At 52.6% G+C, this 57,671-nt stretch carries 49 protein-coding genes (2 of these 49 cut by a window edge); 26 read left to right on the top strand and 23 right to left on the bottom strand.

Annotated elements, in window-relative coordinates; translation table 11 throughout:
* The 3 genes in view from JC793_RS03825 to JC793_RS03815 are tightly spaced (each overlapping or abutting the next) and all read right to left on the bottom strand, a layout consistent with a single transcriptional unit that may run on beyond the window.
* Positions 1–606, bottom strand: the 5' portion of a protein-coding gene (locus tag JC793_RS03825) for a dimethyl sulfoxide reductase anchor subunit family protein (protein ID WP_218427543.1). Its footprint begins 297 nt before the window's first position; the window shows 606 of its 903 coding nt (coding positions 1–606); its start codon is at positions 604–606; its stop codon lies beyond the left edge, outside the window.
* Positions 603–1,244, bottom strand: a complete 642-nt coding sequence (locus tag JC793_RS03820) for a DMSO/selenate family reductase complex B subunit (protein ID WP_218427541.1) — start codon at positions 1,242–1,244, stop codon at positions 603–605. The genes JC793_RS03825 and JC793_RS03820 overlap by 4 nt, the downstream gene beginning before the upstream one ends.
* Entirely contained in the window at positions 1,241–3,679 is a 2,439-nt protein-coding gene (locus tag JC793_RS03815; RefSeq protein ID WP_218427540.1) for a DMSO/selenate family reductase complex A subunit, read from the bottom strand. The genes JC793_RS03820 and JC793_RS03815 overlap by 4 nt, the downstream gene beginning before the upstream one ends.
* 388 nt (positions 3,680–4,067) lie before the next feature.
* Here JC793_RS03815 and JC793_RS03810 point away from each other — a divergent pair, with 388 nt between their 5' ends.
* The 5 genes from JC793_RS03810 (at position 4,068) to JC793_RS03790 (ending at position 10,482) form a co-directional block, all read left to right on the top strand.
* Positions 4,068–4,853 carry an AraC family transcriptional regulator gene (locus JC793_RS03810; protein WP_045139064.1) on the top strand — a complete coding sequence of 262 codons (786 nt, stop codon included), beginning with the start codon at positions 4,068–4,070 and terminating at the stop codon, positions 4,851–4,853.
* Positions 4,854–5,126: 273 nt separating this feature from the next.
* Positions 5,127–8,174 carry a formate dehydrogenase-N subunit alpha gene (gene fdnG, locus JC793_RS03805; protein WP_166707107.1) on the top strand — a complete coding sequence of 1,016 codons (3,048 nt, stop codon included), beginning with the start codon at positions 5,127–5,129 and terminating at the stop codon, positions 8,172–8,174.
* Between the two features lie 9 nt (positions 8,175–8,183).
* The gene (gene fdxH / locus JC793_RS03800) at positions 8,184–9,074 is read left to right on the top strand and encodes a formate dehydrogenase subunit beta (protein WP_052926392.1); all 891 of its coding nucleotides are present in this window, start codon (positions 8,184–8,186) and stop codon (positions 9,072–9,074) included.
* Positions 9,067–9,723: a formate dehydrogenase-N subunit gamma gene (fdnI, locus tag JC793_RS03795; protein WP_218427538.1), complete on the top strand. Its 657-nt coding sequence runs from the start codon at positions 9,067–9,069 to the stop codon at positions 9,721–9,723. Before fdxH ends, fdnI begins: the two co-directional genes overlap by 8 nt.
* Before the next feature lie 129 nt (positions 9,724–9,852).
* The gene (locus tag JC793_RS03790; RefSeq protein WP_218427537.1) at positions 9,853–10,482 is read left to right on the top strand and encodes a Fic/DOC family protein; all 630 of its coding nucleotides are present in this window, start codon (positions 9,853–9,855) and stop codon (positions 10,480–10,482) included.
* On the opposite strand, the gene JC793_RS03785 is transcribed toward JC793_RS03790, so the two are convergent.
* The 3 genes from JC793_RS03785 to hrpB form a co-directional block, all read right to left on the bottom strand.
* On the bottom strand, positions 10,466–10,636 hold the full coding sequence (locus JC793_RS03785) for a hypothetical protein (RefSeq protein ID WP_166707106.1): 171 nt from the start codon (positions 10,634–10,636) through the stop codon (positions 10,466–10,468). The genes JC793_RS03790 and JC793_RS03785 overlap by 17 nt on opposite strands.
* 123 nt (positions 10,637–10,759) lie before the next feature.
* Positions 10,760–13,264, bottom strand: a complete 2,505-nt coding sequence (gene mrcB, locus JC793_RS03780) for a bifunctional glycosyl transferase/transpeptidase (RefSeq protein WP_218427535.1) — start codon at positions 13,262–13,264, stop codon at positions 10,760–10,762.
* A gap of 134 nt (positions 13,265–13,398) precedes the next feature.
* The gene (gene hrpB, locus JC793_RS03775) at positions 13,399–15,849 is read right to left on the bottom strand and encodes an ATP-dependent helicase HrpB (RefSeq protein ID WP_218427533.1); all 2,451 of its coding nucleotides are present in this window, start codon (positions 15,847–15,849) and stop codon (positions 13,399–13,401) included.
* A 92-nt stretch (positions 15,850–15,941) separates the two neighbouring features.
* Here hrpB and sfsA point away from each other — a divergent pair, with 92 nt between their 5' ends.
* The 6 genes from sfsA to panC all read left to right on the top strand — a co-directional run bounded on the left by sfsA (position 15,942) and on the right by panC (position 21,310).
* A complete protein-coding gene (gene sfsA, locus JC793_RS03770) occupies positions 15,942–16,652 on the top strand; it encodes a DNA/RNA nuclease SfsA (RefSeq protein ID WP_046895105.1) in 711 nt (236 codons plus the stop codon).
* Positions 16,653–16,839: 187 nt separating this feature from the next.
* Positions 16,840–17,295: an RNA polymerase-binding protein DksA gene (gene dksA / locus JC793_RS03765; RefSeq protein WP_004238923.1), complete on the top strand. Its 456-nt coding sequence runs from the start codon at positions 16,840–16,842 to the stop codon at positions 17,293–17,295.
* A gap of 55 nt (positions 17,296–17,350) precedes the next feature.
* On the top strand, positions 17,351–18,253 hold the full coding sequence (gene gluQRS, locus JC793_RS03760) for a tRNA glutamyl-Q(34) synthetase GluQRS (protein ID WP_166707102.1): 903 nt from the start codon (positions 17,351–17,353) through the stop codon (positions 18,251–18,253).
* Between the two features lie 280 nt (positions 18,254–18,533).
* Positions 18,534–19,889 carry a polynucleotide adenylyltransferase PcnB gene (gene pcnB, locus JC793_RS03755; RefSeq protein WP_243846711.1) on the top strand — a complete coding sequence of 452 codons (1,356 nt, stop codon included), beginning with the start codon at positions 18,534–18,536 and terminating at the stop codon, positions 19,887–19,889.
* Positions 19,886–20,386 carry a 2-amino-4-hydroxy-6-hydroxymethyldihydropteridine diphosphokinase gene (folK, locus tag JC793_RS03750; protein WP_046895102.1) on the top strand — a complete coding sequence of 167 codons (501 nt, stop codon included), beginning with the start codon at positions 19,886–19,888 and terminating at the stop codon, positions 20,384–20,386. The genes pcnB and folK overlap by 4 nt, the downstream gene beginning before the upstream one ends.
* 36 nt (positions 20,387–20,422) lie before the next feature.
* Positions 20,423–21,310, top strand: coding sequence for a pantoate--beta-alanine ligase (panC, locus tag JC793_RS03745; protein ID WP_218427531.1), 888 nt, complete (start codon positions 20,423–20,425; stop codon positions 21,308–21,310).
* On the opposite strand, the gene JC793_RS03740 is transcribed toward panC, so the two are convergent.
* The 7 genes from JC793_RS03740 to JC793_RS03710 all read right to left on the bottom strand — a co-directional run bounded on the left by JC793_RS03740 (position 21,302) and on the right by JC793_RS03710 (position 29,547).
* Complete coding sequence (locus JC793_RS03740) at positions 21,302–22,624, bottom strand: TolC family protein (protein WP_247717315.1); 1,323 nt, start codon at positions 22,622–22,624, stop codon at positions 21,302–21,304. The two genes, panC and JC793_RS03740, sit on opposite strands and share 9 nt — an antisense overlap.
* Before the next feature lie 5 nt (positions 22,625–22,629).
* Positions 22,630–23,937, bottom strand: coding sequence for an HlyD family type I secretion periplasmic adaptor subunit (locus tag JC793_RS03735; RefSeq protein WP_218427530.1), 1,308 nt, complete (start codon positions 23,935–23,937; stop codon positions 22,630–22,632).
* The gene (locus JC793_RS03730) at positions 23,927–25,633 is read right to left on the bottom strand and encodes a type I secretion system permease/ATPase (RefSeq protein WP_218427528.1); all 1,707 of its coding nucleotides are present in this window, start codon (positions 25,631–25,633) and stop codon (positions 23,927–23,929) included. The genes JC793_RS03735 and JC793_RS03730 overlap by 11 nt, the downstream gene beginning before the upstream one ends.
* Before the next feature lie 67 nt (positions 25,634–25,700).
* Entirely contained in the window at positions 25,701–26,129 is a 429-nt protein-coding gene (locus JC793_RS03725; protein ID WP_166707098.1) for an AprI/Inh family metalloprotease inhibitor, read from the bottom strand.
* Positions 26,104–27,558: a serralysin family metalloprotease gene (locus tag JC793_RS03720; RefSeq protein ID WP_218427527.1), complete on the bottom strand. Its 1,455-nt coding sequence runs from the start codon at positions 27,556–27,558 to the stop codon at positions 26,104–26,106. Before JC793_RS03720 ends, JC793_RS03725 begins: the two co-directional genes overlap by 26 nt.
* A gap of 295 nt (positions 27,559–27,853) precedes the next feature.
* Positions 27,854–28,624: an ABC transporter permease gene (locus tag JC793_RS03715; RefSeq protein ID WP_046895097.1), complete on the bottom strand. Its 771-nt coding sequence runs from the start codon at positions 28,622–28,624 to the stop codon at positions 27,854–27,856.
* Positions 28,621–29,547, bottom strand: coding sequence for an ABC transporter ATP-binding protein (locus JC793_RS03710; RefSeq protein WP_166707096.1), 927 nt, complete (start codon positions 29,545–29,547; stop codon positions 28,621–28,623). The genes JC793_RS03715 and JC793_RS03710 overlap by 4 nt, the downstream gene beginning before the upstream one ends.
* A 184-nt stretch (positions 29,548–29,731) precedes the next feature.
* On the opposite strand from JC793_RS03710, the gene can reads away from it, so the two are divergent.
* Positions 29,732–30,391: a carbonate dehydratase gene (gene can / locus JC793_RS03705; RefSeq protein ID WP_025154028.1), complete on the top strand. Its 660-nt coding sequence runs from the start codon at positions 29,732–29,734 to the stop codon at positions 30,389–30,391.
* A gap of 58 nt (positions 30,392–30,449) precedes the next feature.
* Here the strand turns inward: can and hpt are convergent, their stop codons facing one another.
* A complete protein-coding gene (hpt, locus tag JC793_RS03700; RefSeq protein ID WP_171819759.1) occupies positions 30,450–30,989 on the bottom strand; it encodes a hypoxanthine phosphoribosyltransferase in 540 nt (179 codons plus the stop codon).
* A gap of 151 nt (positions 30,990–31,140) precedes the next feature.
* A complete protein-coding gene (gene cueO, locus JC793_RS03695; RefSeq protein ID WP_218427525.1) occupies positions 31,141–32,748 on the bottom strand; it encodes a multicopper oxidase CueO in 1,608 nt (535 codons plus the stop codon).
* 213 nt (positions 32,749–32,961) lie between these two features.
* Here cueO and JC793_RS03690 point away from each other — a divergent pair, with 213 nt between their 5' ends.
* The 7 genes from JC793_RS03690 to fbpC all read left to right on the top strand — a co-directional run bounded on the left by JC793_RS03690 (position 32,962) and on the right by fbpC (position 41,346).
* Entirely contained in the window at positions 32,962–33,306 is a 345-nt protein-coding gene (locus JC793_RS03690; RefSeq protein WP_046895378.1) for a YacC family pilotin-like protein, read from the top strand.
* Positions 33,307–33,450: 144 nt separating this feature from the next.
* Positions 33,451–34,080: a response regulator transcription factor gene (locus tag JC793_RS03685; RefSeq protein ID WP_182107404.1), complete on the top strand. Its 630-nt coding sequence runs from the start codon at positions 33,451–33,453 to the stop codon at positions 34,078–34,080.
* 3 nt (positions 34,081–34,083) lie between these two features.
* Positions 34,084–35,631, top strand: a complete 1,548-nt coding sequence (locus tag JC793_RS03680) for an MASE1 domain-containing sensor histidine kinase (protein WP_107680569.1) — start codon at positions 34,084–34,086, stop codon at positions 35,629–35,631.
* An 86-nt stretch (positions 35,632–35,717) separates the two neighbouring features.
* A complete protein-coding gene (uhpC, locus tag JC793_RS03675) occupies positions 35,718–37,049 on the top strand; it encodes an MFS transporter family glucose-6-phosphate receptor UhpC (protein ID WP_046895381.1) in 1,332 nt (443 codons plus the stop codon).
* Positions 37,050–37,063: 14 nt separating this feature from the next.
* Positions 37,064–38,095 carry an ABC transporter substrate-binding protein gene (locus tag JC793_RS03670; RefSeq protein ID WP_046895382.1) on the top strand — a complete coding sequence of 344 codons (1,032 nt, stop codon included), beginning with the start codon at positions 37,064–37,066 and terminating at the stop codon, positions 38,093–38,095.
* A 106-nt stretch (positions 38,096–38,201) separates the two neighbouring features.
* Positions 38,202–40,280, top strand: a complete 2,079-nt coding sequence (locus JC793_RS03665) for an ABC transporter permease (protein WP_218427523.1) — start codon at positions 38,202–38,204, stop codon at positions 40,278–40,280.
* Between the two features lie 16 nt (positions 40,281–40,296).
* Positions 40,297–41,346, top strand: coding sequence for a ferric ABC transporter ATP-binding protein (gene fbpC, locus JC793_RS03660; RefSeq protein WP_214095833.1), 1,050 nt, complete (start codon positions 40,297–40,299; stop codon positions 41,344–41,346).
* A 73-nt stretch (positions 41,347–41,419) separates the two neighbouring features.
* Here the strand turns inward: fbpC and JC793_RS03655 are convergent, their stop codons facing one another.
* Positions 41,420–43,036, bottom strand: coding sequence for an amidohydrolase family protein (locus tag JC793_RS03655; protein ID WP_166707089.1), 1,617 nt, complete (start codon positions 43,034–43,036; stop codon positions 41,420–41,422).
* Between the two features lie 205 nt (positions 43,037–43,241).
* On the opposite strand from JC793_RS03655, the gene JC793_RS03650 reads away from it, so the two are divergent.
* On the top strand, positions 43,242–43,724 hold the full coding sequence (locus tag JC793_RS03650; protein ID WP_218427521.1) for a hypothetical protein: 483 nt from the start codon (positions 43,242–43,244) through the stop codon (positions 43,722–43,724).
* On the opposite strand, the gene JC793_RS03645 is transcribed toward JC793_RS03650, so the two are convergent.
* Complete coding sequence (locus tag JC793_RS03645; RefSeq protein ID WP_166707087.1) at positions 43,725–44,753, bottom strand: AbrB family transcriptional regulator; 1,029 nt, start codon at positions 44,751–44,753, stop codon at positions 43,725–43,727.
* A gap of 78 nt (positions 44,754–44,831) precedes the next feature.
* Here JC793_RS03645 and JC793_RS03640 point away from each other — a divergent pair, with 78 nt between their 5' ends.
* Positions 44,832–45,086, top strand: a complete 255-nt coding sequence (locus JC793_RS03640) for a GNAT family N-acetyltransferase (RefSeq protein ID WP_218427520.1) — start codon at positions 44,832–44,834, stop codon at positions 45,084–45,086.
* 9 nt (positions 45,087–45,095) lie between these two features.
* On the opposite strand, the gene JC793_RS03635 is transcribed toward JC793_RS03640, so the two are convergent.
* Positions 45,096–45,746, bottom strand: a complete 651-nt coding sequence (locus JC793_RS03635) for a TetR/AcrR family transcriptional regulator (RefSeq protein ID WP_107680562.1) — start codon at positions 45,744–45,746, stop codon at positions 45,096–45,098.
* A gap of 217 nt (positions 45,747–45,963) precedes the next feature.
* On the opposite strand from JC793_RS03635, the gene JC793_RS03630 reads away from it, so the two are divergent.
* Together JC793_RS03630 and JC793_RS03625 are read left to right on the top strand one after the other, a co-directional pair.
* Positions 45,964–47,178: a Tm-1-like ATP-binding domain-containing protein gene (locus JC793_RS03630; protein ID WP_046895388.1), complete on the top strand. Its 1,215-nt coding sequence runs from the start codon at positions 45,964–45,966 to the stop codon at positions 47,176–47,178.
* Between the two features lie 11 nt (positions 47,179–47,189).
* The gene (locus tag JC793_RS03625) at positions 47,190–48,017 is read left to right on the top strand and encodes a phosphoenolpyruvate hydrolase family protein (RefSeq protein WP_107680561.1); all 828 of its coding nucleotides are present in this window, start codon (positions 47,190–47,192) and stop codon (positions 48,015–48,017) included.
* A gap of 166 nt (positions 48,018–48,183) precedes the next feature.
* Here JC793_RS03625 and JC793_RS03620 read toward each other — a convergent pair whose 3' ends face one another.
* Entirely contained in the window at positions 48,184–48,480 is a 297-nt protein-coding gene (locus tag JC793_RS03620) for a hypothetical protein (RefSeq protein WP_166707084.1), read from the bottom strand.
* A gap of 515 nt (positions 48,481–48,995) precedes the next feature.
* Between JC793_RS03620 and JC793_RS03615 the strand changes: the two genes are divergently transcribed.
* Both JC793_RS03615 and JC793_RS03610 read left to right on the top strand, forming a co-directional pair.
* Entirely contained in the window at positions 48,996–50,420 is a 1,425-nt protein-coding gene (locus JC793_RS03615) for an HlyD family secretion protein (RefSeq protein ID WP_218427518.1), read from the top strand.
* A gap of 34 nt (positions 50,421–50,454) precedes the next feature.
* Positions 50,455–52,566: a peptidase domain-containing ABC transporter gene (locus JC793_RS03610; RefSeq protein ID WP_218427517.1), complete on the top strand. Its 2,112-nt coding sequence runs from the start codon at positions 50,455–50,457 to the stop codon at positions 52,564–52,566.
* An 8-nt stretch (positions 52,567–52,574) separates the two neighbouring features.
* On the opposite strand, the gene mtr is transcribed toward JC793_RS03610, so the two are convergent.
* From mtr to JC793_RS03590, 4 genes are all read right to left on the bottom strand, one after another.
* Positions 52,575–53,819 (bottom strand): tryptophan permease, encoded by a 1,245-nt coding sequence (gene mtr / locus JC793_RS03605; protein ID WP_218427515.1) that lies wholly within the window; start codon positions 53,817–53,819, stop codon positions 52,575–52,577.
* Between the two features lie 81 nt (positions 53,820–53,900).
* Positions 53,901–55,298 carry a tryptophanase gene (gene tnaA, locus JC793_RS03600; RefSeq protein ID WP_046892081.1) on the bottom strand — a complete coding sequence of 466 codons (1,398 nt, stop codon included), beginning with the start codon at positions 55,296–55,298 and terminating at the stop codon, positions 53,901–53,903.
* Between the two features lie 133 nt (positions 55,299–55,431).
* Positions 55,432–55,530 (bottom strand): tryptophanase leader peptide, encoded by a 99-nt coding sequence (gene tnaC, locus JC793_RS19795; protein ID WP_072056840.1) that lies wholly within the window; start codon positions 55,528–55,530, stop codon positions 55,432–55,434.
* Between the two features lie 380 nt (positions 55,531–55,910).
* Positions 55,911–56,804 carry a diaminopimelate dehydrogenase gene (locus JC793_RS03590; protein WP_046892080.1) on the bottom strand — a complete coding sequence of 298 codons (894 nt, stop codon included), beginning with the start codon at positions 56,802–56,804 and terminating at the stop codon, positions 55,911–55,913.
* 199 nt (positions 56,805–57,003) lie between these two features.
* Between JC793_RS03590 and JC793_RS03585 the strand changes: the two genes are divergently transcribed.
* Positions 57,004–57,671, top strand: partial view of an MATE family efflux transporter gene (locus tag JC793_RS03585; protein WP_052927122.1) — the 5' portion only. Its footprint extends 679 nt past the window's final position; the window shows 668 of its 1,347 coding nt (coding positions 1–668); its start codon is at positions 57,004–57,006; its stop codon lies beyond the right edge, outside the window.

Raw genomic sequence — 57,671 nt, 5'->3', positions numbered from 1 at the left:
GATCAGACTTACCGCCATCACACTCCACAGCAGCCATAATGATGATAATGACAGTGCGTCAGCAGGCAATGTAATTCCGGCCCGGTGTCCGGCTTTCCGGATCACTATCACCACCAGAACAAACAGGACGGCACCGAGTGTCAGTGTTGTGCCGTAAAACATCAGATAGGTGTTGATATCATTCCAGGTCAGAATCGAGGTATAGCGGTAAATCGATGCCATACAAAAAATATCCGCCAGCCCGATCGCCATTGCCCCGCCGTATAACAGGAAAGAGAATTTTCCTGTCTTCCACAGCCAGAGAAAACTGACACCCAATGCACCGACAAACGCCGCCGTTACCACCACTTCCCGGCTGAGCCAGGCGCTGAACACATTATTAATCGCATTCGGGGCATTAAGCGGCACACCGAGGTGAGTAATTGATGCAACTGAGCCCGCACCGGCAATACCGCAGATAATAAAAATCGTCAGCATCATAAAGCGCTTAAAACTGTCTGCCGGGAGGCGGCGGCTGAGATGCACGGCAAACACCCCGCTCATAACGCACAGCCCCGCCGCCGCATTCATCATGTAAGTGAAAATTAAAAGTGACCACTCATTCATTTTTCTTTTTTCTCACTGTTCATATCATCAAAATTTGCGCCCTGATGCGGATTGATCACCAGATTCGGATGTGTAATTGACGGATCCGGCAGTCCGGTCACGTAATCAAGGTCACCGTATTTCGCCCGCAATTCCTCAATAGGCCCGAACTGAATCGCCCCGAGCGGACAGGTGCTGACACACACCGGCTGCTCACCGTTCTGCTGAAGATCAATACAGAAATCGCATTTCGACATCTGCTTTGTTTCCGGATTCATCTGCGGTGCGCCATACGGGCATGACCACGCACAGGCACCGCAGCCGACACATTTATCGGTATTGACCATGACGATGCCGTCCCCTGCACGCTTATGCATTGCGGTTGTCGGGCAGTTGCGCACGCAGATCGGGTCTTTGCAGTGGTTGCAGGAGATGGAGAGCGTATAGGCGAACACGTTATTGATCAGTGCGCCGTTTTTATTGCGGCTGTAACCACCGCCGGACATTTCATACACGCGGCGGAAGCGGCGGCCGACATCAAGATTATTTTTATCCTTGCACGCCACCTGACACGCCTTGCAGCCGGAGCAGCGGGCGGAATCAATATAGAAACCTAACTGTTTGTCGCTGACTGCCGGATAAACGATAAATTTGCTCATGCTTTTTCCACCTCAACCACTTTTTCCACCTCAACTAATAGTGTCTGGTGCGCGTTGCCGTGGGCGAGCGCGGTACTGCGTGACGAGGTGAGCACGTTGGCACATCCGCCCTGATCGATGCCGTTACTGTCCGGCTGCCACCAGGCGCCGGCCTGTAATGCCACCACACCCGGCATAATGCGCTGTGTGATTTTCACCGGTATCATGGTGATCCCGCGGTCGTTATGCACTTTCACTTTTTCGCCGTCACCGATACCGCGATCTGCCGCGTCTGCCGGGTTGATCCACAGCTCCTGGCGCTGCACTTCCTGTAACCACGGGTTGGCAAACTGCGTGGAGTTCGCGCGGTTACGCCCTTTCCAGGTAATCAGCTGTAACGGGTATCTCGCCGTGAGACTGTCCTCCGGGCCCTCGGTGGCTGCCACATAATGAGACAGCGCCGGGATCTCCGGATTGTGCATGTCATACAGGCGTTTGGAGAAAATCTCGATTTTGCCGGACGGAGTCGGGAACGGGTTGTTTTCCGGATCCTGAATGTTCTGCTCAAACGCGACGTTCTGCGTATGCGGACGATGCGTTAATAAATGGCGGCGTTTAACCAGCAGTTCCGCAAATGACGGGATGTTATCTTCCGGGCGCTTCTGTGCCGCATCATTAACGAGGAATTCTATCCAGTCGCGATCCGTTTCGTGACCTTCCGTAAATTCATCACGGACACCCAATTTCTCTGCCACTTCGCACAGCCAGTCATAGTCCGTGCGGCGCTCAAACTCCGGTTCAATGGCTTTTTCAGACAGGATCAGGTAATCACCGTAACTCCAGGTACCGCCGATATTCCAGCGTTCGAGGAAACTGGTTTCCGGCAACAGCAAATCGGCATATTTGGCGCTCGGTGTAAGATAGAGATCACTGCACACGATAAATTCGACTTTCGATTCATCCTCCAGCACTTTCGCGGCATGAAGAATATCGGTGTTCTGGTTGGTCATGTAATTACCCGCCATCGAGAACATCATTTTGATTTCGGTGCCGAGTTTGTCTGCATTTTTCAGCCCGTTCTCCGGAGTCACCAGGGTTTTGTCTTCGCACGCCTGCACCCAATTGGTGATATTGATTTTGGCTTTGACCGGGTTATCAAACAGCGCGGGTCCGGCGATGGTTTTGCGCAGTTCCGGGTTCAGCGCCATGCCGTAACCTGCCGCCCAGCCGCCGCGCGCACCGACATTACCGGTGATGGTTGCCAGCAGCGTCGCGCCGCGTGCACTGCGCTCACCGCAGATATGGCGCTGCGGTCCCCAGCCCTGCATCAGCACTGCCGGTTTGGTGACGGCATATTCACGCGCCAGCTGACGGATAGTCTCCGCCGGTACTTTGGTGATTTTCTCTGCCCATTCCGGGGTTTTGGCAACGCCGTCTTTTTTACCGGTCAGATACGCTGACAGCGATTCATTATCCGCGACACCTTCCGGCATCTGGTCTTCGCTGAATCCCAGGGTGTATTTATCAATAAATGACTGGTCATGAAGATTTTCTGTCACGATGACATACATCATCGCGTCCATCATGGCGTTATCGGTTGTCGGCAGGATCGGTATCCACTGATCTGCCAGCGAGGATGCGGTATCGGAGTAGCGCGGATCAACGACAATAAATTTGGTGCCGTTCTTTTTCATCTTCTGAAAATAGTGGTTGCTGTGCCCGAAAATCGTTTCGTTCGGGTTATGCCCCCACAGGATCACCAACGGGGTATTTTCCAGGGTATCGAGCGTACTGCCGCTGGCAGCGGTTCCGTAGGTATACGGCGTGGCGGCCATGGTGTTACCGTTACTGACCGAGTGATAGTTTTCCAGGAATCCGCCGGTCAGATTAAACAGGCGGCGCAGCATATTCGCGCCGGAAAAAATCCCGCCGGTCACGCCGGTACTCAGGCTGACAAAACGCGACGCCGGGCCGTATTTGTCACTGATGCGCTGCCATTCGGCGGCGATCATACTGGTGGCTTCCTCCCAGCTGATGCGCTCAAAACGCCCCTCACCGCGCTTACCAACCCGCTTCATCGGGTATTTCAGGCGATCAGGGTGATAAATAAATTTCCGGTAACCGCGTCCGCGTACGCAGGCGCGCATGATCGGCATCTCTTCATTCAGTTCCGCATCCGGCCGGGTCGTGATGCGGACAGCTTTTCCGTCTTTGATATGGGCGCGGATATCACATTTCCCGCCGCAGTCAAAACTGCTGCAGGTCGGTACAATGCGCACGCCGTCATCAGCCTGATGAACCGGAATATGTGCCGGATCAGACGGCGCGGATGCAATACTTTCAGAGGCCAGAAACGGCACCGCAGATAATACGGAACTGACCTGTATAAAACGGCGGCGGCTTATTTCGCCGGGCGCGGCGGATTTTTCATTATGGTGGCCGGATTGATGACTCATAATAGATTTACCCCGGGTGAGAAACACATTGCGGAATTTAACAATCAGAAAATAATAAATATTATTTAATTTTAAATAACCGGAAATAACATCACACCGCCGGTAATCAGTTAATAACCGGTAATAATGATAATCTGAACAAACAGAATGGCGGCAGCAAGATAGTAATAGATTAATATATTGCCGCCATGCGCAAATCAGACAACGACAATTGAATTCCGGCCTCTTTCCCGCTACTGTTAACTGAACGTTTTGTATTTGTTACCGTAAAAATACAGATGCGGCATCCGGTTCCGTTATTATCACAATAAGACCTGTTTTGCGGTGACGGGATCTGATATAACACCCGCCGGTTTTTCCTTTCAGTCAGATACGGAGCACGGCATTTATGAGAAATATTCCGTTAAAAAGCGTGGATAATATCGCGCGGGATGTCATTGCGCTCGGTACAGATTATCTGCCTGATACCCTGCTGGAATATCACGCTCACCGCCGGGCGCAGTTTTTGTATCCGGCCACCGGACTGATTGAAGTCAGTACCGCAGACGGCGAATGGGTGATCCCGCCGTCCTGCGGGGTATGGATACCGGAACAGGTCGCCCATGAAACACGGATGCTGAATGTCAGCACCCGCAGTCTGTATATCGAACCGGCAGCAAAACCGCGCCACGCCGTCAGTTGTGAGGTGGTGAGTGTTTCCCCGCTGCTGCGCCAGCTGCTGCTGGAAGCCGTGGATATCCCGGCGGAATATGATATTCAGGGACGTGACGGTATGCTGATGCAGCTTATTCTCTGCGAACTGGCGCGTATGCCTCCGCTGCCGTTTTTCGCGCCGATCCCGCGTGATGAGAAACTCGGCCGTCTGTGCAGAGAGTTTATGCGCAAGCCGGTGATTACCTCACAGCCCGGGGAATGGGCTGAACAGCTGCATAAAAGCGAACGCTCTTTCAGCCGTTTTTTCCGCACCCAGACCGGGATGTCGTTTTCAGAGTGGCGCCAGCAGGCTTGCCTGCTTAACTCGCTGTCTCATATTCTGTCCGGGAAATCGATTACCGAAGTGGCCTATGAGCTGGGTTACAACAGCGCAGGTGCATTTTCCATTATGTTTAAAAAACAGATGGGGCAATCCCCTTCCCATTTTAAAAATGACGATTCGGATATCCGCCATTTTTAAATTGTTTTTTAACAAATATAATTTTAGTATGATGTCCGGAATACATTTGATTTATTTTCCTGTTTTCTCTTTTTGTGTATTTTTCTTAATTGATCTGAATCAAATTTAAATTTACCTTACTACCACTTTGTGATTATTTACAAAACACTAAAAACCTCAATTAATAATTATTAAACATCAAAGTTCACTTTCATTGATTTCAGGCAATATAAATTCAACCTTTGCTGATATTCTCCTCACGATTTTTTACAAATAAATAAAAAAGAGGATGCGATGAATTTCAGCCGCAGACAGTTCTTTAAGGTTTGTGCCGGTGGTCTCGCCGGAACAACTGCCGCCGCTTTAGGCTTTATGCCGTCAGTAGCAATGTCCAATGTCCGGGAATACAAATTACTCCGTTCAAAAGAGACCCGTAACACCTGTACCTACTGCTCCGTCGGGTGCGGATTACTGATTTACAGCATGGGCGATGGTGCCATGAATGCCAAATCAGCAATTTTTCACGTCGAGGGCGATCCTGATCATCCGGTCAACCGCGGAGCGTTATGTCCGAAAGGTGCCGGTCTGCTCGATTATATTCACAGTGAGAGCCGTCTGCGTTATCCTCAGTATCGTGCGCCGGGTTCTGATAAATGGCAGCGTATCAGTTGGGATGACGCGTTTGAGCGTATCGCCCGCCTGATGAAAGCCGACCGTGATGCTAACTTCATTGAGAAAAACAGCGAAGGCACTACGGTAAACCGCTGGCTGACCACCGGGATGCTCTGCGCCTCAGCCGCCAGTAACGAAACCGGGATGCTGACCCAGAAATTTACCCGTTCCCTCGGGATGCTGGCAGTCGATAACCAGGCGCGTGTCTGACACGGACCAACGGTAGCAAGTCTTGCTCCGACATTTGGTCGCGGTGCCATGACCAACCACTGGGTTGATATCAAAAACGCCAACGTCGTTGTGGTAATGGGCGGGAATGCTGCGGAAGCACATCCTGTCGGATTCCGCTGGGCGATGGAAGCAAAAAACAACAACGATGCCACACTGATTGTTGTCGATCCGCGTTTTACACGGACCGCATCGGTGGCAGATCACTACATCCCGATCCGTTCCGGAACCGACATTACCTTCCTTTCCGGTGTGATCCTGTATCTGATGGAAAACGGGAAATTCCACGACGAGTATGTGCGCCATTACACCAATGCGCCGTTACTGGTCCGTGAGGATTATGCTTTCAGCGACGGTTTATTCAGCGGCTACGATGCTGAAAAACGCCGTTATGACAAAACCACCTGGAATTACCAGTTCGGTGAAGACGGTTATGCCCTGCGTGACGACACTCTGCAACATCCGCAGTGTGTATGGAATCTGCTGAAAACGCATGTCAGCCGTTATACCCCGGATATGGTAGAAAAAATCTGCGGTACACCGCAGGCAGATTTCCTCAAAGTCTGTGAGATTCTGGCGTCCACCAGCCCGGCCAACCGTGCGGCCACTTTCCTGTACGCCCTCGGCTGGACCCAGCATACTGTCGGTGCGCAGAACATCCGTACCATGGCGATGATCCAGCTGCTGCTCGGCAACATGGGTGTGGCAGGCGGCGGCGTGAACGCCCTGCGCGGTCACTCCAACATTCAGGGTCTGACAGACCTGGGTCTGCTCTCTACCAGCCTGCCGGGTTATCTGACTCTGCCGTCTGAAAAACAGACCGACATCGGCAGCTATCTGAAAGCCAATACGCCGAAAGCCACGCTGCCGGGCCAGGTCAACTACTGGAGCAACTATCCGAAGTTCTTCGTCAGCCTGATGAAATCGTTCTACGGCGATGAAGCAACCAAAGAGAACCAGTGGGGCTATGACTGGCTGCCGAAGTGGGATCAGGCTTATGACGTGCTGAAGTATTTCGACATGATGAACAAAGGCGAAATCAACGGCTATATCTGTCAGGGCTTTAACCCGGTTGCGTCCTTCCCGGACAAAAACAAAGTGGTCAGCTGCCTGAGCAAACTGAAATACCTGATAACCGTTGACCCGCTGAGCACTGAAACCGCGAGCTTCTGGCAGAACCACGGTGATATGAATGATGTCGATACCGCATCCATTCAGACTGAGGTGTTCCGTCTGCCGTCCACCTGTTTCGCGGAAGAAGACGGCTCGATTGCCAACTCCGGCCGCTGGTTACAGTGGCACTGGAAAGCGGCGGATGCCCCGGGGGAAGCCCGTACCGATGGTCAGATCCTTGCCGGTATTCTGTGGAAAATGCGCGAACTGTATGAACAGGAAGGCGGTCAGGGTGTTGATCAGCTGATGAAAATGTCCTGGGATTACAAGCAGCCGTTTAATCCGGAATCCGACGAAGTCGCCAAAGAGAACAACGGCGTGGCCCTTGAAGATCTGTATGATGCCAACGGCAACTTACAGGCGAAAAAAGGTGAACTGCTCAGCTCCTTTGCACTGCTGCGTGATGACGGCTCAACCGCGTCCTCCTGCTGGATCTACACCGGCTGCTGGACCGAACAGGGCAACCAGATGGCGAAACGGGATAACAGTGACCCGTCCGGCATCGGTAACACCCTCGGCTGGGCATGGGCATGGCCACTGAACCGCCGTGTGATCTATAACCGCGCCTCTGCTGATCCGCAGGGTAAACCATGGGATAAGAACCGTATTCTTATCGAATGGAACGGTAAGAAGTGGGTCGGTAACGATATTCCTGACTTCAATACCTCTGCACCGGACGCCGGTACCGGGCCGTTTATCATGCAGCCGGAGGGTTTAGGCCGTCTGTTTGCCATCGATAAAATGGCGGAAGGTCCGTTCCCGGAACACTATGAACCGTTTGAAACGCCGATTGGTACTAACCCGCTGCATCCGGAGGTTGTTTCCAACCCGGCCGCCCGTATCTTTGAGGACGACAAAAAACGTCTCGGAAATCATACGGAATTCCCGTACGTCGGCACGACTTATCGTCTGACAGAACATTTCCATACCTGGACCAAACATGCGCGGCTTAATGCTATCGCACAGCCGGAACAGTTTGTGGAAATCAGTGAAACCCTGGGGAATGCCAAAGGGATCAGCAGCGGCGACAAAGTAAAAGTCAGCAGTAAACGCGGCTTTATCCGCGCGGTTGCTGTCGTCACACCGCGTCTTCAGACACTGATGGTGGATGGTAAGCCGGTCGAAACGGTCGGGATCCCGATTCACTGGGGTTTTGAGGGTGCTGCCCAAAAAGGCTTTATCAGCAATACGCTGACCCCGGGAGTCGGTGACGCCAACTCGCAAACGCCTGAGTTTAAAGCGTTCTTAGTTAACATCGAGAAGGCGTAAGGAGGAATTATGTCCATGCAATCTCAAGACATTATCAAACGTTCTGCGACCAACAGCATAACGCCGCCTCCTCAGGCCCGTGACGACAAGTTTGAAGTCGCCAAGCTGATCGATGTGTCCACCTGTATCGGCTGTAAAGCCTGTCAGGTGGCCTGTTCCGAGTGGAATGACATCCGGGATGACGTCGGGTTCTGTACCGGGGTTTATGATAACCCGACCGATCTCAGCGCCAAATCCTGGACTGTCATGCGGTTCAGCGAGACCAAAGAGAACGGCAAACTGGAGTGGCTGATCCGCAAGGACGGCTGCATGCACTGTTCAGATCCGGGCTGCCTGAAAGCCTGCCCGTCTGCCGGTGCCATTATTCAGTATGCCAACGGTATCGTTGATTTCCAGTCAGAGCACTGCATCGGCTGCGGCTACTGTATCGCGGGTTGTCCGTTCAATATTCCGCGTCTGAACCCGAAAGATAACCGGGTGTACAAATGTACGCTCTGTGTTGACCGGGTCAGCGTGGGCCAGGAACCGGCCTGTGTGAAAACCTGTCCGACCGGCGCTATCCATTTCGGCACCAAGAAAGACATGCTGGAAGTGGCGGATGAGCGCGTGCAGAAACTGCAAAAACGTGGCTTTGCCAATGCCGGTATCTACAATCCGGACGGTGTCGGCGGCACACACGTGATGTATGTGCTTCAGCACGCGGATAATCCGGAGCTATATCACGGGCTGCCGAAAGATCCGCAGATTGATACACCAATCGATCTCTGGAAAGGGGTACTGAAACCGCTGTCGGCTATCGGGTTTATCGCCACCTTTGCCGGACTGGTTTTCCACTACGTGGGGATCGGGCCGAACAAAGAGACGGACGATGAGGAAGAGGAGGAAACTCACCATGAGTAAGAAAAGCAAAATGATTGTCCGCACGAAGTTTATTGATCGTGCCTGTCACTGGACAGTGGTGATCTGCTTTTTCCTGGTCTCCTTATCCGGTATTGCGCTGTTCTTCCCGACACTGCAATGGCTGACGGAAACATTCGGGACACCGGCGATGGGGCGTATTCTGCACCCGTTCTTCGGTGTGCTGATTTTCGTCGTGCTGATGTTTATGTTTTTCCGCTTCGTTAAGCACAACATCCCGGACAGAGAAGATCTGCCGTGGATTAAAAACATTATCGAAGTACTGAAAGGCAATGAGCACCATGTGGCGCGTGTCGGTAAATACAACGCCGGACAGAAAATGATGTTCTGGAGCATTATGAGCATGATCTTTGTGCTGCTTGCCACCGGGATCATCATCTGGCGTCCGTACTTTGCGCACTACTTCCCGATGTGGATGATCCGCTGGAGTCTGCTGATCCACGCAACGGCAGCCATCATCCTGATCCACGCTATCCTGATCCATATGTATATGGCTTTCTGGGTGAAAGGGTCAATCAAAGGTATGGTGGAAGGTAAAGTCAGCCGCCGCTGGGCGAAGAAACATCACCCGCGCTGGTATGAAGAAGTGGAAGCCAAAGAAGCTGCTGAGGAAGCGAAGCAGAAGAAGTAATTTTCACCGGCTTTTAACTGTGAGCTGCGCCGCAAACGTTCAATGCAACAAATGCGGCGCAGTTTTTTTATGGTTTGATTTTCATCTGCAATAAGGCATACCGCACAGTAAAACGGATAAATCAGCAGAATGAATAAGTATCATGTATCAAACAGTGAAGGAAAATTTGCTGCCGGTTCAGATGATGACGTTTTGGAAAACAAACTTCAGCTGTCTGAGACTCATGATATTAATGATGCTGAATTAGTGTTACTGGAAAAGCTTTATAAGTTTGTTTTCAGTACTGCATTTCCTGCCGGAAAAATTACCATACCACTAATAAAACAATGGCATCGTCAGTGGCTGGGGAATATCTATGACTGGGCCGGGCAAATCCGGACTGTTAATATCAGCAAAGATAATTTCATCTTCGCGCCTGCAGGCAGAATTGCGGGTTTGCTTTCACAATTCGAAAAGGAGTTCCTGAGCAGGTACACGCCTTGTACAGGAATGACCAGAGAACAACTGACTGAAGCGATCGCAGTCGTCCACACTGAGTTTATACTGATTCATCCGTTTCGTGAAGGAAACGGCCGTTTGTCCCGCCTGATCGCTGATGTTATGGCAGTTCAGGGTGGATTACAGCCTCTGGATTATAACTGCTGGAAACAACATCCGGCACATTATATTGCTGCTATTCACGCAGCATTAAATCTGAATTACGAACCAATGAAATATTGGGTTAGTCAGGCACTTAAAAAAACTAAACCGCCAGCCTGAGGTGGGCATATTTTTCACGTTTTTTTTTCAGAGCCTCAGCCAGTTTTTGTGGCTCCTGTCCGGTTTCAACCGCTGTAGATGTTACAACAGCCCGGATTAGCTGTTCATTATCAGGCATTATCAGCTTCTGTTGTGTTTTCTTACTGTTTTTCATTTTTCCTCCGGACATATACCGCATACCTGATCATAATGCCATTACACATAATCCGCAATGGTCACTAAAAAAACAAAACCCGCCTTGCGGCGGGTTTTTCAGTGCTTCTCACAGAACAGGGGATTACTGTTCAAACATCTCTTTCAGCCAGCCGGGGGCTTCTTCGCCCTGCTGCTGAGCCGGTGCCTGCTGTCCGCACAGTGCCTGTGCATCTGTTGTCCAGACCGGTAAAGTCCGGGTGACACCCACGCCGTTGCAGACAAAGTTTCCGTCTGCATCCACGGCCATCTCCGCGATATCTTCCGGCGGCGTGAGGTTCAGCGCCAGCGGCGGCTGATTGTCCAGATAACGGCCGTAGAGCACCAGTGCACCGGAGCCGCCGTACAGGCCGGACGGGCTGTTATCATCCAGTCCCATCCAGGATACGGTGACTTCCTTACCGTCGATACCGACAAACCAGCTGTCGCGCATCAGGTTCGTGGTCCCGGTTTTCCCGGCCAGATGGTATTTACCGAATTTCGATCCCAGACGACGCGCTGCGGTACCGCGTTCCACCACCTGCTGCATGCCGTAGAGCGTCATATAGGCTGCCTGCGGGGCAACAGCACGCTGCGCCTGCGGGAAGCTCTGGTAAATCACAGTACCGTCTTCCGCAATCACGGAACGCAAAGCGGACAATGTCGCGCGGTTACCGCCGCTGCCGATGGTCTGGAACAGCTGAGAAACCTGCAATGGCGTCAGGTTTACCGCACCAAGCAGCATCGCCGGAACTTTCTGGATATTTTTCGGCGGTGCGCCAAGGCGGATAAAGGTATCCGCTACCGCATCCAGGCCAACCGCCATACCGAGGTTAACCGTCGGCACGTTGATAGAGCGCGCCAGACCATCCACCAGCATCACACGGCCGCTGAAGGTTTTGCTGTCGTTACGCGGTGACCAGGTCCCGCCACCGCCCGGCACGTTAATAGTCAGCGGCTGATCGTCCAGCCAGGTATTCAGACGGTAAGAGTCGGGAATACCGAGCGCGGTAAGATAGGTCATCGGTTTTGCCAGTGAGCCGATAGAGCGCTCTGCTGCCATCGCGCGGTTAAACCCGGCAAACTGCGGCTGGGAGCCGCCGACCATCGCACGGACTTCGCCGCTGATGCGGTCAACCACCACCATCGCGCCTTCCAGCTCCGGCTTTTTACGTTCCGCACGGATGGCTTTCACGCCCTCTTCAACCGCATTTTCTGCCGCATCCTGTGAAACCGGATCAAGCGTGGTGAAGATTTTCACCCCGGACAGATCATCCACTTTATCGCCGAGCTTCTCGCGCAGTTCCTGGCGAACCAGCTGCATAAACGCAGGCTGCGGCGTGATCACACCACTTTTCTCTTTCACACCCAGCGGACGTGCGCTCAGGACATCATACATTTCCTGATCGATCACCCCGCCCTGGGTTTGCAGGAGTTTCAGCACCACGTTACGGCGCTCAAGCGCATTTTTCGGGTTACGCCACGGGTTATAGACTGATGCCCCTTTTACCATGCCCACCAGCAGTGCCACCTGATCGAGGCTCAGCTCATCCACCGGACGGCCGAAATAATAGAGGCTCGCCAGCGGGAAACCACGGATCTGTTCATCCCCGCTCTGCCCCAGATACACTTCGTTGAGGTACAGTTCCAGGATACGGTCTTTGTCGTAGCGGTAATCCATAATGAGCGCCATATAGGCTTCATTGGCTTTACGCACCAGTGTCCGTTCGTTGGATAAGAACAGGTTTTTCACCAGCTGCTGTGTCAGGGTACTGCCGCCCTGCACCGCACGTCCCGCCGTCAGGTTTGCCAGCAGGGCACGTCCGATGGAGGTGATGCTGATACCGTCATGTTCATAGAAATTGCGGTCTTCGGTCACCAGCAGGGCTTTGACCAGTTCATCCGGGAAGCCGCTGCGGGCCAGGAACAGACGCTGCTCACCATTCGCGGACTGCATCATGGTGATCAGTTTCGGATCGAGGCGGAAGAAACCGAATTCGCGGCCGTTATCCACGTTTTCAATTTTTTCCAGTCCGCTGCTGCCGAAGGTCAGACGGGCATTGATCTGCCCCTCTTTACTGTCCGGGAAATCAAACGGGCGGCGCAGCATCTGAATGGTATTACCGGTCACGGAAAATTCACCGGCACGGGTGATTTTGGTGACTTTGCGGTACTGCATACCTTCCAGCAGTTTAACCATCTCATTCAGGCTGTAATCCATACCCGGCTCAAGGTTAACGGTGCGTCCGTAAACCGCGGCAGGCAGATCCCAGACTTTGCCGTCCAGGCGGTCACTGATTTTTCCGGCCAGATAAACGCCGTAGATCCCCAGCAGGATAGCCATCACAATGCCGAGTTTGACCAGGAACCAGAACCAGCGCCAGCGTCGTTTAGGCGGCTTGTTTTTGCGCCCTTTTTTACTCATGCGCGCAGTATCCTCTTCATCGTCATAATCATCATCCGGCTCGTCATCACCAAATTCATCATCGTATTCAATATCATCGTCATAATCCTCATCCCGGCGGCGACGGCGGTCTGAGCGCCCTCTTTTTTTACCGGCAGAGGCTTTACTGCCCCTGCGGCCGGTGGGTTCACGATCAAAATCAGACATGGTCTCTCCCGTCAGTCTGTCTGCCGCACAGTGATGTGCCGGGCGGGACAGGCGGTTATTTCATCAGTCGCTATTGTCGCCGATTCCGGCAACAGACACAGTAAAAATCCGTTAAACAAAGGCTATCTTTGCATTTACATAAACTTTTTTACACGCTTTGTCGGCAGTGCGTTTGCCGGATCATCCGGCCAGAAATGTTTGGGATAACGCCCTTTCATCTCTTTCTGCACATCCCGGTAACTCCCGCCCCAGAAGGCTTTCAGGTCAGCGGTCACCTGCAGCGGGCGGTGTGCGGGGGATAGCAGACTGACCGTCACCGGCACTCTTCCCTGCGCCACCACCGGCGTTTCACGGACACCATACATCTCCTGAATCCGGACTGCCATCACCGGCGGTTTATCCGCGGCATATTCTACAGGTATCCGGGTCCCGGTGGGTACTTCAAAATGACGCGGGAACTGTGCATCCAGCCATTGCTGCTGTGACCAGTCCATCCGCTGACGCAGCGCGCCGCACAGATCCAGCTTTGCCAGCTGCTGCTGATTGCGCACACCGGTCAGATACGGCGACAACCACGTCTCAAGCGTGGCGAGCAGTGTATCATTATCTGCGGCAGGCAGTGTCTGTTCCGGAAACAGATCGTGTGCCAGCTGCTGGCGGATAAGCAACTGCTCACAAGCGTCACTGAACGGCAGAACAGATAATCCCTGTTCGCGGATCCAGCTGAGCAGGGCTTCGCGGACAACCTCATCAGACGGTGCCGCCAGCGGTTTGCGCTCAATAATCAGCTGCCCGCAGGTGACCGCCTGCCATGCCTGCCAGCTGCCTTTGTTTTCATCACGGGTAAGACGATTTTCGGTTTTCAGCAGATGCGGTGCCATTTCTGTCAGCTGTGACAGCGCAAACGGCACTGCTTTCAGTATCCGCGCATTGGCCTGCTGATCATTTTGCAGGATCAGCGGGGCGATAAGCCCCGGCTCATTACCCAGCGGGCTGCTTTCATCTGTAACAGCGCCGGTGCCGTTTGCCAGCAGAAAAGCACCACCGCGCCCCCGGCTTCCGGCAATTCTGTCCGGAAAGCCCTGTAATAAGGTGCGGCACAACCAGCCGCTGTCCGGATCATGAACTGGTTTTCTGACCGGCAGACCGGCCGCCTGTAATAACTGATGCGCCCGCTTATCCCAGCGGGCGGAGGGATGAGTCAGGTCATGCAGCAGATTACCGTTACCTTCGCGGGATGGCTCTTCCAGCGCGGCAATCAGCCTGGCGGCGTAATATATCTGTGCCGGTTCTTCATTAAGTGTGTACAGCCACAAGGCGGAGAGGCGCGGTTCCGTCCCGGAAGCCGCCATCGCCTCACCTTTGGCGGTCAGTCCGCCCTGCGGCAGCAGACAGCCCATTTCTGTCAGTAATTTTTTCGCCACCTGTACCGCCACCGCGGGCGGGGTATCAAGCCAGGAGAGCTGAGATACTTCGCGGCAACCCCACTGTGCCAGATTCAGCATCAGCCCGGCCAGGTCACTGTGACAGATTTCCGGTTCACTGTGGGCAGCAGCGCGTTCCGCTTCCGCCTGACCGCACAGGTGCAGACAAATCCCCGGAGCAAGACGTCCTGCCCGACCTGCACGCTGCGTCATTGATGAGCGGCTGATACGGCTGCGAACCAGACGGGTCAGCCCGCTGCGCGGATCAAACTGCCCGGTTTTTTCCAGACAACTGTCCACTACCAGCGTCACACCTTCGATGGTCAGACTGGTTTCGGCGATATTGGTTGCCAGCACGATTTTGCGCATACCGGGCGGCGGCGGTTCAATCGCCTGCTGCTGCTCTTTCAGGGAAAGTGCGCCGTACAGCGGGCAGATAAGCGTATCCGCACCGGTTTTACCGGTCAGTTGTTCCTGTAACCGGCAGATTTCCGCCTGGCCCGGCAGAAATACCAGCACGGAGCCTTCCTCCTGCTGATACAGCTGCAACACCGCACGGGCCACCTCACTGATAAAAGGCTGATGCGTACTGAGCGGCTGATAACGCCTCTCCACCGGAAAAGCACGCCCCTCTGCGGTGATCACTTCCGCCTGCGGCAGCAGAGACAGCAGTTGTTCATTATCCAGGGTCGCGGACATCACCAGCAGACGCAGATCATCACGCAGCGAGGACTGCACATCCAGCAGCAGGGCAAGGGCGAGGTCGGCCTGTAAATTACGTTCATGGAATTCATCCAGAATAATGATACCAACTTCGGATAATTCCGGATCCTGCTGTAACATTCTGACCAGAATTCCCTCAGTAACAACTTCAAACCGGGTGGCGGCACTGACCCGGGTTTCGCCGCGCATCCGGTAACCGACCGTTTCCCCCGGACGTTCGCCGAGCTGTGACGCCAGACGGTGTGCCACGCTGCGGGCCGCGATACGACGGGGTTCCAGCATGATAATCCGCCCGGTGACAGAAGCATCTTTCAGCATCAGCAGCGGCAGAACAGTGGATTTTCCGCTGCCGGTGGGCGCCTGTAACAACACCTGCGGGGCACTTTTCAGTGCCGTACTGAGTGCCGGATAAATGTTACAAACGGGGGAATATGTCACAAAAACCTCATCATTATCTGCTTAACTTTCGACGCACAACATTGTAGCATTGCCGCCCCCTGAAAAGTGCAGTCACATTGACAGGAGTTGTGATGGAATTTCATCCCCCGTTACAGGCGGGCACACTGGTACAGCGTTATAAACGTTTTCTTGCGGATATTATCACGCAGGACGGCCGCACAATTACTATTCATTGTGCCAATACCGGCGCGATGACGGGTTGTGCCACGCCGGGTGATACCGTCTGGTATTCCGAATCCGCTAATGCGAAACGCAAGTATCCGTACAGCTGGGAACTGACACAAACACAGGCCGGGCATCTGATTTGCGTGAATACCCAGCAGGCAAACCGGCTTGTGGCAGAGGCCATTGCGCAGAACCGAATCCCGGAACTTGCCGGGTATCAGACGCTCACGCAGGAAGTAAGATACGGCAGCGAAAACAGCCGGATTGATTTTTTACTGACGGACCCGGAGAAAAAGCCCTGCTATGCGGAGGTGAAATCCGTCACGCTGCTGGAAAACGGACACGGATATTTTCCCGACACCGTAACTTTACGTGGACAAAAACACGTACGTGAGTTACAAGCAATTGCTGAAGCGGGAAATCGTGCTGTTCTGTTTTTTGCTGTACTGCATTCAGGGATTGAGGCCGTATCGGATGCAGCACACATTGATAAAAAATATTCATCACTTTTGCAGAAGGCGTCACAATCCGGAACAGAGATTATTTGCTACAGAATGCGGATAACACCGGATGGCATCACTGCCGGAGAAAAGATACCCTTCTCATTCATGGGGTGAATATCAATTTTTTTAATAATAAATAGGATGTTTTGTAAGTTTCGGAGTAAATAAACACGCGGTTCTTCACACCTTACAAAACTAATGAGATCAAGGGTTGCATTATCCATAATCATCTGCTATCTATAGCGGCCTATTTTTCCCCTCTAAGGGATATTGTCAGACATGCGTGTGTAGGAGAAGCATTATGCAAGAAGGGCAAAAACGTAAAACCTCGTCCCTGAGCATTCTTGCCATTGCCGGCGTGGAGCCGTATCACGAGAAGGCAGGCGAAGAATACATGAACGAAGCCCAGTTGGCCCATTTCAAGCTGATACTTGAAGCATGGCGCAACCAACTCAGGGATGAAGTAAACCGCACTGTCACGCACATGCAGGATGAAGCCGCTAACTTCCCGGACCCGGTTGACCGTGCCGCTCAGGAAGAAGAATTCAGCCTGGAACTTCGTAACCGTGACCGCGAGCGCAAACTGATCAAAAAGATCGAAAAAACCCTCAAAAAGGTTGAGGACGACGATTTTGGTTTTTGTGAGTCCTGCGGGGTCGAAATCGGTATCCGCCGTTTAGAGGCGCGTCCGACCGCAGATTTATGTATCGACTGTAAGACACTCGCTGAAATCCGCGAAAAGCAGATGGCGGGCTGACAGGTTCACCACAGACGGCGCTTTAACAGCGCCGTCCGTTTTTCTGCCTCTTCAGATGATGGAATATTCTGCCGGCTCAGCGCCCGGTTATACCGGCCGCTTCGCACCCTCTCCCTCCGGTGCGCTTCATTTCGGCTCTCTGGTCACCGCACTGGGGAGTTATCTTCAGGCCCGTCATCTCGGCGGACGCTGGCTTCTCCGTATTGATGATATTGACCCGCCGCGCGAAGTCCCGGGTGCTGCGGATGCTATTGTGCGTATTCTTGATCACTACGGTCTGCACTGGGACGGCGATGTGCTGTATCAGTCGCGCCGCCATGACGCTTACCGTGATGTGATTGAACAGCTGAAAGCAACAGGATTGTGTTATTACTGCACCTGCACACGGCATGATATCCACGACAGCGGCGGCCACTACCCCGGTACCTGCCGTCAGCGCGGGCTGCCGCCGGATAATGCGGCGCTGCGGCTGAGAAGAACGCATCCGGTGTACCATTTTACCGATGGTTTGCGCGGAAATGTGTTTACGGATAACGCGACGGCAGAGGAAGATATCATTATCTTCCGCAAAGATAAGCTGTTTGCCTATAACCTGGTGGTGGTACTTGATGATGATTATCAGGGTGTGACCGAAGTGGTCAGGGGCGCAGATTTACTGTATCCCACTTCACATCAGCTCTCATTATACCGTCAGCTCGGGCTGCCTGAGCCGCATTATCTGCATTTGCCGTTGATGCTGAGCCCGGCGGCGCGTAAACTCTCCAAGCAAAATCATGCCACCCCGGTGCCGCTCAGTGATCCGCGCCCGCTGTTATGGCAGGCGTTGCAGGTGCTCCGGCAGCCGCTGCCGGAGACCGATCCGCAGTCTCTTTCTCTGACTGAACTGCTGGCATACAGTGTGCAGAACTGGGATATTAGCGCCGTACCACGCGATGATGTGGTGACAGACCGGGAATAATTCCGCAATATCCCGGGTAAGGCATTCTCAAAAAACCAAGTGTACGATATTATTAGTCGCTTATTTTTTAGATCATTTAATTGTTATACAGAGGTGTACCATTTTAAACCGAGTCGCAAAGTTCTGTCGCAGTCTGATTTCCCGCGAGAATAAAGCAGATTGCACAGAGGCTGCCAGTGAAAGGCCGGCCCCGGATGCTGACCATACGCAGCGGAATCCGTCACCCCGTGAAGCTTCCCCCGCGCGTCCTGCCGCTAAACGCAAAAAACCGGCAAAACATATGGATAACAGCGGGACAGTCAGCGCAACGGTAATTCCCCGCAACAGTCACTCTATTTCCCGCCAGGATATCAGCGAAAATGCGCTGAAGGTTCTGTACCGCCTGAATAAATCCGGTTTCGATGCTTACCTGGTCGGCGGCGGTGTCCGTGATTTGCTGCTGGAACGCAAACCCAAAGATTTCGATATCGCGACCAATGCCACGCCGGATGAAGTGAGAAAATTATTCCGCAACTGCCGTCTGGTCGGCCGCCGTTTCCGTCTGGCACATATTATGTTCGGGCCGGATATTATCGAGGTCGCAACTTTCCGTGGTCCGCATGACAATAATGAACCGGCTGATGACGGCAAAGCCCGCTCTCAGCAGGGCAAAAACGGCATGCTGCTGCGTGATAATATTTTCGGCACCATCGAAGAAGATGCTGTCCGCCGCGATTTCACCATTAACAGCCTCTATTACAGTGTGGCTGATTTTACTGTCCGCGATTATGTCGGCGGTCTCGCAGATTTACAGCAGCGGATTATCCGCCTGATTGGTGATCCGGAAACCCGTTACCGGGAAGACCCGGTGCGTATGCTGCGCGCTATCCGTTTTGCCGCCAAGCTGGATATGACTATCGAGCCGAAAACGGCCGCGCCTATCCGCACGATGAGCACACTGCTGCGCGATATTCCGCCGGCACGTCTGTTCGAGGAAGTCCTCAAGTTATTACAGGCCGGTGACGGACACCGTACCTTTGAATTATTACGTGAATACGATCTGCTGGATATGCTGTTCCCGCTGGTTGCCGGACCGCTGAAAGAGAACCCGGACACCCCGCTGTCCCGTATCGTGGATCAGGTACTGAAAAATACCGATTACCGTATTCATAACGATCAGCGCGTCAATCCGGCTTTCCTGTTTGCCGTGATGCTGTGGTATCCGCTGTGTGAACATGCGGAAAAAGTGACTCAGGAGAGCGGACTGGCCTATTACGAAGCCTTCGCTATCGCCATTAATGACATCCTGGATGAACAGTGCCGCGCAATTGCCATTCCGAAGCGCCTGACCACCACCATGCGTGATATCTGGCAGTTACAGTTACGTCTGCCGCGCCGTCAGGGCAAACGCGCTGTCCGTCTGATGGAAAATCAGAAATTCCGCGCCGCCTTTGATCTGCTGGAACTGCGGGCCAATGTGGAAGGACGTCATGAATTGCAGGAGCTGGCTCACTGGTGGGCTGATTTCCAGCTGGCGAATGCCCCGCAGCAGCGCTCGATGGTGAGCGAACTGGGCAGTGATCCGGTCAAACGCCGTCCGCGTCCGCGCCGCCGCCATCCGCGTGCCCGTCAGGGTAACGGAAACAGCGAATCATGATTCCGGTCTATATTGCGATCGGCAGTAATCTTGCCGATCCTTTAGATCAGGTAAACCGGGCGATTGCAGCGCTGGATACGATCCCGCAAAGCCGCCTGGTGCGCCACTCTTCTTTTTACCGTACGGCACCGATGGGACCCGCAGGACAACCTGATTATCTCAATGCAGCTGTTCTGCTGGAAACCGATCTGACACCGCACCAGCTGCTCGACGCCACCCAGGCCATTGAACTGGCTCACGGTCGTGTCCGCAAAGATGAGCGCTGGGGTCCCCGCACGTTAGACTTAGATATCATGCTGTTTGGTGATAAGGTCATCAGTGACGCGCGGCTGACAGTGCCGCATTACGGCCTGAAAGTGCGTGAATTTATGCTGTATCCGCTGGCAGAAATCGCCCCCGGGCTGATACTGCCGGACGGCGAATCACTGGCAGCGGTTGTTGCCCGTACCCCGGAAAACGGACTTGGCCTCTGGTCATCATCAGAGCCGGTACGCTGAACGCTCTGCTCAACAGACAGACAAAAGGAGACACTGATGCGGATTATTGAAACTGCGCTGATCCTGCGCAAAGAGATTGCCCGTCTGCGGACTGACGGCAAACGTGTTGCGTTTATCCCGACAATGGGAAACCTGCACGAAGGCCACCTGGCACTGGTAAAAGAAGCCCGCGCACAGGCGGATATTGTCGTGGTGTCTGTTTTTGTTAACCCGCTTCAGTTCCCGCGGGAAGATGATTTGCAGCGCTACCCGCGCACACTCCAGGCAGACTGCGAAAAACTGAGCAAAGCTCAGGTGGATCTGGTGTACGCACCGGCGGTCAGTGATGTCTATCCTCACGGATTCACTCACCAGACTCAGGTGATTGTGCCGCCGCTGGTCAGTCAGTGTGATGAGCCTCATCAGCGAACCCGCCTGCGCGGAATCGCTACCGTAATGTGCAAACTGTTCAACCTGGTTCAGCCGGATATTGTTTTCTTCGGCACCAATGACCATCCGCGTTTCCTGACGGTCCGCCGTCTGATCCGTGATCTGAATTATGACATTGCACTGGCCGCGATCCCGACCGTCAGGGAAAAAACCGGGCTGGCACTCAGTTCCTGCAATTCCCTGCTGGGCAAAGAAGAGAAAGAGGCCGCACCGCGCCTGTATCAGGTGATGCAGACTCTGGCAGATATGATCCGCGAACGCCCGAGCGCCATTGCCGAAAGTCTGGATAATGCGCGTGATGATCTGAGCCGTGCCGGATTCCGTGATATCAGCCTGGAGATCTGTGATGCTGATGATCTGGAGGCTGTGCGGGTCAACAGCGGACAAGCAGTGATCCTGGCTTCCGCCTGGCTGGGGAATATCCGCCTGATCGACTGCCTGCACGTCAATATGCCGAACCCGGCAGACAGTGATACAGCGACTACGTCACTGTAAATAGCGCTCAATCTGCCTGAAAAGCCCGGTTTCCGGTGTGCTGCTGTAATGATGCAGCCGGAACCAGGCCAGAAGCCCGTCATAGCGGGCCTTTGTCAGTTCCTGTTCCGCCTGATAATACTGCTCCCGGGCATTTGTCACATCCTGCTGACTTTTCTGTCCTGCTGAATACCCTTTTTCCGCCGCAGTTACCAGCACCCCGGCGGCAGCGGCAGCCTGCTCCAGCGCCGCCAGCTGTACACCGCTGTGACGGAATATCTGATACTGACGCCTCAGATCACGCAGGCGTGTCTGCACCAGCGCATCCTGATCATACTGTGACTGCTGAATCTGAGCAGATACTTTCCGCATCCCTGCCATATCCTTTCCGCCGCTGAACAACGGAACCGAAAGATGGAACCCGGCACTGAGATTCCGGTAACGCTGCCCCACCGTGTCACTGCTGTCTGACTGAGTATCGGACCAGGCCGCAAAGATCTGTGCTGACGGCATAAATGCCCCGCGCTGCACCTCTGCCGCGGCTTTGGCCAGTGCGGTTTCATGTTGTGCCGCTTTGATTTCCGGATGTACTGTCAGCATCTGCCGCTCCAGCGCGGCATAATCCGCTTCCTTCAGTTGCGGCAGCCGGAACGCCCCCGGTTTCAGTACCGGAACATCCTGCATCCGCAACTGCGGAAGGCCGGTGAGATCCGATAAGGTGAGCAGCGCATTCAGGCTTTCCGCCTCTGTTTCAGCAAGTTGAGCCTGACGCTGACGCAGACGGGCCCGGGCTGATTCCACCTCTGTCATCGTTCCTTCCCCGAGCTTTAAAAGACGCTGTGCGGCGGTCAGCTGCGAGTTGTCCAGCGCCAGCCGGAGCCGGTCTGTTTTCTGTATTTCCAGGGCACAGGCCAGATTCAGATAGGCCGATACCAGCCGGTTCATCAGCGCTGCCTGCTGTATCTGCAATCCGCTTTCTGCGGCTGTACCGCGTATCTGTGCCGCCCGGTACTGATGATATGCGGTGTAATCCAGCAGCGGCTGCGTGACGACCAGATTGAGAGAGTGGCTGCGGTAACGCCGCTGATCCGTCACCGGTGCCCGCTGTGTCAGCCGGTTATACGGCGTACTCTGATAACTCAGTCCGGCTGAGGGCAGAAGGTGTGATTTCCCGGCGTCAGCCTCCGCCTGTTCCGCCTCATAGGCCTTACCCGCCGCACGAAATGAGAGATCGTTTTCCAGCGCAGGCTGACGAAGTTCTGACAATGTCACCGCCTGCACAGCGGCGGACAACAAACACAACAGCGCCGCACAAAAAATATTTGCAGGATACATACCCGTCACTCCTCTGTCAGCGCGAAAAAGAGCCTGTCAGTCACCGGCTTAAACAGATAGCTGAGCAGAGATCGCTCCCCGGTGCGGATAAAAATCTCAGCGGGCATCCCGGGTTTGATCACCTGAGCGGCCGCCGTTTCGGGTACTGCAATCTGAATCTGATAATAAGGCTCACCGGTTGCCGGATTTGTCAGACGATCGGCGGAGATCATCGTCAGTTCGCCGCGTAGTTTGGGTGTCAGGTTCTGATTAAACGCGGTAAACAGCAGATCGGCGGTCTGACCGGGAGCCACTTTATCTATCCACTGTGGTGATAATTTGCCTTCAATAATCAGCGTCTGCTGTTCCGGCACCACGGACATCAGTTTTTCCCCTGCCCGCACCACACCACCGGCCGTAAACACCGATACATCCATAATAGTGCCGGTCACCGGTGCGGTGATCACATGCTGATCCAGCCGGTCATTCTCAATAACCTGCTGTTTTTTCAGCTCACTCCGCTGTACTGACAGACGCGATAACTCCTCGCGGATCCCGCTGTGAAAAGCAGCCCGCCGCTGTGTGATCTGTTCTGACTGAGCGGCTTTTTCTTCCTCCGCACGGCTTATCTGTATCCGGGTATCATCCGCCTGATTGCGCAGTGCCGCACTTTCCCGCACGATTTCCTGGTAGCGGTGACGCGGCAGATATCCCTCATCAGCCAGCGATTTCAGATTTGCGGCCTGTGCTGTCAGGCTGTCTGACTGCTGAATGGTGCTGCGGACAATCCCCCGCAGGGTAATAAGCCGCCGTGTCAGCCCGTCAATCACAACCTGACGGGCCTGAATATCACTCTCCAGCTCAAGCCGCCGGTCAGTCAGCAGTGCATTCTGCGCCTGCAATTGTGCCTGCTGATAGTCAGGCGGCGTATAAAATATGTCTTCCGCCGCCGGTGTCAATGCCTGTTCACCGCGCAGTTCGGCCTCCAGCCGCCGCTGCATCAGCAGTGTGCTGTCGAGCTGCCCGGCCAGTGACTCCGCCTGCGCCAGAGCCTGTACCGGACGCAGCCGCACCAGCACCTGATCTTTCTCCGCCCGCTGACCATTCTGTACATAAATATCAGCAATCACGCCATCCGCCGGGGACTGCACCTGTTTGATATTACCTGCAACCACAACGGTTCCTGAGGCGGCAACGCCCTGATCCAGCGGTGCAAATCCCGCCCATAACAGAAAACCGGCAAGACCGGCGGCAATAACAAAACATCCCGCCCGCTGATATCCGCGCGTGTCTGTTTTTACCCCCGGCTCCGCTGAAAGCAATTTAGTTATCATTATTTTTACCCGCCTGATGATTAAGTGTTTCAATGACCTTCTCTGTACGGCCAAAAATTTGCATCCGTCCGCCGGATAACAGCAGCAGTTTGTCTGTCACCGACAGCAGTGGTTTATGGTGAGTAATCAGAACGATTGTTTTTTTCTGTGCTTTCAGCGTATTAACGGCAGATATCAGCGCATTCAGCCCGGCATCATCCAGGGCGGCATTGGGTTCATCGAGGATAATCAGTGCCGGTGAGCCGTACAGCGCCCGTGCCAGCGCGATCCGCTGACGCTGGCCACCGGAAAGCCCGGTGCCGTCTGCGCCGGTCAGGGTTTCATACCCCTGCGGCAGTTGCAGGATCAATTCATGTACCTGTGCCAGTTGTGCCGCACGGATAATATTTTCCGGATCAGCATCCGGGTCAAAACGGGCGATATTATCGGCGATTGTGCCGGGAAAAAGCGCAACTTCCTGGGGAAGATAACCGATATACTTCCCGGATACGGCTTTATCCTGCTGACAGAGATCTGCCCCGTCGAGCCGGACAGCTCCCCGCCCGGCAGGCCACAACCCGGCGAGTAATTTAGCCAGTGCTGATTTCCCGGCTCCGGACGGGCCGATAATCCCCAGCACGTCTCCCGGTCCGAGGCCGAAATGCAGATTGTGTAACAGTGGTACATCACAGCCAGGATAGCCCGCCTGCATCACGGAAACAGACAAATTCCCTGCCGGATGCGGCAGTACCAGCTTCTGCGGCGGCTGCGGATGAGCCGCCAGCAGCGCCGCGAGTCGCTGATACGCCAGTCTGCTCTCTTTCGCGCTTTTCCACACTCCGGTGACCTGCTCGACCGGCGACAGCGCCCGTCCCAGCAGAATCGACCCAGCGATCATCATGCCGGGTGAAATGGTATTATCCAGCGCCAGCCAGCCCCCCAGCCCCAGCATCAGGGATTGCAGGATCAGGCGGACGGTTTTGGTGATCGCCATAATTTTTGCTGAATAATCACTGGCCCGGGTCTGCTCATGCAAACTGCGGCAGTGGCGGTTCAGCCAGCGCTGACGCAGATGCTGCTGCATCCCCATCGCCTCTGCGGGCTCCGGATGAGCAAGATGGCTGCTTTGCATGCCCTGTGCGGCGGCAGACAAACGGTTCGCGGCTGTCAGCGGCGGCCCGGAAAGCCGTTCATTAAGCAGTGCAAGCGCTATCAGCACCGCTGCGCCGCCACAGGCAAACACGCCCAGCCACGGGTTAAACAACGCGATCACCAGCAGATAAAGCGGGAACCAGGGCAGATCGAGAAAGGCAAAGATACCGTTACCGGTTATAAACCGGCGCAGGATCATCAGGTCGCTCTGCGCCTGCTGCGGCAGATGATCCGCAGTATTGTGCAGTTTTGCCTGAAATGCTGAATCATAGACACGTGTATTCAGTGCGAGGTCAAACTGGTTGCTCATGCGGATCACCAGCATATTACGCAAATAATCCAGACCGCCGGTCAGTGCCAGTAATCCGGCCATTATCAGTGTCAGCATCAGCAGTGTCATTTCATTGCCCGAGGGCAAAACACGGTCGTACACCTGCAACATATACACAGACGGTACCAGCATCAGCAGATTAATCAGCGCACTGAATAATGCGAGTGAGATAAACAGGGATTTTCGGGCAGCAATAAATGCCGTAATGTCATTTCTGGTTTTCCCGGAAAGCATACACAGGGACTCCGCCCGGCATACCCGCCGGGATGTAAGATGATTAGTTATGGGATAAAGAGAACCGTTACTCTTTCAGAAGATATGCACCCTTTTCATGCCAGATTTCCGCACGGTAACGGCCGGGGGATTCCGCAGAAAAGAAATAACGGGTGGTACCGTCTGATGTAACAAAAGCAATGCCGTCCGGTGCCGGACGCCAGGCTGATATTTGCGGCTGTCCCGGGAAATGCAGCTGAAATCCTTCCGCTGTTTTATCGGGAACACTCGTCAGCGTGACAGGTTGTGTCTGCCCGTCTTCCGTGAACTGCCAGTTACCCTGAAGTTCTTCAGCGGCGGGAATTCTCTGACTGACTGCCGCGCTCTGCTCTGATAACAGCAGCGAAAACAGTAATAATGAGGGTCTGCTGATTTGCATGGTGACTTCCTGAATGCTGCGGACGCCGCACCGGCCGCGCCCGCCTGCTGCGTTAAACGATAAAGTCAGTGTGAACATTCACCATACCGGTGATATCCACTTTAAAATCAGGCTGACACTGATTTCCGCTGACATTAATCAGCAGCTCTGTCAGATTCCGCCCGCCATCATACCGCACGACCGCTTCGCCGGCCGCGCCGCTGAATTCATCGGTAAAATAGATAAATTTTTCCCCGTCACGGTTCTGATTCAGCCCCTGTAAATCGATCATGTCCAGACCGGTTGAGAAATCACGGATATGATCCGGACGGTCATACAGAGAATCCGTCACTGCCGAGAATACAAAAATATCATTCCCGGTGCCGCCCCAGAGCTGATCCTGCCCGGCTCCGCCGTACAGCACATCATCCCCGCCGTTGCCCTTCAGGATGTTGTTCTCATCGTTGCCGATGATCACATCATTTCCGCGCCCGCCAAACGCATTTTCAATCTTCACACCATGTGCGATTGACACATTCCCGGTCAGGCCGCCGACATCCGAAAAATCACCTTCCCGCAGCGAAATTTTCTGATCCTGCTTATAACGGGAGAAATTCAGGGTGTCATTGCCGCCGCCGTCCCAGACGGTGAAAATAAGCTTATCTGACACACTTTTTGCAGAGTAGTAATCACGCCCGGTATTTGAATCGAAACCATAAACGGTGTCACCGGTACGGGTGTGATAATTTGCACCGTACAGTTTCTGAATCGCGGTAATATCATCCAGCAGCGGCGCGGAAGCGTAATAGCCTTTATGATCTGCGCCGGTGATTTTCTCACTCCAGTAGCTCATTACACTGTACTGGCGCGTGTCCTCCGCATAATCCGCGTCTTTGTAAGAAGGCACGCCCTGACCCGCGTTATAATTGCCGGGATGATTTAATCCCAGGGTATGACCAATCTCATGAGTAAAGGTCAGACGCCCGTAGTTTCCTGCCACCGGCGTCACGTTCAGCGCCCCGGGCTCCGAGCTGTACCAGGACTGGCCGGAAACATCAAAGCCGCGGGCATCGGTGTATGGCCGGCCATAGTAATCTGTGGTGTGCGGCAGCCAGGCATATGCCTGTGTATATTTATCACTGATATAACCGAAAGTGATATTGGTGTAAATTTCCCCTCTGCCGGCCTCAACTTCAGTAAATGTAATGTTTGCCACATCTGCCCAGGACTGTAATGATAAGCGCGCCTGGTCTTTCTGATACTCGTTGAATCCCCGTAAACCGGTATTTCCTGCCGCGTTATAATAAATCCCTTCCCACGTCGGGAATGAATAGGTCACTTCAGCAGACTGCCCGGTAACCCCGGCACCATTCCAGCCGGTATTCGTTCTGGCAATATAGTTTCCGGCCTCAAAGGCATCATATGAGATTTTGTTATTAATCAGGCGCCCGCCTCCCCGCCCCGGACTGCTCAATACCTCATCGATAAGCGTCCACCCGTCTTCTGTGCCGTATGCAGCGATACTCATAAAAATATCTCCGTATGTAATAATAAAACAGAATGAAATTTATCCTTAAACATCAGTTAACCGCCGGAATTCACCAGCCCGCACACGATAGACACATTAATTTAATTAATCAATGTGGTAAGGAATAAACGCATACTAATTCTGTGATTTGGCTTTGGCGCCGGCAGGAACGGGAGAAGGTCTGTATTAATCAGGGATAAACCGAGGAAAAATAATTACATAGCGCAAGAAAATAATAAGGGCAGATACAAAAAGCCCGGCAACAATGTGCCGGGCTGATTATCAGAATGCCGGATCAGGTTCTCAGGCCGCGTCCTTTTTCAATCAGACGCCAGGTCAGCAGGTAGAACGCTGCAATAAACAGGCTCAGTACCCCGAGAGTGGTGGTCAGAGAGACATCACTGATACCGAGGAAACCATAACGGAATCCGCTGATCATATAGACAATCGGGTTCAGCTTGGACACCCCCTGCCAGAATGCCGGTAACAATGTCAGCGAATAAAACACCCCGCCAAGATAGGTCAGCGGCGTCAGGACGAACGTCGGGATAATGCTGATATCATCAAAGCTTTTCGCAAACAACGCGTTAAGCAGCCCTGCCAGCGAGAACAGAACGGATGTCATCAGCAGAGTTGTGATGATCATAAACCAGGAGTGGATCTGTAACGGCACAAAGAACAGCGACACCAGCGTGACTAAAATCCCGACCAGCACACCGCGCGCCACCCCGCCGCCGACAAACCCGGCAATAATCACGTGAGTCGGTACCGGTGCCACCAGCAGTTCCTCAATGCTTTTCTGGAATTTTGCCCCGAAAAACGATGAGGATACGTTGGCATAGGAGTTAGTAATCACTGACATCATAATCAGGCCGGGTACGATAAACTGCATGTAACCGACACCGCCCATTTCACCAATCCGGTTACCGATAAGATTGCCGAAAATAATAAAATAGAGTGACATGGTGATCACCGGCGGGATCAGTGTCTGAACCCAAATCCGCATAAAACGGGTGATTTCTTTGCGCCAGATTGTTTTCAGCGCCACCCAGTACAGCGACATCATTTCGCAGCCTCCAAATCATGATTCACCAGATGCACAAATAACTCCTCCAGCCGGTTCGCTTTGTTACGCATACTGAGGATATCAATACCCTGCGCGTTCAGCTGGGCAAAAACACCGTTCAGCCCCTGCCCGCGACGGACATCCACCTCCAGCGTCGAGGTGTCAGTCAGCCGGAAAGCATAGCCCTCAAGCTGCGGCAACGGGTTTTTCGATCCCAGATCGAGGATAAAGGTTTCAGATTCCAGTTTACCGAGCAGCGCTTTCATACTGGTGTTTTCCACCAGCTCACCGTGCTGGATAATCCCGATATTACGGCACAGCATTTCCGCTTCCTCGAGATAATGTGTGGTGAGAATAATCGTGGTGCCCTGCGCATTGAGGGTTTTGAGAAATCCCCACATCGAGCGGCGCAGTTCAATATCCACCCCGGCTGTCGGTTCGTCGAGGATCAGCAATTTCGGCTGATGCATCAGAGCACGGGCAATCATCAGACGGCGCTTCATCCCGCCGGACAGACGCATCGCGCGCTCATCTCGTTTCTCCCACAAATCCAGCTGCGTCAGATAGGTTTTCGCCCGCTCCTGCGCCAGTTTGTGCGGCACCCCGTAATAGCCGGCCTGCTGTAAAACGATCTGCAATACCGTCTCAAACGGGTTAAAGTTAAACTCCTGCGGCACCAGGCCGAGCTGACGTTTGGCGAGAACCAGATCAGTATCAATGTCATACCCGAACACGGACACTTTTCCGCCGGTTTTATTCACCAGCGAGCTGATAATGCCGATAGTGGTGGATTTTCCCGCGCCGTTCGGACCCAGCAGGGCGTAAAAATCGCCGGCACTGACTTTCAGGTCGATTCCCCGTAAAGCCTGCACGCCTCCCGCATACTGCTTGGTTAATTGTGATATTTCCAGTGCATAGGTCATAACAGAAAAATACCTTTTTAATTTAGAAATTTGGGTGCAATATAAGCCGCAATATTACCTGCGAACCGAAATCGGTTCTTGACAATTCGTCTTCTTTACTGAAATTATTTAATAACAATTTATTAAAATTTAAATTTTTTATACAAGAGATTCTAGCGAAAGGATCTGCAACAGGCTATCCGTCATGATGAAAAAAATCGAAGAACTGTTTGCGCATAACAAACAGTGGTCCGAATCTGTAAATGAAAAAGATCCGGAGTTTTTCAAAGAGTTAGCACAGGCTCAAAAGCCCCGTTTTCTCTGGATCGGCTGCTCTGACAGCCGTGTTCCTGCCGAAAAACTGATCGACGCCGCACCGGGCGATCTGTTTGTGCACCGTAATGTGGCCAACCTTGTCATCCATACCGACCTGAACTGCCTGTCAGTTATCCAGTATGCCGTGGATGTGCTCCAGGTTGAACATATTATCGTCTGCGGTCACTACAACTGCGGCGGTATCCAGGCGGCCATTGAGGGCACCGAGCTGGGGCTTATCAATAACTGGTTACTGCATATCCGCGATATCTGGTATCAGCACAGCTCCCTGCTGGGCGAACTCGCACCACAGGATCGCATCAACCGCCTGTGTGAACTGAACGTGGTGGAGCAGGTCTATAACCTGGGTCACTCGACGATTATGCAGGCAGCGTGGAAACGCGGCCAGCGTGTGATGATCCACGGCTGGATCTACGGGATTAACAACGGTCTGCTGCATGATCTGGATATCAGCTCTGACAGCCGTGAGAAAATGGAACTGGTTTACCGCCAGGCCGTCGCCAAACTCTCGAACATGCCGTCGTCCTGATCACTGCAAAAGCAAACGGCACCCGCAGGTGCCGTTTTTATATTCACAACCGGAAAAATTACTCTTCCAGCAGTGTCACATGACCGATATACGGCAGGTGGCGGTAGCTCTGGGCGTAGTCGATGCCGTAACCCACCACAAATTTGTCTTCAATCGCGTAGCCGACCCAGTTAACCGGAACATCCACCTCACGGCGGGACGGTTTATCCAGCAGAGTACAGATTGCCACGGAGTTCGGGCCGCGCAGAGACAGAATGTCACGCACGCGGTGTAATGTATTGCCGGAATCAATGATATCTTCCACGATCAGCACGTCTTTGCCGCGGATATCTTCGTCCAGGTCTTTGACAATTTTCACATCACGGGTGGACGAGGTGCCGCTGCCGTAACTGGATACCGTCATAAAATCGACTTCATGAGGAACATCAATTTTACGGCACAGGTCAGCCATAAAAATAAAAGATCCTTTCAGTAACCCGACTAAGACCAGCTCTTTGTTGCTGTGACGATAGTGTGCGGAAATTTCGCTGCCGAGATCGGCAACGCGCTGCTGGATCTCAGCTTCGGAGATCATTGTATCTAAGGTGTGTTTCTTCATGATTTTTGTCGTCAACGGTACGCTGTTTCAGTGGTTCGGCATTAAACCCGGTTTAATACCGGTCAGAAAGCGCGTTAGTTTAGCATACCACGGACAGATAAACAGTATCCGCGCCATGACTGACGCGGATTGTCACCGGGTAATTTTATATTCAGGCCGTGACAGTAAAGCCCGTCATCATACCGGTATCTTCATGTTCCAGCAGGTGACAGTGCGCCATAAACGGATGCGCATTAGTGGCCGGATGGTCAAATTTCACCAGAACCTCACTGACATTGCCCTCTATCCTGACCATATCTTTCCAGCCCTGCCGGTGAGCCGCCGGTGTGCGTCCGCCCTCACTGAGAATACGGAAACGGGTGCCGTGGATATGGAACGGGTGCAGCATCATGTCACCGACGCCGGAGATAACCCAGCGCTCCGCCTGTCCCTGCTTCACATCAAATGCGCTTTCGGTCATTGAGAACGGAATACCGTTGATACTGTTGGCGTTCATCAGATCAACATCGCCGGAGCCGCAGTGACCGCCGCCACTGTGCATACCTCGGCTCATGCCTTTCATTCCGCCCATATGCCCGCCGCTCATATGGCCGCCGCCCATGTTGCCGTGCATGCCCATTCCGGCCATCGCCTGCGGGCCGTATTTATCGGTCAGCATCATCATGCCCTGCATATCAAGGCGCATATCCATCATCAGACGGAATTCACGTACCGGCAGGCGGGAGGTATCGATCAGAGCCGGCATCGCCGCCAGCACATCCGGCAGTTTGCCGCGTGCGGCATCGAGTGTCGGACGGATGGACAGCACCGGCAGCGCCTCATCAAACGGTGCCAGTGTCATTCCCATCTGACGTACCGGTAAGGTGACAATATCAAAGACTTTCCCGTCTGATGTATCCACCAGCACTTCAAAACGTTCTCCCGGCAGCATCGGCAGCTCCTGCACTTTTACCGGTTCGGCCAGCAGGCCGCCGTCACTGCCGATCACATACAGCGGACGCCCGTCACCGGCCGCCATCCGCAGACTGCGGGCATTACAGCCGTTGAGCAGACGCAGGCGCAGCCAGCCGCGCGGTGCCATATGCTGCGGGTAAACCGCGCCGTTGGTCAGCATGGTGTCGCCAAACCAGCCGACTGCGGCAGACATCACATCCAGCTGATAATCAATTTTACCGTCTGCGGTCAGGCGCTTATCCTGCAAGACCACCGGGATATCATCCGTTCCCCACTCACCCGGCAGGCCGGTTGATGCGGTATTATCATCTTCAATCAGCACCAGTCCGGCCAGTCCCATTGCGACCTGATGGCCGGTTTTGCCGTGGGTGTGCGGATGGAACCAGCAGGTGGCTTCCGGCTGATCCGGCGTGAAACTGACCGTACGGGTGCTGCCCGGGGCAATAATCGCCTGCGGACCGCCATCCTGTTCACCACTGATTTCCAGGCCGTGCCAGTGGACGGTTGTCGCTTCCGGCAATTTATTGACGATATCCACCGTTACCGGCTTACCACGCCGCAGTTTCAGCGCCGGGCCCAGCAGGTCGCCGTTATATCCCCAGGTTTGGGTGGTTTTTCCCGGAATAAACACCATTTGCCCCTGCTGAATATTCAGGGTGATTTTTTGTGCATTATCCGCCGTTAACAGCGGCGGAATACCGAGTGCCGGACGTTCCTGCGCCGCAAAGGCAAACCGGCTCCATGCCGGCAGCATCGTGGCAGCACCTAAGAATGCGCTATATTTCAAAAAATCGCGTCGTTGCATGATATGCTTCCTTTATCATCAGTGGTGATATGCTATGACAAAATGATTGGGTTCTGTTATAGCGCAGGCTAAACCCTGCCCTAAGGGCAAGGTCAATGTATTACCTTTGCGGGAATAAGGTCTTTACATCACTTTAGTCAGCGGATGCAATCTGCGACAAAACTATTAAAATCTTCACATAAACTGACAGGCGATACCGGTAAACTACTCACTATGAAACTATTCTTTCACGCTTTATTCAGCTGTGTCCTGCTGCTTTCCCTGCCCGCGAAAGCGCTGACGCCGTCACAGGCTGAAGATCTCGCCGGACTGACTGCGGTTTTTATTTATCTGAAAAATGATTGCGGTTATGAAGATCTGCCGAATTCCCGTATCGAAAAAGCGATCTTACTGTTTGCCAAAAGTAACCGCTGGGATATGAGCAATTATGATACCCGGCAGATGGCGGCAATGAATAAAGAGAACTATTTCGACATCAAACAGATAAAGCTGCCGGAAAACTACAAATGCACCGCACTGGCACGTGATTCACTGCCGTTGCTTGCTTATGTGAAATAATTTCCCTGCAACCGAATCGGTTAAGCGGTAAAAAAACAGCCGGAGAGCGGATTTCTGTATGAATATCCTCGATTATCACCCGCTATATTGATATAACCTCTGTCAATAATTGATCCCTCTCTGCTGATAATACGCTGTCCGGACATGATAAAAATAGTGCTCATCGATGACCATATAGTTGTGCGATCCGGTTTCGCTCAGCTCCTGACACTGGAGCCGGATATCACTATCGCCGGACAATATGCCAGTGCTGCGGAAGCCTGGCCTGAACTGAGCCGTCCGGATATTGATGTGGTGATCATGGATATTTCCATGCCGGATGAAAACGGATTACAGCTTCTCGCCCGTCTGCGCGGGCGCAAAACCACGTTCCGAACCATTATCCTCAGTATTTATGATACCCCCGCCTTTGTGCAGAGTGCGCTGGATGCCGGTGCCGGTGCGTATCTCACCAAACGCTGCGGCCCGGAAGAACTGGTGCAGGCGGTACGTTCCGTGCATCAGGGCGGCTGCTATCTGTGTGCGGATGCCATGCGCGCGCTGCGCCAGTCACCACCGGAAAACCGTGCGCTGGAAGAACTGACCCCGCGTGAGCGTGAGGTGTTTGATCTGCTGGTGGCCGGAATGAGTGTGCGGGCTATTGCGGATAAACTGGCGCTCAGCCATAAAACCGTCCATGTCCACCGCGCCAATGTGCTGGGCAAACTTCAGTGTGAAAGCACAATTGATCTGGTTCATTTTGCCCTGGCGCATCACCTGATCGCAGGGCAATAAGCCATGAGGCGCGGCGCACGTCTGCTGTTACAGTCGGTGTTTCTGCTGTTTACCTATTCACTGACCTGGATAGGTCTGTGGATCATCGGTTTTTATCTCAGTCAGAACAGTGTGTTATCCGCGTTTTTTCTGCCGGAAGGCTTGCGGCTGGCGCTGATGATCCTGCTGTGGCGGCGTTTCTGGCCGACTCTGTTGCTGGCGGAGCTGCTGCTGAATATCTGGCTGGCGCAGGAGCAGTTACTGTCGCAGCCGGTGATCCTGTTGTCGCCGCTGCTGAGCCTTATCAGCGCCTTTATTATCCAGACCACCTGGTGGCGCTATACCCTTTACTGGCAGCGGCTGTTACTGCTGATCGCCGGTGTCGGTATCAACAGTCTGCTGCACACCCTGGTGTTCAGCCTGCTGACCCCGCTGAGTGTCAGCCAGATTTTCCTCACCACCCTCACCGGCGGTATTCTGCTGACCCCGTTCGTCTATCTGATCTATGAATACCTCCATGAACAGCATTTCCGCCTGATCCTGGATTACGGCACACCTGATCCGCAGCTGCGCACCTCATTACTGATGTGGTGTTTTCTGTTCTGCCTGGCCGGACTCAGTGCCCAGATCTTTTTTACCCCGGAAATTGAGCGCCTGCTGGTGCTGCTGGTCTTTATCCCCAATGTCTTTATGGCATACCGCTACGGCTGGCAGGGCGGTGTGCTCTCCGCTCTGCTCGGCAGTCTGATTATCACGTTTGCCCGCCAGTTTAACGGCGCATTTGCTGATTTACAGGAATTACAGATGTTTATGAGCACCCAGGCGCTGATTGGTATCGGCCTCGGGATTGCCATCAGCCGTCAGCAGCAGTTGTCACGTAATTTACAGCGCTACCGCGAACGGCTGGAGCAGGAGCTGCAGGCACGGCGGGATCTGATGCAGCAACTGGTACACACGGAAGAGGATGTCAAAAAAGCCATTGCCCGCGAGCTGCATGATGAAATCGGCCAGAACATCACCGCAATTCAGATCCAGTCGATGCTGGTCAGAAAAACCGCACCAGATCCGCAAAGCAGTCGTGCGGCAGCACAAATCAATGACCTGGCACAGAAAATTCACCAGTCCACCCGCCAGCTGCTGCGCGAACTGCGCCCGCCGGTACTCAGTGAAATGTCTCTCGAAAATGCACTGCGCCATCTGATCGCTGAATTTGCTTTCGGCGAGAACGGTATTCAGTGTGAGTTTCATTACGAACTGGAACAACAGCCGGAAAATGAAACGGTGCTGTTCACTCTGTACCGGCTGGTGCAGGAGTTGTTAAATAATATCAGTAAGCATGCCGGTGCCACCCATATCCTCATCATCCTGAAACAGCAACGTGACACGATACAGCTTCATGTCTCTGATAACGGCATCGGTATCCCGGAGAGCAAACGCCGCGGCGGCTTTGGTCTGCGCGGTATTGAGGAGCGGGTCCGGGCGCTCGGCGGTGACTGGACACTGACCACCGCCGGCGGAACCCGGATTATTGTTAACCTGCCCACATTTTCTGATGAAAATCACGAAAACTAAGACTTATTCCTAGTCATCTACTACCTTCTCTCATCCTTTTTGTTGACAGATTGATTACATTTGCAGCCGGAACGGAAAATAACATAATGGCCGGAAAACAGACCGAAACCATGGATAAAACCTATCAATTCTGGCGCAACAAACTGATGTTATCGATGATAATCGGTTACGCCACGTTTTATCTGACCCGGAAGAGCTTCAACTTTGTGATGCCGGTGATGCAGACCGAACTGCATCTCGATAAAAGTGATATCGGTCTGATAGCGACCGCGTTTTATCTGAGCTACGGCCTGTCAAAATTTGTATCGGGGATTTTCCATGATATCACCGGTTACCGCTGGTTTATGGGTGCCGGACTGTTTATGACCGGTGTGCTGAATATTGTGTTTGCCTGGTGCCTGTCATTCCCTGCTCTGCTGATTGTCTGGACACTGAACGGATTTTTTCAGGGCTGGGGCTGGCCGCCGTGTGCGCGCATTCTGACACACTGGTATTCACGCAACGAGCGCGGCTTCTGGTGGGGATTATGGAATATCTCCATCAACCTCAGCGGTATTACCCTGCCGCTGCTGACCGCCTGGCTGGCGACCCGTTACAGCTGGCAGACTGCCCTGATAGTCCCCGGTATTATCGGGATGGTCACCGGCCTGTGGCTGTGCGGCCGGTTGCACGGCACGCCGCAGGAGGAAGGATTACCGTCTGTCGGACAATGGCGGCATGACCCGTCAGAACTGCGTCAGGAGCAGTTATCCCCGCCGCTGCCGATGCGGGTGATCCTGAAAGAGACAATTTTATGTAACCGGATGATCTGGTTACTCGGTTTTTCCTACATTCTCGTTTATCTCATCCGGATGGCGATCAATGACTGGGGAAACCTGTGGTTATCCGAAACACACGGCAGCAATCTGCTCAGTGCCAACGCGACGCTGTCACTGTTTGAACTGGGTGGTTTGCTGGGTGCGGTCTGTGCGGGCTGGGGATCGGATATTTTATTCCGTGGTCAGCGCGCCCCGATGATTCTGCTGTTTTCCCTCGGCCTGTTTATTGCTGTCAGCGCCCTGTGGTTAATACCGATTCATCATTACGGACTGCTGGCGGTGTGTTTCTTCAGTACCGGCTTCTTTGTATTCGGGCCGCAAATGTTAATCGGACTGGCGGCGACAGAATATTGCCATAAAAAAGCCGCCGGTACGGTAACGGGTTACCTGGGTCTTTACGCCTACTTAGGGGCGGCAATGGCCGGGTGGCCGCTCGCGCAGGTCATGGCACATTACGGCTGGCAGGGCATGTTTACCCTGCTGACCAGTGCCGCGGCACTGACGGGATTACTGCTGATGCCGCTGCTGATAGCCAATGTCAGCAAGCGGGAACATCTGGCAGGCTCTGTTTCACTCTCCGGTGACAGAACCCTACAATAAGGAATAAACTTATAATGAAACTCAAGACTCTCTCTGCTCTCGCCGCTGCCGGTTTATCACTGGCCGCTGTTACCACATCCGCAAATGCCGCCGGTCGTCTGGTGGTTTACTGCAGTGCGACCAACGCCATGTGTGAAGCGGAAACACAGGCCTTCGCCAAAAAATATGATGTGAAAACCACGTTTGTCCGTAACGGTTCCGGCAGCACCCTGGCCAAAATCGAAGCGGAAAAACGCAACCCGCAGGCTGACGTCTGGTACGGCGGCACATTAGATCCGCATTCACAGGCGGGTGAGATGGATCTGCTGGAAGCATATAAATCCCCGAATTTAGATCAGATCATGCCGCAGTTCCGTGATCCGGCCAAACGCAAAGGTAACTACTCTTCTGCGGTTTATGTCGGCATCTTAGGTTTCGGTGTGAACAAAGACCGTCTGAAAGAGAAAGGCCTGCCAATCCCGACCTGCTGGAAAGATCTGACCAAGCCGGAATACAAAGGCGAAATCCAGATTGCTGATCCGCAGAGCTCCGGAACCGCTTACACCGCGCTGGCGACATTTGACCAGTTGTGGGGCACCGATCAGGCATTCGATTACCTGAAAAAACTCAACAGCAATATCTCCCAGTACACCAAATCCGGTATCGCCCCGGCGCGTAACGCCGCCCGTGGTGAATCCGCTATCGGTATCGGTTTCCTGCACGACTATTCTCTGGAAGTGGAAAACGGCGCACCGCTGGAGTTAATTTCACCTTGTGAAGGCACCGGTTATGAAATCGGCGGCATCAGTATCCTGAAAAATGCCCGTAACATGGACAACGCCAAACTGTTCGTTGATTTCGTACTGTCCAAAGAAGCCCAGGAAATCAGCTGGAAAGAGGGTAAATCTTACCAGATCCTGACCAATACCACGGCTGAATCCTCACCAATGTCACTGAAACTCTCTGATCTGAAACTGATCAACTACGATATGGATAAATACGGCGATGCAGATACCCGTAAGAATCTGATCAACAAGTGGGTCACCGAAGTCAAAATGAGTAAGTAATGTTGTCCGCCGCGCGGTGTCCTGCCGCGCGGTCTTGTTTTTATTATAATAATTATATTGTCTTGTCTCATTCAGCTGAGTGAGAACGGGCAAGGGAGATTCTTTAATGTCTGAAACCCTGACTCTGCCTTCAAAACAGGGACGGGATTCCATCTTCTTATGGCTGCTGATCGCGTGGCTGGGCTTTGCCCTGCTGCCGTCCTGGAGCCTGGATTATGGTTTAACCGACTCCACACCAGATGAAATTTTTGCCGCTTACGGCTGGAGCGGGCTGAATGTCAGCTGGCTCTGGTATCTTCTGCCGTCAGTGCTGTTTTTCCGTTCGCTGACGCCGGCATCCCGCGACCAGCGGGGACGTCACTATACCGATATCGCTGTCGCTGTTCTGACGGCAGTGGTGGCGGTTGTCAGCGCCGTATGGGAAGGAAAAGGCCTGGGCTATTCCGCTATCGTGCTGTTTATCTCACTCGGCATGATTATGACCCTCGCCCTTAAGCGCCTGGAATGGCTGGGCGGTGACCAGTTTGTTATCGGCTCGCTGATTGCGGTGGTCGGGCTGATTGCGCTGTTTATTGTGTTCCCGAGTGTCGCGATTTTTATTCCGATGTTCACCGACAATAACGGGGATTTTGCGCCGTTTGCGTTTGTATCGATTCTCACACAGTCCCATATTGTGCAGGTCATCTGGAACTCCGTGATGCTTTCGCTGGCAGTGGGTGCGGGCTGTACGTTCTTCGGACTGATTCTGGCAATTTATACCAGCCGTATCGCAAAACGCTCGGCGGTTATCGGCCGCGTGTTCTCCATTCTGCCGATTGTCACCCCGCCGTTTATTGTCGGCCTGGGTGTCACCCTGATGATGGGACGTTCCGGTTATGTGACTGAGTTCCTCGCCACCTATGCGGGACTGGAAAACACCAACTGGCTGTACGGTTTCACCGGGATCTGGCTGGCACAGGTGCTCGCCTTTACACCGATGTCCTTTATGATCCTCGACGGTGCCATCAAAACCATTCACCCGTCGCTGGAAGAAGCGTCTTACACCCTGCGCGCCAACCGTTTCCAGACGTTCTTCAATGTCTTTATGCCGCTGCTGAAACCGGCGCTGGCTAACGCATTCCTGATCGTGATTGTGCAATCCCTGGCAGACTTCAGTAACCCGCTGGTACTCGGCGGTAACTTTGACGTGCTCGCCACCCAGATCTATTTCTATATCACCGGTTCCCAGCTCGATTATCAGGCCGCCAGTACCCTCGGCGCTTCCCTGCTGGTCTTCTCACTGCTGGTGTTCTGTGTGCAGTATATGTGGATCGGCAAACGCTCTTATGTCACGGTGTCCGGTAAATCGTACCGCGGGGATGTCCAGCCGCTGCCTGCCGCGCTGGTCGCTTTTGTCACCACGTTCCTCGCTATCTGGGTCATCTTCAACCTGGTGCTGTACGGCAGTATTTTTTACGGCAGCTTTACCGTGAACTGGGGCGTGGATTACACCTTAACCCTGGATAACTTTATCAAGCTGTTCGGTCAGGGCATGAATGACGGCGCATGGCCTTCACTGCTCGACACCCTGCTCTACGCCGGGATCGCCGCACCAATCACCGCAGTGCTCGGTCTGCTGATCGCCTACATTGTGGTGCGCCAGGAATTCCGCGGCAAAAAGACCATCGAATTTACCACGATGCTCTGCTTCGCAGTGCCGGGTACGGTGGCGGGTGTGTCTTACATCCTCGCCTTTAACGATTCCCCGTTCTATTTAACCGGGACGGCGGCAATCGTGATTATCTCCATGACGATGCGAAATGTGCCGGTCGGTATCCGCGCCGGTATCGCCGGTCTGGGACAAATCGACAAATCTCTCGACGAGGCGTCACTCAGCCTGCGGGCCGGTTCGATGCGGACGATTTTCCACATCCTGCTGCCGCTGCTGCGTCCGGCGATCCTGTCTGCGCTGATTTACAGCTTTGTCCGCGCCATCACCACGGTCAGTGCCATTGTGTTCCTCGTGACACCGGATACCCGTGTGGCCACCGCCTATATTCTGAACCGCGTGGAAGACGGCGAGTACGGTGTGGCGATTGCCTATGGCTCAATCCTGATCGTCGTGATGCTGGCGATTATTTTCCTGTTCGACTTTTTGATTGGCGAAGCCCGTGTTTCACGTTCCAAAGCCAAAAATGCACAGTAATCATGGAGTAACCGACATGACACAACAAAGTTTTGTTGAATTAAAAAATGTGACTAAACGCTTTGGCACCAATACGGTCATCGACGATTTAAGTCTTTCTATTCCGGCGGGCAGTATGGTCACCCTGCTCGGTCCGTCCGGCTGCGGGAAAACCACCGTGCTGCGTCTGGTGGCGGGTCTGGAAAAACCGACCGAAGGTAAAATGTTTATCGATGGCGAAGATGTCACAGACCGTTCCATCCAGCAGCGTGATATCTGTATGGTGTTCCAGTCTTACGCCCTGTTCCCGCATATGTCCCTCGGCGATAACGTCGGCTACGGGCTGAAAATGCTGGGACGCCCGAAGGCTGAAATTAAAGAGCGTGTGGAAGAGGCACTGGAACTGGTGGATCTGGCCGGGTTCGGCGATCGCTTTGTCGATCAGATCTCCGGCGGACAACAGCAGCGCGTCGCCCTGGCCCGTGCGCTGATCCTCAAGCCGAAAGTGCTGTTATTTGATGAACCGCTGAGTAACCTCGACGCCAACCTGCGCCGCAGCATGCGGGAAAAAATCCGTGAATTGCAGCAGCAGTTCAATATCACGTCCCTGTATGTGACCCACGATCAGAGCGAAGCCTTTGCGGTCTCGGATATGGTGCTGGTGATGAACAAAGGGAAAATCATGCAGCTGGGCTCACCGCAGGAGCTGTATCGTCAGCCTGCCTCGAAATTTATGGCAAGCTTTATGGGTGATGCCAATATCTTCCCGGCCACACTGATTGGTGATGCCGTTGAGATTTTCAGTTATCGCCTGCCGCGTCCGCCGCAGTTTGTCACGGAAAAAACCAATGTCACCGTGGGCGTACGCCCGGAAGCCATTACCCTGAGCTTACAGGGTGATGAGAGCCAGCGCTGTACTGTATCTCACGTGGCGTATATGGGGCCGCAGTATGAAGTGACCGTCGACTGGCACGGACAATCGATGCTGTTGCAGATTAACGCCACACAATTACAGCCGTCTGTCGGCGACAGTCTGTTCCTGCAAATCCACCCTTACGGTATGTTTATTCTGCCGGAAGAGCGGTAATTTTTCCCTGAATGCAAAACCGCCTCCGTGAAAAGAGGCGGTTTTTTTGTGCTGCTCACAATTGCACGGTCAATTATTTTTTATAGCGGTAACCGGCTGAGAAATTCTCACGCGCCTGTTCCTGAGCAGTATCAAAGAATGCCGCCACTTCCGCTGCGGTCTGTTCCGGCAGCTTTTTCGCCGCTTTCTGAATACGGTGCAATGCTTCTGTCGCATCGGAACGGATTTTATCGGTATTCTGCTGTGTCAGCTGACCAAAACGTTTTTTCACATCCCCGTTGACGATAACAGTATCCACCCCGGACGCAGTGGTTTGCAGCACCACTGAGCCCGCAGGATAACTGGATGGCACAAACGCTTCTTTCTGGGAAACGATAATAATATCTGCTTTTTTACCTTTGCTGATGGAGCCGATTTCTTTCTCCATCCCCATCGCTTCCGCACTGCCGTGTGTTGCCCAGGTCAGCGCATCGCGCACACTCAGGTCAATACTGGTGGTGGTTTTACCGGTGCGGTTTGCTTCCGCTTCATTATCCATACAACGCTGGAACTGAAGACCCAGACGCATCTGTGAGAACAGATCACCGGAGCCGACACACACAATGTCGCTGCTCAGTCCGGGTTTAAAACCGTGGTCAATGCTGGCGCGGAACGGCGGACGCCCCATCCCCATCTGCATTTCGGTTTCCGGTGCGATAGAGACTTTACCGCCGGTTTCTTTCAGGATCTTCCATTCACTGTTATCGAGAGAAGTACAATGGATATGGAGATGGCCGGGCTTAAGCAGATTATTGTGTTTCAGCTCATGTAACCCTTTAAGAAGAATAGATTTTTCTGCCGCCCCGGTATGGGACGCCACAAAAATCCCCAGTTCATTGGCCAGCTCAATCTCTTTCGCGGTATCAGCAAACGGAATCGTACCGAAATCACTCAGCAGAACCCCCATCTGGTTGAGGCTTTTATTACTGTGACCGTAATAGTGCTGATGGATATTTTTCATGACCTCCAGGCGCTGCTGATGGCTGCGGAAGCGGTTACTGCCTTTATAATCATACGCCTGCATACCATAGGCATAGATACTGCGGATACCGGAGGCGCGCAGGGATTCAATCGCTGCCGGTGCATGATCCGGTGAGTTAACACAGTCACAACAGTCAAGAATGGTCGTCACCCCGGCGTTCAGTGCCTCCACTGATCCCACCAGCGCCGCCATACGGATATCTTCCGGCTCCATAACCGAGCCGATACCGTAGAAAGTGGAACCCAGGAAACCGGCCAGTGACATATCTGCGGAGATCCCGCGCAGCAGTGACATCCAGGTGTGACGGTGACTGTCGATAATCCCCGGCAGAATAATCCCGCCGTCGGCATCAATCAGCTCCGCATCAACCCCGGCAAATTTGGACACCGGACCGACATCGACGATTTTATCACCGTCAACCAGCACTGCGCCGTCAGCAATATCACCGTATTTTTCATCCATAGTGATAAGATAGCCGTTATAAATCAGCTTATTACGCTTATCGGTTTTGATATAGCGTTTATTTTTATCATCAGCACCCGCCAGCACGGCATTACCACCCGCTAATGCAGAATGGCTGCCGAGTACACCTGCAGCCAGCCCCGCAGTACCAAGACCGGCATTTTTCAGGAAAGACCGTCTTGACGGATCCTGCGCTTTCTCTGTCATTGAATTATTGCTCCTCACACAGTTAACAGATACCTACAAAATGTACTGTATAGTACATATTTAAAGTCTAACAAGACTAATTCGTATTAACCAGTACATATTGTGTGATTTTCTGTCCCGGCTGACACCGGACACAGTTTTTACCGTGCGCTTTTTTTATACTGACTGATATATTTTCTGTCTGAATATCAGGGAAGAAACAATAATGCGTCCGGCTTATTTGTTTGTCAGGGGACTGTCTGTACTGCTGCTGTGCGGGATGTTAAGCGGCTGCGGGGTATTTTATGGTGCCATGTGCGGTAGTATGGCCCTGTTTACGCCGTCAGAGTCAGTGACAAAAATCCCGCTGCCGGATGCGGTGACCGGCCTGCCGTATAATCAGACCATTGAAATCGCACGGAACACCGGGATGATCCCGTTTTATGTCAGTGATAAACCGGACTGGATGACGGTCACGCTGATGTCAGAAAATGAGACCGGTGAATGGCTTCCGCTTGCCACCAAAGAGGAATGGCAGACACGGGTGATGAAAGCCGGTCAGCGCCCGCTGATCGCCGCCCGTTTGCAGGGAATTCCACCTGAACGCGGCAACGTCCGTATAAAGATCAAAGGCGCAGCTTACGGCACTATGTGCGGAAGTTCTGATCCGGCCTATTCCCTGCGGCTGACCGTGAAAAAGGCGGAGTGATTACTTACTCCGTCGTTCCTGAATATACAGCACCACTGACGGCACACTCTGAATAATCAGCATGCGGAGAATATGGTTAAGCATCACAAAACCCGCATCAATGCCCATGGTAATCGCAGCAAATGTCATCGCTTCCATACTGCCCGGCGCCCAGGAAAGCAGCAGCACCGGGAAGGGAAATCCGGTCAGGTGAGAAGCACCGAATGCAATCAGCGCGGTCAGCATAATATTGATCAGCACCACCTGTGCGGAAATCACCATATTACGCAGCAGTGAGCGCAGCGGAAACAGCACAAAATAAAGCCCGATATACATGCCAATCAGCGTCATACTGATATCATTCAGCGGCAGCGGGAAAACAATGTAAGTACTCACCATACTCTGCACGGCGATCGCCGCACCCAGTGACGTCAGCATAAACGGGGCGGGAACATTGATTTTTTCCAGCACTTTGCCGGACAGATACCCGCACACCGCAATCACCAGCAGCCACAGTACGGACACCAGACTCTGCGGCGGAATATCCGCAGGCGGCGGGACAGGATGATCACTGCCGACCACCACGCCCGCCAGCATAATCAGGATGATCAGACGGATAGTATGCGAAATCACCACCTTCTGCGGCGGCGTACCGGTATGATCTGTCAGCGCCAGAATCGCCGCCATTGCCCCGGGTACCGCACCCAGCAGCGATTCCTGAACTGACCACCCCACCCGTTTGCGGAACCAGAGAAAACTGACCGTAAACTGTACGGCCAGACACGACACCATCGTGAGCATAATCAGCAGAAGATTATCAAACTGACTGAGATCGACACGGATAAACATCAGCCCGACGGATGTCCCGAGTACCATCTGAACAAAGGTTAATGTTCCCCCGGGGATAGTGAGCGAAACATTGAAACGGTGCACAATAATAATCAGAATGATGGGGCCGAACATCAGTGCCATCGGCACATTCAGATATGCCAGCCCTGACCCGGTGGCGAAACAGGCTGAAATTCCCGCTGCTGTTTTGATTATATTCATATTGTTATTATTTCAGCCGGTTGCCGGTACAGAAAATCAGTTTATCACCGGAACAAATTAATTACAGAGGATATAATTATGCGGGTTACTTTCTCGCCATCAGAGGCGGAGATCAGTGTGGTGCAGAATGGCCTGCGCGGGCAACGTATCGGTACAGCGTTAATTCGTCAGGCGCAGGAGAGCGCCCGTGAGCGTGGTGCAAAATTCGCCCGGGTGGATACTTTCAGTTTCCGGGCTCGCCCTTTTTATCTGAAAATGGGTTTTGAGGAAGTGCTGACACCGGAATTCTATCCCCGGACGCATGAGCGTATTTACTTCCGCAAGACATTATAACAGCCGTTATTACGGCTGTTCATCCTGCTGCGCCCGGCTGTCCGCCATGGCCTGATTCAGAATCGCTTTTGCCATCCACTGTGTAATATCAATGACTTCACCGTCATTCATCTTCCAGATATCTTTCATCACCAGGAACACTTCCGAGCCGTACACCAGTGAGAATGCGCGGACCACTTTATCCAGTGTTTCCTGATCGACATGCGCCTTCAGCGGCTCCGTGACATTGGCCAGAATCGCCTTACGGTGGCCTCTGACCAGTTTTTTCTCTTCATTAATCTGCGATTTGGCCGATGCCGAACGATCCTGCGCCCACTGCTGTAATGACACATACAGTGCTGCACGCAGTGCACCTTCGTGGCGGAACATTTGCGGATAAGCAAACGCCAGCAACTGCTCCATGCGGTCGCGGGTTTCCGGACTGTCAGAGCGCCAGGTCAGAATCGGCCCGAGGCTGGCATCGACTGTCGCGGCGATTAAATCACTTTGTGTCGGAAAATAGCGGTAAGCCGTTGCCCGTGACACCCCGGCCTCCGCCGCCAGTTCAGAGACTGACGGAATCGCGCCCTGTTCAAACAGGGTCAGCGCAGTATTAACCAGCAGATTAAATGTCCGCTTACGCGTGCCGGAGTAAGGTGTTCCGTCATCAGTACAGGCCATAACTGATTTTCCTTTCATGATTTCTGTGAATTTTTCGCGGCTATCTTACACAACATCCCTGCCCGCAACACCCTAATGCTGTTTTTTTGTCAAAAAAATGATTTAAATGTAGACAAATTGAGATGGATGTCTCAAAATCGTGCAAACAAAATGATACTACAGTCTCATTATGGTTATGATGCGTTATCAGACATCCGATATCCCTTTGAGGTTAACCATGAACAGCAATAAAGGCGCTGTCTATATCGCCACAACGCTTGATACCAAAAGTGATGAGATTTTTTATGTCAGTGAGCTGATTCAGCGCACCGGCCTGGCAGTACGGACTGTGGATTTAACCACAAAACCCGGTCAGCTGACCCGGGAAGCGGATGTCTGCGCCCGCGACGTCGCCGCCTGTCACCCTGACGGCGAAAGCGCGGTTTTCTGCGGCGACCGCGGCCGTGCGATTGCGGCTATGGCTGTCGCCTTTGAGCATTTCCTTGCAAAACAAAATGATATTGCAGCACTTCTCGGTTTGGGCGGATCCGGTGGAACGGCACTGATTACACCAGCAATGCAATCCCTGCCTGTCGGCATCCCCAAACTCATGGTTTCCACCATGGCCTCCGGTGATATTTCCGGCTATATCGGCGCAAGCGATATTGCCATGCTCTACTCTGTCACTGATGTCTCCGGCCTGAACCGAATTTCACGTAAAGTTCTCCGTAATGCGGCTAATCAGATTGCCGGGGCGGTTTACTTCTGTCAGGAAGAGCAGGTAACTGATAAACCTGCCGTTGCCCTGACGATGTTCGGCGTCACCACCCCGTGTATTCAGCAAATCAGCAAAGAACTGGAAGCGGATTACGATTGTCTGGTCTTTCACGCGACCGGCAGCGGCGGTAAAGCCATGGAAAAACTGACGGATGATCATCAGTTCGACAGTGTCCTTGACCTGACCACCACGGAAGTGTGTGACTATCTTTTCGGCGGCGTACTGGCCTGTGATGACGATCGTTTCGGTGCGGCAGCCCGCTCACAGACACCGTATATCGCCTCCTGCGGCGCACTGGACATGGTCAATTTCGGCCGCCCGTCCACGGTTCCGGAAAAATATGCTGATCGTCAGTTTTATCATCACAACGCCCAGGTCACCCTGATGCGTACCACCCCGGAAGAAAATGCACAGATGGGGCGCTGGATAGCAGAAAAACTGAACCAGTGTCACGGTGATGTCATTTTTATCATTCCGGAAGGCGGTTTCTCCGCTCTCGATGCTGAAGGTATGCCTTTCTGGTCGCCGGAAGCTGACCGCGCCTTTATTGAGGCGTTCGAAACACATTATAAACAAACAGAAAAACGAATTTTACGCAAATGCCCGTATCATATTAATGACCCGGAATTTACCCGTTTTGTCATTAACCAACACCAGCAATTACGGGCGAAATAAGGAGACACAAGATGCCACTTTCCCGTGACGCATTACTGAAAAAATTCAATGATATGATTTCACGCGGTGAACCGATTATCGGCGGCGGTGCCGGTACCGGTCTGTCTGCAAAATGTGAGGAAGCCGGCGGTATCGATCTCATCGTTATCTATAACTCCGGCCGTTACCGGATGGCAGGACGCGGCTCACTGGCCGGTCTGCTGGCTTACGGTAATGCCAATGAAATCGTTATGGATATGGCAAAAGAAGTGTTGCCGGTTGTCAAACACACCCCGGTACTGGCCGGTGTAAACGGCACCGACCCGTTCTGTCAGTTTGATAAATTCCTCGACGATATCAAAGCCACCGGATTTTCCGGCGTACAGAACTTCCCGACAGTCGGCCTGATCGACGGTAAATTCCGCGCAAATCTGGAAGAAACCGGGATGGGTTATGCGCTGGAAGTGGAGATGATCCGCAAAGCACGTGAAAAAGATCTGCTGACCACGCCGTATGTTTTCAGCCGTGAAGATGCCATTGCCATGACCAACGCCGGTGCGGATATCCTCGTGCCGCATATGGGTCTGACCACCGGCGGTAATATCGGGGCAGAAACAGCGACTACGCTGGATGATTGTGCTGAGATGATTAATGACTGGGCGAAAGCAGCAAAAGCGATTCGTCCGGATATTATTGTATTGTGTCACGGCGGTCCTATTGCGACACCGGAAGATGCACAATACATTTTAGATCGCTGCCCGGACTGCCACGGTTTTTACGGGGCCAGTTCCATGGAGCGTTTACCGACAGAAGTGGCACTAAAAGCCACCACCGAAGCATTTAAAAATATAACAAGATAATTAAATTATTTATTTCAAGTCAACACCAGGTGCCTGCAATATATATTGCAGGCATTTTTTTCATACAAAAAATCCGCCCTCATAAATGATCCGGCGGATTTGTATATATACCAGTTTTATTACGGATAAATATGCTTTTCAGCAACCATAATAATACTGTATTTAATTATGCACCTTTTTTCTGTGCTTTAATGCTTTTTGCATTACTGACAATGCTGGTCACGCCAAAACCGATACCTGCTGTTGCGAGGATCGGGCTCAGGCCTACAGCCGCACCGATACCGCCACCCAGCATTGCGCCGGATACTTTGAAGTTAGTTTTGTAGCCGCCTGCAGAACAACCTGCATCAACGATACCGCCGATAGCAGTGCCCATAGTAGCACCGATACCACCGAATACCAGACCCAGACCTAACAGGCCGCCATTAACTTCATTCATTTCCAGAGTTGTTAATTCTTTCATAATTTTATTCCTTTAATTCCCTATCGGGACAATATCCGTTACCGGGTTTTAACTAATAACCGCAGTAGTTCTTACAGGAAAAGATATAATTCCTGTAATTGTCCCGGAGTATACTCCTTCAGAACATAAAAAAAAATGGATTATTTATTTTGACTTACCAAACACTGTATTTTATGTAATTACACTTAGAAAAAAATATATTATTGCTATTTTAATTCACAATATAAGAATAAATTACGCAAGTATTAATACGCGTTCGCATATTAAAATCTCATTTTACGTTCACAATAATACACCAAATATTTACGCAACAATATTAAATACTCAAATCATGTTATTTACTGCGATAATTCTGATAATAGACAGGAATAGTAGCGTTATACCGGCTATTTTATGTAATTAAGTATAATTTCGGATACGATAAAATATCTCCTGAGACTAAAATTACCGTTTGAAACAGAGGCAGGCTACGTATGTTAACGGATAACTGTCTCTTTTAAGGATTGGAGTCCATATTGTTCCGGCAGGAAGCACTTGATAACAGGAAAATGAAATGGCGGGGGAAAGCGTTATTGCTGCCCGGAATTCCGCTGTGGATAATTATGGCCGCATGTTCCGTATTCCTGATAGTTTTTCTTATTTTTATTATTTTCGGATCTTACACCAGACAGGTCAATGCCACTGGTGAAGTCACCACATTCCCGCGGGCCGTTACTATTTATGCTAATGCTCAGGGGTTTGTCACGAAACAATATGTCCGTGAAGGCCAGCATATTAAAAAAGGGGATCCGGTTTACATAATCGATGTCAGCAAAACAACGTCCAGCGGTGTGGTCAGTGATAATCAGCGCCGGGAAATTGAAGGCCAGCTTCTGCGGGTTGATAGTATGATCACCCGCCTGGAAGATAATAAACGCGATACCCTGGATGCGCTGGAAAAACAAAAATCGCTGTATATTGATGCCTACAAACGTTCGGCAGGTATTGTAAAACGTGCCGAAGAAGGGATCTCCATTATGAAAAACAATATGGAGAATTACCGGTCCTATCAGAAACAGGGATTAATTAATAAAGACCAGTTGCTTAATCAGGTCGTGACTTACTATTCCCAGCAAAACAGCCTGCTGGGATTAAGTGGTCAGAACGAACAGAATGCCCTGCAAATTACCTCACTGGAAAGCCAGATCCTGACTCAGGCTGCGGAATTTGATAACCGGATTTATCAGATGGAACTGCAGCGCTATGAGTTGCAGAAAGAGATGGTCAATACCGATGTCGGCGGCGAAATTATTGTCCGTGCCCTGACTGACGGCCGTGTGGATTCCCTCGGCGTGACGGTCGGGCAGATGGTTAATCCGGGTGATACCCTGCTCCAGATCCTGCCGGAAGATATCAGTCAGTACTGGCTGGTGCTTTGGGTACCCAATGATGCACTCCCTTATCTGAACATCGGTGATGCCGTGAATATCCGCTATGAGGCGTTCCCGGCGGAAAAATTCGGCCAGTTCGCTGCCTCCATTCAGATGATTTCCAAAACCCCGGCCTCACCGCAGGAAATGATGACCTACGCCGGTGCACCAAAAGTCAGTCAGATGCCGCAGTCCATCCCCTACTACAAAGTCATTATCCGCCCGGAAAAACAGATGATTGCGTATGACGGCCGCGAACTCAGCCTGCAAAACGGTATGAAAGCCAATACCAGTTTGTTTCTGGAAAAACGAAAAATCTATCAGTGGATGGTTTCACCATTCTATGACATGAAGCAGAGCGCCTCCGGGCCGGTGGAATTCACCACGGAAAACCCGCTGGCAGGCATTATCGGCGAAACACAGAAACTGGCCGCACTGGCTGAGATCCCGTCACCGGATCACACTGAGGACACCACTCCGGTGGTTAACTCACTGGGTGCATTCGGAAAAACAGGAGCAGACACACCATGACAGAACGGATTCTGTTATCTGACCGGGAGGCCGTATGCGCCGTTTATCCTTAAAAAACCTGCTGGAAAAGCTCGACCTCAGCCTGCGCAGAAGCATTCCGGTTATTCACCAGACCGAATCATCCGAGTGTGGTCTGGCCAGCCTTGCGATGATCTCCGCGCATTACGGTAAAAGTATTGATCTGATTTCCCTGCGTCAGAAGTTCAATCTCTCGGCCCGCGGCGCGACACTGACCGGTCTCACCGGCATGGCGTCGGAGCTGGGGATGACCACCCGCGCCCTGTCGCTGGATATGGATGATCTGCCGAATCTGCGGCTTCCCTGTATTTTACACTGGGATTTCAATCACTTCCTGGTACTGGTCAAAATCAGCGGTAACAAATTTATTCTGCACGACCCGGCGTACGGCCGCCGGGTGGTCGGCGTCGAGGAGATGTCGCGTAATTTCACCGGCGTGGCCCTGGAAGCCTGGCCCGGCAGCACCTTCACCAAACAGGAGGTGGTAAAAAAACTCAGCCTGCGCAAGCTTATCGGTAATATTCACGGGCTGAAACAAGCTCTGCTGAAAATCTTCGCGTTTTCGGTGGTGATTGAGGCCATCGGGCTGATTATGCCGGTCGGTACCCAGCTGGTGATGGACCACGCGATCCCTGCCGGGGATCAGGGGCTGTTGTCCCTGATTTGTATCGGGCTGCTGTTCTTTATTCTGCTAAAAGCGGCCGTCAGTATGTGCCGCGCCTGGGCGAGCCTGGTGATGGAAACGCTGATCAACGTCCAGTGGCAGTCCGGATTGTTCACGCACCTGCTGCGTCTGCCGCTCAGCTACTTTGAGCGGCGTAAACTCGGAGACATTCAGTCCCGTTTCGGCTCGCTCGATATCCTGCGTACCACCTTTACCACCAGCGTGGTCGGGGCGATCATGGACGGCATCATGCTGATCGGCGTGTTTATCATGATGATCCTTTACGGCGGCAGTCTTACCTGGATTGTGCTGGCCTTTACCGCGGTGTATATCGGCCTGCGGCTGGCAACGTACGGCTATTACCGCCAGCTGTCGGAAGAGTCGCTGATTAAAGAGGCGCGCGCCGGGTCGTACTTTATGGAATCCCTTTACGGGATCACCACGGTAAAAACCCAGGGCATGAGCGAGCGCCGGGGTAATCACTGGCTGAATCTGAAAGTGGATTCCATCAATACCGGCATCCGCCTGACCAAAATGGATCTGATGTTCGGCGGGGTAAACACCTTTATTATGGCCTGCGATCAGATCGTTATTCTGTGGATCGGCGCCACGATGGTGATCGACAATACGATGACCCTCGGGATGTTTGTTGCGTTCAGTGCCTACCGTGAGCAGTTTTCTGACCGTGCCGCGTCCATCATTGAATTCCTGCTGCAACTGCGGATCATGAGCCTGCATAACGAACGTATTTCCGATATCGCCCTGAATGAGCAGGAAAATAAGAAGCCGGATGTACCGTACGAGCCGCAGATGCAGGCCGCCGGGCTGGAAACCCGCAGTCTGGCGTACAGCTATGACAGCCAGTCCGCACCGATTTTCCGTGATATTAATCTGTCGGTCGCGCCCGGTGAAAGTGTGGCGATCACCGGGCCGTCCGGTTCGGGGAAAACCACACTGATGAAAGTGCTGTGCGGTCTGTTTGAACCCTCTGACGGCAAAGTGTTTATTGATAACATCGATATCCGCCAGCTCGGCGTCAATAACTACCACAAAATGATCGCCTGCGTGATGCAGGATGACAAACTGTTTTCCGGCTCGATCCGCGAGAACATCTGCGGATTCACCGAAAATCCCGACGAGGAGTTAATGATAGCCTGTGCACAGGCCAGCTATATTCACGACGTGATTACATCGATGCCGATGGGATATGAAACGCTGATCGGTGAACTGGGTGAAGGGCTTTCCGGCGGGCAGAAACAGCGGGTATTTATTGCCCGGGCGCTGTACCGCAGACCGCGTATCCTGTTTATGGATGAGGCGACCAGTGCGCTGGATAAAGAGAGTGAATCTTACGTCAACCAGGCGATCAGTCAGTTGCCGATCACCCGGATTATTATCGCTCACCGTGAATCAACGATTGAGTCAGCGGACAGGGTGATTAAACTTGATAACCCTGCCGCTTAAAGTGAGGCTTACCGGTAGACCGGTAACAGGCTGAAGCTTGACAGAATATGCACCACCGCGTTCAGTACCCCGAAGCCCAGGATCAGCCAGATCATGGGCTCGCCACCCCAGACCCGGAACTGCGGGCTGCCGAAGCGTTTGCGGGATGCGCGGGCCAGCAGTGCCGGGACAATCGCGGCCCAGACCGTCGCCGCCAGACCGGCAAAGCCGATGGCATAAATAAAGCCGTCCGGATACAGCAATCCGCCCAGCATCGGCGGGGAGAATGTCACCACTGCTGTTTTCAGACGGCCGGTTTTACTGTCATCAAATTTGAATAAGTCCGCCAGATAATCAAACAACCCCAGCGTCACACCAAGGAATGAACTGGCCACCGCAAAGTTAGAGAACACTATCAGCAGCAGTTCCAGACCGCGGCTGTGCAGCACACCACTCAGCGCCTGAACCAGCACATCAATATTACCGCCTTTTTCCGCAATCGGAATAAAGTCCGGACGCGGAATATTCCCCATCGTACCGAGCATCCAGATAATATAGAGCACCAGCGCCATCAGTGTACCGATCGTCAGACAGCGGCGGATTTTGCCGGGCTCTTTGCCGTAATATTTCATCAGGCTCGGCACATTACCGTGGAACCCGAACGAGGCCAGACAAAACGGCAGGGTAAACAGGACATAAGGCAGATAAGAGGCGTCCGGCTGCGCCACATTCAGTAAGACCGCCGGTTTGACATTCCACAGCAGACCGCCGAATGTCATAAAGAATGTCAGGATTTTGGCACCGAGCACAATCGTCGTCATCCGGCTGACGGCTTTGGTACTCAGCCAGACAATAAACGCGACGGCAAGGGCAAACAGAAATCCGCCCATCCGTGCCGGAAGTGCAATCCCCGCCTGCGCGAAGGTGTGACTCAGTACCGAACCGCTGGCGGAAATATAGGCATAGGTCAGAATATACAATACGAACGCAATAGTCAGGCCATTAATAATATTCCAGCCATTTCCCAGCAGATCGCGGGTGATCGTATCAAAACTGGAGCCAATCCGGTAATTCAGGTTGGCTTCCAAAATCATTAATCCTGAGTGCAGCATACAAAACCAGGTGAATACCAGTGCTGCAATCGACCAGAAAAACCATGCACCGGACATTACCACCGGCAGGGAAAACATCCCCGCACCAATGATAGTTCCGCCGATAATCATTGCTCCGCCGAATACTGACGGCGAAACAGAGGACGCAGGAACAGTAGCCATAAGAGTACCTCTGGTGGCTTAATATTATCGTTATGTTTGAAATCAGGAGGATGCAGGGCATCCTCCTGTAAGACGACAGGGTTACATGACAGGTTTCAGGCGGGCGACAAAGTGACGCAGAACCGGCGGTTCATAGGTAAATGTCAGCCCTTTGATATCCGCGGCTTTTTCTTTCAGCCGGATAAAGGCATCCGCGATATAATCCATATGGTCATTGGTATAGACACGGCGCGGGATCGTCAGGCGCAGCAATTCCATCGGTGACGGCTTCTGAATACCGGTTTCCGGGTCACGTCCCAGCAGCAGCGAACCGATTTCCACCCCGCGGATACCGGACTCCAGGAACAGCTCGTTATTCAGCGCATGTGCCGGGAACTGATCCCCCGGGATATGCGGCAGCATTTTCTTCGCGTCGACAAAGACAGCATGACCGCCGACCGGATACTGAATCGGAATGCCGGCTTCGCGCAGGCGTTCACCCAAATATTCCACCTGAGTGATACGGTAGCGGAGGTAATCCTCATCCATCCCCTCTTCCAGTCCGATAGCCAGTGCTTCCATATCACGCCCGGCAAGACCGCCGTAAGTGACAAAGCCTTCCATCGGCACACAGCGGGTGCGCACTTCGTTAAACAAATCTTCGTCATCACGGAAACAGCACAGACCGCCGATATTGACCAGTGAATCCTTTTTCGCCGACATTGTCAGCATATCGCCGTATTTATACATCTCTTTGACGATCTCTTTCACTGACTTATCCGCATACCCTTTTTCGCGCTGTTTGATAAACCAGGCGTTTTCACAGAAGCGGGCTGAGTCAATCACCACCGGGATATCGTACTTTTTGGCGATCTCATACACGGCTTTCATATTTGCCAGTGAAATCGGCTGACCGCCGGAACTGTTACAGGTCACGGTGGTGACAATCGCCGCCACATTTTTCGCACCGTGCTCTGCAATCGCCGCATTGAGCAAATCTAAATCGAAATCCCCTTTCCAGTCATAATAGGTTGTTGTATCAAAGGCTTTTGGTGTAACCACGTTAATCGCTTTCGCGCCGTTTAACTCCACATGGGCAGCCGTGGTATCAAAGTGGAAGTTGGAGATAAAGACCGGCTTATCCGCCCCGGATTTGCGGCGGCGGGCGATCAGTGACGGAAACAGAATTTGCTCGGCACCGCGGCCCTGGTGTGTCGGGATAGTAAACGGATAGCCAATCAGTTTTTTCACCTGATCACAGAGATGATAGTAGTTACGGGAACCGGCATACGCCTCATCCCCCATCATCAGCCCGGCCCACTGGCGGTCACTCATCGCACCGGTACCGGAATCGGTCAGCAGGTCAATAAAGACCACATCACCCGGTAATAAAAACGGGTTATATCCGGCTTCCTTCAGGGCAACTTCCCGCTCATTACGGGTTGTCATCCGGATATTTTCGACCATTTTAATACGGAACGGCTCAGGAATACGTTTCATTATTTTACTCTCCGGTTTCGGGCTGCCGGATATATTTATCCGCTGCATTTTCATGAAAAGAAAATGCAGAAATACAGCCACGTTATATCAGCGTGTTTTTAATTAATTTTTGTGGTAATACGCGGACGGAGAATTACTCAGGGAAGAAGTTTGAAATGCGATGATCAATATTGAACCATGCCTGCACGAGGCAGACACCGGCAAGATGACTTGGGATGGATAAGAAATTCATACACAAAGCCCTCTGGGTGGATAAGTAATGCACAAAATTACATTGAATAGTTCTTTTGTCTATGATCAACATCTCAATTATTGTATTTGTATATATTAAATAATCATGATGATTTCATATAAAAATCAATATAAATTAAGCATTACTAATCAATTGCCGTGGTAATTAATTACTCTCTCATTTGTTATCTGTATCCTGTACTAATAAAAACAGGAATAACACCTGAAAGCATCAGGTTCCCCTGTATTTTTTATATTTATAAAAAATAGTTGTGACAATAACATTGCGGATATAACAGTTAATTTAATTATCCGTTTTCCCGATAATAAAAAAGTGGTTTTCACCACTTTTTTCAACGCTGTTTTGTGACTGAAATATCACTACACCAGTTTACTGATCCAGCTGTTCACATCACCGGCCAGGAAATTCACCGGCGGGATCTCAATCACGCTGTATGCCCCCGGCTGCTGACGGCAGGCGGCACGTGCCGCAGACACCATAAACTGGGAGGTCAGTGCCGGGTTATTGATACGCATGCTGTATTCAAACAGCTGGTTATGCGTTTTACCGGAAACCCCTTTGTGCGTCATGGAAACACCGTGTCCCACATCTTTCAGGGCATCCACGCTGTCCACCTGACGGACATGTGTCTCATCGGAGGCAAAATAGCTGTCGGCTTTCAGCGCGGCAGTCACGGTCTCAATATCATGCCCCTGCTCAATCTCAACATAAACCATGCGGCGATGGACACCGGTGCCCAGCGGGATGGTCATGGAAAGCGCATCTTTCACCCCGGGGATCGCTTTGGCGGCGACACTGTGGCCCATGCTCATTCCCGGCCCGAAGTTGGTATAAGTCAGCCCTTTCGGTGCCATCGCCTGCATCAGCGTGCGGATAATGGAGTCGGACCCCGGATCCCAGCCTGCCGAGATAATAGCAGTACACTCACCGGCGCGGGCAATCGGGTCAAGATGTGTTTTCAGCGCGACAATGTCACTGTGAACGTCAAAACTGTCCACGGTGTTAATCCCCAGTGCGAGGATCTCTGAGGCAACCGCACGGATAGCGCGGGTCGGTGAGCACAGCAGTGCCACATCCACCTTGCCCAGTTCACGGATATCCGCCACCACCGGATACACAGAGTGTGCATCAGCAGCAGACGGATTGCGTCGTACAATCCCTGCAATGTCAAAATCAGCGGCAGCTTCCAGCGCCTCAATCGCATATTGTCCGATATTGCCGTAACCAACGACGGCGGCTCGTATTTTTTTCACGGAATTCTCTCTGTCATCATTGATTAGTCTGATAAGGAAATCATACTTATTTATGAAAGGAAACATTGATTTCTTAATTAGTTATGAAAAAAATGTTTTATTTTTCACCTTTCGCTATTCTCAGTAATATTATCCTGGTAGAATCCGGCTCCCTGTATCCGTCCCGGAACAAAAATCACACTCTTTACAGAAGGTCGTCATGCATCAGTCTGATGTGACAGAGCGCGGGCTCTTTTCCTTAAGCTGGCCGATTTTTATCGACCTGTTATTACACTTTTCCACCTTCCTGATTAATACCTGGATGGTCAGCCATGTGTCGTCAAAATATCTGGCGGCGATGGCGGTCGGTAACCAGGCATTTGACCTGTTTATCACTATTTTTAACTTTATCAGTGTCGGATGCAGCGTGGTCATCGCCCAGTATATCGGGGCGGGAAGACGGGATAAGGCCAGTCAGGCAATCCATATCTCCATCGCGTTCAACCTGTTGCTCGGATTATTGTCCGCCGGATTTACCATTATTTTCGGTTATAAAATTCTGGAATTGATGAATACGCCGGAACATCTGATGGAAGATGCCTTTAACTATCTGCATATTCTGGGGATTTGTTTAATTCCGGAAGCGGTGACCATCATTCTGGCGGCCTGTCTGCGGGTGTACGGCAGAGCCAAACCGGCAATGTATGTCACGCTGGTCGCCAACGTGGTGACTGTTGTCGGTAACTGTATTGTGCTGTACGGCCTGTTCGGCCTGCCGCAGTACGGGCTGGTCGGTGTTGCCTGGTCCACCGTGGCCGGACGCCTGATTGCCGTGGCGCTGTTGTGCGGTCTGCTCTTTTACGGCCTGCGGATCAAATTCGTGCCGCG

The organism is Morganella morganii (assembly GCF_019242955.1).
Classification (GTDB): Bacteria; Pseudomonadota; Gammaproteobacteria; order Enterobacterales; family Enterobacteriaceae; genus Morganella; species Morganella sibonii.
The sequence above is the reverse complement of the archived record's forward strand: the minus strand, read 5'-3'. Positions and strand labels throughout refer to the sequence as shown.

Bases quoted from the DNA above. Each gene is read 5' to 3' on its own strand.
- JC793_RS03820 (WP_218427541.1), bottom strand. From the start codon at position 1,244: ATGAGCAAATTTATCGTTTATCCGGCAGTCAGCGACAAACAGTTAGGT.
- JC793_RS03815 (WP_218427540.1), bottom strand. From the start codon at position 3,679: ATGAGTCATCAATCCGGCCACCATAATGAAAAATCCGCCGCGCCCGGC.
- JC793_RS03810 (WP_045139064.1), top strand. From the start codon at position 4,068: ATGAGAAATATTCCGTTAAAAAGCGTGGATAATATCGCGCGGGATGTC.
- fdxH (WP_052926392.1), top strand. From the start codon at position 8,184: ATGTCCATGCAATCTCAAGACATTATCAAACGTTCTGCGACCAACAGC.
- fdnI (WP_218427538.1), top strand. From the start codon at position 9,067: ATGAGTAAGAAAAGCAAAATGATTGTCCGCACGAAGTTTATTGATCGT.
- JC793_RS03790 (WP_218427537.1), top strand. From the start codon at position 9,853: ATGAATAAGTATCATGTATCAAACAGTGAAGGAAAATTTGCTGCCGGT.
- JC793_RS03785 (WP_166707106.1), bottom strand. From the start codon at position 10,636: ATGAAAAACAGTAAGAAAACACAACAGAAGCTGATAATGCCTGATAAT.
- mrcB (WP_218427535.1), bottom strand. From the start codon at position 13,264: ATGTCTGATTTTGATCGTGAACCCACCGGCCGCAGGGGCAGTAAAGCC.
- sfsA (WP_046895105.1), top strand. From the start codon at position 15,942: ATGGAATTTCATCCCCCGTTACAGGCGGGCACACTGGTACAGCGTTAT.
- dksA (WP_004238923.1), top strand. From the start codon at position 16,840: ATGCAAGAAGGGCAAAAACGTAAAACCTCGTCCCTGAGCATTCTTGCC.
- gluQRS (WP_166707102.1), top strand. From the start codon at position 17,351: ATGATGGAATATTCTGCCGGCTCAGCGCCCGGTTATACCGGCCGCTTC.
- pcnB (WP_243846711.1), top strand. From the start codon at position 18,534: ATGGATAACAGCGGGACAGTCAGCGCAACGGTAATTCCCCGCAACAGT.
- folK (WP_046895102.1), top strand. From the start codon at position 19,886: ATGATTCCGGTCTATATTGCGATCGGCAGTAATCTTGCCGATCCTTTA.
- panC (WP_218427531.1), top strand. From the start codon at position 20,423: ATGCGGATTATTGAAACTGCGCTGATCCTGCGCAAAGAGATTGCCCGT.
- JC793_RS03740 (WP_247717315.1), bottom strand. From the start codon at position 22,624: ATGTATCCTGCAAATATTTTTTGTGCGGCGCTGTTGTGTTTGTTGTCC.
- JC793_RS03735 (WP_218427530.1), bottom strand. From the start codon at position 23,937: ATGATAACTAAATTGCTTTCAGCGGAGCCGGGGGTAAAAACAGACACG.
- JC793_RS03730 (WP_218427528.1), bottom strand. From the start codon at position 25,633: ATGCTTTCCGGGAAAACCAGAAATGACATTACGGCATTTATTGCTGCC.
- JC793_RS03725 (WP_166707098.1), bottom strand. From the start codon at position 26,129: ATGTTCACACTGACTTTATCGTTTAACGCAGCAGGCGGGCGCGGCCGG.
- JC793_RS03720 (WP_218427527.1), bottom strand. From the start codon at position 27,558: ATGAGTATCGCTGCATACGGCACAGAAGACGGGTGGACGCTTATCGAT.
- JC793_RS03715 (WP_046895097.1), bottom strand. From the start codon at position 28,624: ATGATGTCGCTGTACTGGGTGGCGCTGAAAACAATCTGGCGCAAAGAA.
- JC793_RS03710 (WP_166707096.1), bottom strand. From the start codon at position 29,547: ATGACCTATGCACTGGAAATATCACAATTAACCAAGCAGTATGCGGGA.
- can (WP_025154028.1), top strand. From the start codon at position 29,732: ATGATGAAAAAAATCGAAGAACTGTTTGCGCATAACAAACAGTGGTCC.
- hpt (WP_171819759.1), bottom strand. From the start codon at position 30,989: ATGAAGAAACACACCTTAGATACAATGATCTCCGAAGCTGAGATCCAG.
- cueO (WP_218427525.1), bottom strand. From the start codon at position 32,748: ATGCAACGACGCGATTTTTTGAAATATAGCGCATTCTTAGGTGCTGCC.
- JC793_RS03690 (WP_046895378.1), top strand. From the start codon at position 32,962: ATGAAACTATTCTTTCACGCTTTATTCAGCTGTGTCCTGCTGCTTTCC.
- JC793_RS03685 (WP_182107404.1), top strand. From the start codon at position 33,451: ATGATAAAAATAGTGCTCATCGATGACCATATAGTTGTGCGATCCGGT.
- JC793_RS03680 (WP_107680569.1), top strand. From the start codon at position 34,084: ATGAGGCGCGGCGCACGTCTGCTGTTACAGTCGGTGTTTCTGCTGTTT.
- uhpC (WP_046895381.1), top strand. From the start codon at position 35,718: ATGGCCGGAAAACAGACCGAAACCATGGATAAAACCTATCAATTCTGG.
- JC793_RS03670 (WP_046895382.1), top strand. From the start codon at position 37,064: ATGAAACTCAAGACTCTCTCTGCTCTCGCCGCTGCCGGTTTATCACTG.
- JC793_RS03665 (WP_218427523.1), top strand. From the start codon at position 38,202: ATGTCTGAAACCCTGACTCTGCCTTCAAAACAGGGACGGGATTCCATC.
- fbpC (WP_214095833.1), top strand. From the start codon at position 40,297: ATGACACAACAAAGTTTTGTTGAATTAAAAAATGTGACTAAACGCTTT.
- JC793_RS03655 (WP_166707089.1), bottom strand. From the start codon at position 43,036: ATGACAGAGAAAGCGCAGGATCCGTCAAGACGGTCTTTCCTGAAAAAT.
- JC793_RS03650 (WP_218427521.1), top strand. From the start codon at position 43,242: ATGCGTCCGGCTTATTTGTTTGTCAGGGGACTGTCTGTACTGCTGCTG.
- JC793_RS03645 (WP_166707087.1), bottom strand. From the start codon at position 44,753: ATGAATATAATCAAAACAGCAGCGGGAATTTCAGCCTGTTTCGCCACC.
- JC793_RS03640 (WP_218427520.1), top strand. From the start codon at position 44,832: ATGCGGGTTACTTTCTCGCCATCAGAGGCGGAGATCAGTGTGGTGCAG.
- JC793_RS03635 (WP_107680562.1), bottom strand. From the start codon at position 45,746: ATGGCCTGTACTGATGACGGAACACCTTACTCCGGCACGCGTAAGCGG.
- JC793_RS03630 (WP_046895388.1), top strand. From the start codon at position 45,964: ATGAACAGCAATAAAGGCGCTGTCTATATCGCCACAACGCTTGATACC.
- JC793_RS03625 (WP_107680561.1), top strand. From the start codon at position 47,190: ATGCCACTTTCCCGTGACGCATTACTGAAAAAATTCAATGATATGATT.
- JC793_RS03620 (WP_166707084.1), bottom strand. From the start codon at position 48,480: ATGAAAGAATTAACAACTCTGGAAATGAATGAAGTTAATGGCGGCCTG.
- JC793_RS03610 (WP_218427517.1), top strand. From the start codon at position 50,455: ATGCGCCGTTTATCCTTAAAAAACCTGCTGGAAAAGCTCGACCTCAGC.
- mtr (WP_218427515.1), bottom strand. From the start codon at position 53,819: ATGGCTACTGTTCCTGCGTCCTCTGTTTCGCCGTCAGTATTCGGCGGA.
- tnaA (WP_046892081.1), bottom strand. From the start codon at position 55,298: ATGAAACGTATTCCTGAGCCGTTCCGTATTAAAATGGTCGAAAATATC.
- tnaC (WP_072056840.1), bottom strand. From the start codon at position 55,530: ATGAATTTCTTATCCATCCCAAGTCATCTTGCCGGTGTCTGCCTCGTG.